The organism is Streptomyces sp. UC4497, from assembly GCF_054871485.1.
The window spans coordinates 1-56,076 of sequence record NZ_JBTYHB010000048.1 but is presented as its reverse complement, the minus strand read 5'-3'; the positions used below and the strand labels follow the sequence as shown (position 1 = coordinate 56,076).

Annotated in this window: 52 protein-coding genes and 1 riboswitch (1 of these 53 only partly in view); of the genes, 28 read left to right on the top strand and 24 right to left on the bottom strand. The window is 71.4% G+C overall.

Going from position 1 to position 56,076, the window contains the following annotated elements; genetic code table 11:
* The 4 genes from ACYSUO_RS38395 to ACYSUO_RS38380 all read right to left on the bottom strand — a co-directional run.
* Positions 1-198: the 5' portion of a carbohydrate ABC transporter permease gene (locus ACYSUO_RS38395; RefSeq protein WP_461780842.1), read on the bottom strand. It extends 738 nt beyond the left edge of the window; the window shows 198 of its 936 coding nt (coding positions 1-198); its start codon is at positions 196-198; its stop codon lies beyond the left edge, outside the window.
* Positions 195-1,568, bottom strand: a complete 1,374-nt coding sequence (locus ACYSUO_RS38390; protein WP_461780841.1) for an ABC transporter substrate-binding protein — start codon at positions 1,566-1,568, stop codon at positions 195-197. The genes ACYSUO_RS38395 and ACYSUO_RS38390 overlap by 4 nt, the downstream gene beginning before the upstream one ends.
* Positions 1,569-1,671: 103 nt before the next feature.
* The gene (locus ACYSUO_RS38385; RefSeq protein ID WP_461780840.1) at positions 1,672-2,433 is read right to left on the bottom strand and encodes a DeoR/GlpR family DNA-binding transcription regulator; all 762 of its coding nucleotides are present in this window, start codon (positions 2,431-2,433) and stop codon (positions 1,672-1,674) included.
* Between the two features lie 279 nt (positions 2,434-2,712).
* Complete coding sequence (locus ACYSUO_RS38380; RefSeq protein WP_461780839.1) at positions 2,713-3,558, bottom strand: NAD-dependent epimerase/dehydratase family protein; 846 nt, start codon at positions 3,556-3,558, stop codon at positions 2,713-2,715.
* A gap of 214 nt (positions 3,559-3,772) precedes the next feature.
* On the opposite strand from ACYSUO_RS38380, the gene ACYSUO_RS38375 reads away from it, so the two are divergent.
* From ACYSUO_RS38375 to ACYSUO_RS38300, 16 genes are all read left to right on the top strand, one after another.
* On the top strand, positions 3,773-4,717 hold the full coding sequence (locus tag ACYSUO_RS38375; protein WP_461780838.1) for a 5-dehydro-4-deoxyglucarate dehydratase: 945 nt from the start codon (positions 3,773-3,775) through the stop codon (positions 4,715-4,717).
* Complete coding sequence (locus ACYSUO_RS38370; RefSeq protein ID WP_461780837.1) at positions 4,714-5,874, top strand: hypothetical protein; 1,161 nt, start codon at positions 4,714-4,716, stop codon at positions 5,872-5,874. The genes ACYSUO_RS38375 and ACYSUO_RS38370 overlap by 4 nt, the downstream gene beginning before the upstream one ends.
* A gap of 200 nt (positions 5,875-6,074) precedes the next feature.
* Complete coding sequence (locus ACYSUO_RS38365) at positions 6,075-6,746, top strand: GntR family transcriptional regulator (protein WP_461780836.1); 672 nt, start codon at positions 6,075-6,077, stop codon at positions 6,744-6,746.
* Entirely contained in the window at positions 6,743-7,699 is a 957-nt protein-coding gene (locus ACYSUO_RS38360) for a dihydrodipicolinate synthase family protein (RefSeq protein WP_461780835.1), read from the top strand. Before ACYSUO_RS38365 ends, ACYSUO_RS38360 begins: the two co-directional genes overlap by 4 nt.
* The gene (gene araD, locus ACYSUO_RS38355) at positions 7,696-9,450 is read left to right on the top strand and encodes an L-arabinonate dehydratase (RefSeq protein WP_461780834.1); all 1,755 of its coding nucleotides are present in this window, start codon (positions 7,696-7,698) and stop codon (positions 9,448-9,450) included. The genes ACYSUO_RS38360 and araD overlap by 4 nt, the downstream gene beginning before the upstream one ends.
* 143 nt (positions 9,451-9,593) lie before the next feature.
* On the top strand, positions 9,594-10,535 hold the full coding sequence (locus ACYSUO_RS38350; RefSeq protein WP_266720981.1) for a carbohydrate ABC transporter permease: 942 nt from the start codon (positions 9,594-9,596) through the stop codon (positions 10,533-10,535).
* Positions 10,532-11,455 carry a carbohydrate ABC transporter permease gene (locus ACYSUO_RS38345; RefSeq protein WP_461780833.1) on the top strand — a complete coding sequence of 308 codons (924 nt, stop codon included), beginning with the start codon at positions 10,532-10,534 and terminating at the stop codon, positions 11,453-11,455. Before ACYSUO_RS38350 ends, ACYSUO_RS38345 begins: the two co-directional genes overlap by 4 nt.
* Positions 11,456-11,463: 8 nt before the next feature.
* Positions 11,464-12,699: a Gfo/Idh/MocA family protein gene (locus ACYSUO_RS38340; RefSeq protein WP_461780832.1), complete on the top strand. Its 1,236-nt coding sequence runs from the start codon at positions 11,464-11,466 to the stop codon at positions 12,697-12,699.
* Positions 12,696-13,562 carry a DUF6807 domain-containing protein gene (locus ACYSUO_RS38335; protein ID WP_461780831.1) on the top strand — a complete coding sequence of 289 codons (867 nt, stop codon included), beginning with the start codon at positions 12,696-12,698 and terminating at the stop codon, positions 13,560-13,562. The genes ACYSUO_RS38340 and ACYSUO_RS38335 overlap by 4 nt, the downstream gene beginning before the upstream one ends.
* On the top strand, positions 13,559-15,130 hold the full coding sequence (locus tag ACYSUO_RS38330; protein WP_461780830.1) for a glycoside hydrolase family 43 protein: 1,572 nt from the start codon (positions 13,559-13,561) through the stop codon (positions 15,128-15,130). The genes ACYSUO_RS38335 and ACYSUO_RS38330 overlap by 4 nt, the downstream gene beginning before the upstream one ends.
* On the top strand, positions 15,127-16,497 hold the full coding sequence (locus ACYSUO_RS38325) for an ABC transporter substrate-binding protein (RefSeq protein ID WP_461780829.1): 1,371 nt from the start codon (positions 15,127-15,129) through the stop codon (positions 16,495-16,497). The genes ACYSUO_RS38330 and ACYSUO_RS38325 overlap by 4 nt, the downstream gene beginning before the upstream one ends.
* A gap of 97 nt (positions 16,498-16,594) precedes the next feature.
* On the top strand, positions 16,595-17,458 hold the full coding sequence (locus tag ACYSUO_RS38320; protein WP_461780828.1) for a rhamnogalacturonan acetylesterase: 864 nt from the start codon (positions 16,595-16,597) through the stop codon (positions 17,456-17,458).
* 31 nt (positions 17,459-17,489) lie between these two features.
* Positions 17,490-18,803: a pectate lyase family protein gene (locus ACYSUO_RS38315; protein WP_461780827.1), complete on the top strand. Its 1,314-nt coding sequence runs from the start codon at positions 17,490-17,492 to the stop codon at positions 18,801-18,803.
* Between the two features lie 137 nt (positions 18,804-18,940).
* Positions 18,941-20,056, top strand: coding sequence for a pectinesterase family protein (locus ACYSUO_RS38310; protein WP_461780826.1), 1,116 nt, complete (start codon positions 18,941-18,943; stop codon positions 20,054-20,056).
* Positions 20,056-21,081, top strand: a complete 1,026-nt coding sequence (locus ACYSUO_RS38305; RefSeq protein ID WP_461780850.1) for a pectinesterase family protein — start codon at positions 20,056-20,058, stop codon at positions 21,079-21,081. The genes ACYSUO_RS38310 and ACYSUO_RS38305 overlap by 1 nt, the downstream gene beginning before the upstream one ends.
* Positions 21,074-22,279, top strand: a complete 1,206-nt coding sequence (locus ACYSUO_RS38300) for a dienelactone hydrolase family protein (RefSeq protein WP_461780825.1) — start codon at positions 21,074-21,076, stop codon at positions 22,277-22,279. The genes ACYSUO_RS38305 and ACYSUO_RS38300 overlap by 8 nt, the downstream gene beginning before the upstream one ends.
* Here ACYSUO_RS38300 and ACYSUO_RS38295 read toward each other — a convergent pair.
* On the bottom strand, positions 22,251-22,487 hold the full coding sequence (locus tag ACYSUO_RS38295; protein WP_461780824.1) for a hypothetical protein: 237 nt from the start codon (positions 22,485-22,487) through the stop codon (positions 22,251-22,253). The genes ACYSUO_RS38300 and ACYSUO_RS38295 overlap by 29 nt on opposite strands.
* A gap of 244 nt (positions 22,488-22,731) precedes the next feature.
* On the opposite strand from ACYSUO_RS38295, the gene ACYSUO_RS38290 reads away from it, so the two are divergent.
* Positions 22,732-23,535, top strand: coding sequence for an HAD family acid phosphatase (locus ACYSUO_RS38290; RefSeq protein ID WP_461780823.1), 804 nt, complete (start codon positions 22,732-22,734; stop codon positions 23,533-23,535).
* 54 nt (positions 23,536-23,589) lie between these two features.
* Here the strand turns inward: ACYSUO_RS38290 and ACYSUO_RS38285 are convergent, their stop codons facing one another.
* From ACYSUO_RS38285 to ACYSUO_RS38260, 6 genes are all read right to left on the bottom strand, one after another.
* Positions 23,590-24,417 carry a pectate lyase gene (locus ACYSUO_RS38285; RefSeq protein WP_461780822.1) on the bottom strand — a complete coding sequence of 276 codons (828 nt, stop codon included), beginning with the start codon at positions 24,415-24,417 and terminating at the stop codon, positions 23,590-23,592.
* A gap of 47 nt (positions 24,418-24,464) precedes the next feature.
* Positions 24,465-25,136, bottom strand: a complete 672-nt coding sequence (locus tag ACYSUO_RS38280; protein WP_461780821.1) for a hypothetical protein — start codon at positions 25,134-25,136, stop codon at positions 24,465-24,467.
* Positions 25,133-25,720 carry a SigE family RNA polymerase sigma factor gene (locus ACYSUO_RS38275; protein ID WP_461780820.1) on the bottom strand — a complete coding sequence of 196 codons (588 nt, stop codon included), beginning with the start codon at positions 25,718-25,720 and terminating at the stop codon, positions 25,133-25,135. Before ACYSUO_RS38275 ends, ACYSUO_RS38280 begins: the two co-directional genes overlap by 4 nt.
* A gap of 134 nt (positions 25,721-25,854) precedes the next feature.
* Positions 25,855-27,315, bottom strand: coding sequence for a peptidoglycan D,D-transpeptidase FtsI family protein (locus ACYSUO_RS38270; protein WP_461780819.1), 1,461 nt, complete (start codon positions 27,313-27,315; stop codon positions 25,855-25,857).
* Positions 27,316-27,433: 118 nt separating this feature from the next.
* Positions 27,434-27,898, bottom strand: coding sequence for a GNAT family N-acetyltransferase (locus tag ACYSUO_RS38265; protein WP_461780818.1), 465 nt, complete (start codon positions 27,896-27,898; stop codon positions 27,434-27,436).
* Positions 27,898-28,680 carry an IclR family transcriptional regulator gene (locus tag ACYSUO_RS38260; RefSeq protein ID WP_461780817.1) on the bottom strand — a complete coding sequence of 261 codons (783 nt, stop codon included), beginning with the start codon at positions 28,678-28,680 and terminating at the stop codon, positions 27,898-27,900. Before ACYSUO_RS38260 ends, ACYSUO_RS38265 begins: the two co-directional genes overlap by 1 nt.
* Before the next feature lie 131 nt (positions 28,681-28,811).
* Here ACYSUO_RS38260 and ACYSUO_RS38255 point away from each other — a divergent pair, with 131 nt between their 5' ends.
* The 7 genes from ACYSUO_RS38255 to ACYSUO_RS38225 all read left to right on the top strand — a co-directional run bounded on the left by ACYSUO_RS38255 (position 28,812) and on the right by ACYSUO_RS38225 (position 37,238).
* Positions 28,812-30,344, top strand: a complete 1,533-nt coding sequence (locus tag ACYSUO_RS38255) for an aldehyde dehydrogenase (NADP(+)) (RefSeq protein WP_461780816.1) — start codon at positions 28,812-28,814, stop codon at positions 30,342-30,344.
* Positions 30,345-30,389: 45 nt separating this feature from the next.
* A complete protein-coding gene (locus ACYSUO_RS38250; protein WP_461780815.1) occupies positions 30,390-30,998 on the top strand; it encodes a DUF1349 domain-containing protein in 609 nt (202 codons plus the stop codon).
* Positions 30,999-32,891: 1,893 nt separating this feature from the next.
* Positions 32,892-33,365 (top strand): GNAT family N-acetyltransferase, encoded by a 474-nt coding sequence (locus tag ACYSUO_RS38245; protein WP_461780814.1) that lies wholly within the window; start codon positions 32,892-32,894, stop codon positions 33,363-33,365.
* 109 nt (positions 33,366-33,474) lie between these two features.
* Positions 33,475-34,191: a DsbA family oxidoreductase gene (locus ACYSUO_RS38240; protein ID WP_461780813.1), complete on the top strand. Its 717-nt coding sequence runs from the start codon at positions 33,475-33,477 to the stop codon at positions 34,189-34,191.
* A gap of 82 nt (positions 34,192-34,273) precedes the next feature.
* Positions 34,274-35,404, top strand: a complete 1,131-nt coding sequence (locus tag ACYSUO_RS38235; protein WP_461780812.1) for an aminotransferase class V-fold PLP-dependent enzyme — start codon at positions 34,274-34,276, stop codon at positions 35,402-35,404.
* 92 nt (positions 35,405-35,496) lie between these two features.
* A complete protein-coding gene (locus ACYSUO_RS38230) occupies positions 35,497-36,129 on the top strand; it encodes a sigma-70 family RNA polymerase sigma factor (protein ID WP_461780811.1) in 633 nt (210 codons plus the stop codon).
* Positions 36,129-37,238 (top strand): maleylpyruvate isomerase family mycothiol-dependent enzyme, encoded by a 1,110-nt coding sequence (locus ACYSUO_RS38225; protein WP_461780810.1) that lies wholly within the window; start codon positions 36,129-36,131, stop codon positions 37,236-37,238. Before ACYSUO_RS38230 ends, ACYSUO_RS38225 begins: the two co-directional genes overlap by 1 nt.
* A 63-nt stretch (positions 37,239-37,301) precedes the next feature.
* Here the strand turns inward: ACYSUO_RS38225 and ACYSUO_RS38220 are convergent, their stop codons facing one another.
* Complete coding sequence (locus tag ACYSUO_RS38220) at positions 37,302-37,796, bottom strand: MarR family winged helix-turn-helix transcriptional regulator (RefSeq protein ID WP_461780809.1); 495 nt, start codon at positions 37,794-37,796, stop codon at positions 37,302-37,304.
* Positions 37,797-37,962: 166 nt separating this feature from the next.
* On the opposite strand from ACYSUO_RS38220, the gene ACYSUO_RS38215 reads away from it, so the two are divergent.
* Positions 37,963-39,027, top strand: a complete 1,065-nt coding sequence (locus tag ACYSUO_RS38215) for an alkene reductase (protein WP_461780808.1) — start codon at positions 37,963-37,965, stop codon at positions 39,025-39,027.
* A 66-nt stretch (positions 39,028-39,093) separates the two neighbouring features.
* On the opposite strand, the gene thpD is transcribed toward ACYSUO_RS38215, so the two are convergent.
* The 5 genes from thpD to ACYSUO_RS38190 all read right to left on the bottom strand — a co-directional run bounded on the left by thpD (position 39,094) and on the right by ACYSUO_RS38190 (position 43,819).
* Positions 39,094-39,990, bottom strand: a complete 897-nt coding sequence (gene thpD / locus ACYSUO_RS38210; RefSeq protein WP_426904361.1) for an ectoine hydroxylase — start codon at positions 39,988-39,990, stop codon at positions 39,094-39,096.
* Between the two features lie 5 nt (positions 39,991-39,995).
* A complete protein-coding gene (locus tag ACYSUO_RS38205) occupies positions 39,996-40,400 on the bottom strand; it encodes an ectoine synthase (protein WP_266721029.1) in 405 nt (134 codons plus the stop codon).
* A 40-nt stretch (positions 40,401-40,440) separates the two neighbouring features.
* On the bottom strand, positions 40,441-41,712 hold the full coding sequence (gene ectB, locus ACYSUO_RS38200) for a diaminobutyrate--2-oxoglutarate transaminase (protein ID WP_461780807.1): 1,272 nt from the start codon (positions 41,710-41,712) through the stop codon (positions 40,441-40,443).
* 64 nt (positions 41,713-41,776) lie between these two features.
* Positions 41,777-42,319, bottom strand: coding sequence for a diaminobutyrate acetyltransferase (gene ectA / locus ACYSUO_RS38195; protein ID WP_266721032.1), 543 nt, complete (start codon positions 42,317-42,319; stop codon positions 41,777-41,779).
* Between the two features lie 399 nt (positions 42,320-42,718).
* Positions 42,719-43,819, bottom strand: coding sequence for a pyridoxal-phosphate-dependent aminotransferase family protein (locus ACYSUO_RS38190; RefSeq protein WP_461780806.1), 1,101 nt, complete (start codon positions 43,817-43,819; stop codon positions 42,719-42,721).
* A gap of 75 nt (positions 43,820-43,894) precedes the next feature.
* Between ACYSUO_RS38190 and ACYSUO_RS38185 the strand changes: the two genes are divergently transcribed.
* Both ACYSUO_RS38185 and ACYSUO_RS38180 read left to right on the top strand, forming a co-directional pair.
* Positions 43,895-44,989 (top strand): amidohydrolase family protein, encoded by a 1,095-nt coding sequence (locus ACYSUO_RS38185; protein ID WP_461780805.1) that lies wholly within the window; start codon positions 43,895-43,897, stop codon positions 44,987-44,989.
* Between the two features lie 304 nt (positions 44,990-45,293).
* On the top strand, positions 45,294-46,256 hold the full coding sequence (locus ACYSUO_RS38180; RefSeq protein ID WP_461780804.1) for an SCO1860 family LAETG-anchored protein: 963 nt from the start codon (positions 45,294-45,296) through the stop codon (positions 46,254-46,256).
* 43 nt (positions 46,257-46,299) lie between these two features.
* Here the strand turns inward: ACYSUO_RS38180 and cobC are convergent, their stop codons facing one another.
* Positions 46,300-47,760 carry an Rv2231c family pyridoxal phosphate-dependent protein CobC gene (gene cobC, locus ACYSUO_RS38175; protein ID WP_461780803.1) on the bottom strand — a complete coding sequence of 487 codons (1,461 nt, stop codon included), beginning with the start codon at positions 47,758-47,760 and terminating at the stop codon, positions 46,300-46,302.
* A 67-nt stretch (positions 47,761-47,827) separates the two neighbouring features.
* Complete coding sequence (locus tag ACYSUO_RS38170) at positions 47,828-48,202, bottom strand: cobalamin biosynthesis protein (protein WP_404269913.1); 375 nt, start codon at positions 48,200-48,202, stop codon at positions 47,828-47,830.
* A 48-nt stretch (positions 48,203-48,250) separates the two neighbouring features.
* On the opposite strand from ACYSUO_RS38170, the gene ACYSUO_RS38165 reads away from it, so the two are divergent.
* Complete coding sequence (locus ACYSUO_RS38165) at positions 48,251-48,982, top strand: ZIP family metal transporter (protein ID WP_461780802.1); 732 nt, start codon at positions 48,251-48,253, stop codon at positions 48,980-48,982.
* 5 nt (positions 48,983-48,987) lie between these two features.
* Here the strand turns inward: ACYSUO_RS38165 and ACYSUO_RS38160 are convergent, their stop codons facing one another.
* The 5 genes from ACYSUO_RS38160 to ACYSUO_RS38140 form a co-directional block, all read right to left on the bottom strand.
* The gene (locus tag ACYSUO_RS38160; RefSeq protein WP_461780801.1) at positions 48,988-50,331 is read right to left on the bottom strand and encodes a cobyrinate a,c-diamide synthase; all 1,344 of its coding nucleotides are present in this window, start codon (positions 50,329-50,331) and stop codon (positions 48,988-48,990) included.
* Positions 50,332-50,342: 11 nt separating this feature from the next.
* Positions 50,343-50,942 (bottom strand): cob(I)yrinic acid a,c-diamide adenosyltransferase, encoded by a 600-nt coding sequence (gene cobO / locus ACYSUO_RS38155; protein ID WP_461780800.1) that lies wholly within the window; start codon positions 50,940-50,942, stop codon positions 50,343-50,345.
* Positions 50,943-53,045 (bottom strand): putative cobaltochelatase, encoded by a 2,103-nt coding sequence (locus ACYSUO_RS38150; protein WP_461780799.1) that lies wholly within the window; start codon positions 53,043-53,045, stop codon positions 50,943-50,945.
* A gap of 134 nt (positions 53,046-53,179) precedes the next feature.
* Positions 53,180-54,688 (bottom strand): cobyric acid synthase, encoded by a 1,509-nt coding sequence (locus ACYSUO_RS38145; protein ID WP_461780798.1) that lies wholly within the window; start codon positions 54,686-54,688, stop codon positions 53,180-53,182.
* On the bottom strand, positions 54,685-55,683 hold the full coding sequence (locus ACYSUO_RS38140; RefSeq protein ID WP_461780797.1) for a cobalamin biosynthesis protein: 999 nt from the start codon (positions 55,681-55,683) through the stop codon (positions 54,685-54,687). Before ACYSUO_RS38140 ends, ACYSUO_RS38145 begins: the two co-directional genes overlap by 4 nt.
* A gap of 37 nt (positions 55,684-55,720) precedes the next feature.
* Positions 55,721-55,862, bottom strand: a riboswitch (cobalamin riboswitch).
* Between the last annotated feature and the right edge of the window lie 214 nt (positions 55,863-56,076).

Genomic DNA, 56,076 nt, shown 5'->3' with positions numbered 1-56,076 from the left:
GGCGTCCGGGTACAGCGCGTTCCAGTCGAAGAACGAGATCACGAGCGTGGCCACGAACGGGAGTTGGGTGACCACGACCATGAAGACCAGGGCGGGTAGCAGCGGCGCGCGGGTCGCCCAGGCGCGCAGCCTGCTGGGGGTGTTCGGGGCGACCGGCGCGCGGGTGGCGCGAGGTGCCGGAGCGGTGGTCGTGGTCATCGGCCCTCGTACTCCTTCGCGATTTCGGCGGCGAGCTTCTGGGACTTGGCCAGGGCCGTGTCGACCGACTGGCGTCCGGCGACGGCCGCGCTGATCTCCTGCGAGACCTTGGTGCCGAGGTCGGTGAACTCGGGGATGCCGACGAACTGGATGCCGGGCGCGGGCCGCGGCTGCACGCCCGGGTCGCGCGGCCGGGCGCCCTCGATGGCGGCCTGTGTCTGCGCCTGGAAGGGGGCCGCTTCCTTGCGGTACTGCGGGATCTCGTACGTGGAGGCGCGCTTGCCGGCGGGCACGTTGGCCCAGCCGAACTTCTCGCCGACGAGCTTCTCGTACTCCTTGCCTGACGCCCAGGAGATGAACTTCCAGGCCTTGTCCGGGTTGGCGGACGCCTTCTGCAGGCCCCAGGCCCAGGTGTAGAGCCAGCCGCTCGACTTCGTCTTCTCGACGGGCGCGGAGACGTATCCGATCTTGCCCTTGACCGGCGACTTGGACGCTTCGAGGGAGCCGGCCGCGGAGGTCGCGTCGTACCACATGGCGGTCTTGCCCTGGGTGAGGTTGTTGAGGCACTCGGCGAAGCCGGCCTGGGCGGCGCCGGACTCACCGTGCTTGCGGACGAGGTCGACGTAGAACTTGGTCGCGTCCTTGAAGCCCTTGTCGTCGAGGCGCGCCTTCCAGTCCTTGTCGAACCAGGTGCCGCCGAAGGTGTTCACGACGGTGGTCAGCGGCGCCATCGACTCGCCCCAGCCGGGCAGCCCGCGCAGGCAGATGCCCTTCATGCCCTTCTCGGCGCCGTCGACCTTCGCCGAGAGGTCCGCGACCTGCTGCCAGGTCGGGTGCTCCGGCATCTTCAGGCCCTTCTTGGCGAAGACGTCCTTGCGGTACATCAGGAAGGACGACTCGCCGTAGAACGGTTCGCCGTACAGCTTCCCGTCCTCGCCGGTGAGCGACTCGCGCATGGGGGCGAGGATGTCCTTCTGGTCGAAGGCCTTGTCCTTGTTGACGTACGGGCCGAGCGAGCGCAGCCAGCCGTTGCGGGCGTAGATCGGGATCTCGTAGTTGGACAGGGTCGCGACGTCGTACTGACCCGCCTGGTTGGCGAAGTCCTGGCTGATCTTGTCGCGGACGTCGTTCTCCGGCAGCACCGTGAAGTTCACCTTGATGCCGGTCTCCCGCGTGAAATGGCGGGCGGTGAGCTTCTGCAACTCGATCATCTGCGGGTTGTTGACCATCAGGACGTTGAGGGAGTCACCGCCCGTGCCGAGCCCGCCGGCGCCCGCCCAGCAGCCGGACAGGAGGGGGGTGAGCAGCGTCCCTGCGGCGGCCATCACGAGCAGGGGGCCCGGTGGCCGGCGTCGGCTCTGGGTTCGCATCGATGCTCCTGGACGTAAGGGGATGAGGGGGATTTACAGGGATGAAGCGGTACGTCGACGGGTGTGCGGAACCCGCCCTCGTACCGGTGGAGTTGTGGGTCGATCAGACGCGGATGACCTGAGGCCCCATCAGGGAGTAGCGGTGGGCCTCGGACGCGGGCAGCTGGGTGCTGGTCACGATCGCCTCCAGGGCGCCCACCGGGGCGAAGCGGCAGAAGCTGATCGCGCCGAACTTGGTGTGGACGCCCGCGAAGACGGTGCGCCGCGCCGCCCGGATGGCCTGCGATTTCACCTCGCTGACGGCCGGGTCGGGGGTGGTCAGGCCATGGTCGCGGGAGATGCCGTTGGCGCCGATGTAGGCGAGGTCGACGACGAAGCCTGCGAGCATCTTCGACGTCCAGTGGTCCACGGTCGCGAGCGTGCCCGCGCGGACCCGGCCGCCGAGCAGCAGCACGGTCGTGTTGTCGTTCTCGGCGAGCGCGCCCGCCGTCGCGAGGGAGGCGGTCACGACGGTCAACGGCCGATCGCGCGGCAGCGCCTCGGCGATCAGCTGCGGAGTGAAACCCTCGTCGACGAAGACCGTCTCGGCGTCCCCGAGCAGGTCAGCGGCGGCCGCCGCGATCCGCCGCTTCTCCGGCACGTGCATCGTCGTGCGGAACGCCAGCGTCGTCTCGAACCCGGCGCTCTCCACCGGATACGCCCCGCCGTGCGTGCGCCGCACCAGGCCGTGGTCCTCCAGGGCCCGCAGGTCGCGGCGCACGGTCTCCTTCGCGACACCGAGTGCGGCCGCGAGCTCCGTGACGTCGACGGAGCCGGAGTGCCGCGCCGCCCGCACGATCTCTCGCTGTCGTTCCTCCGCGCTCATGCCCGCCGACCTCCTGACGTACCCGACACTGCCCGTTCGGGCCCGGAAGGGCCCGTACCGGAAGTTGTACCGGGGGTACGCCGAGGTGAACAGGCCTGGAGCGGGCCCGATGCCGCCCGTTCCTGCCCGTTTCCCGGGGTGCGCGGTCCGGCGCGGACCTGCGGGGGAGCGGGGGATCGTGTGGGTTCGGGCGGGGCGGATGCCCGAACAAGGCGGCGGGCGGGCCCGTTCGGTGCCCGCCCGCCTGGAAGTGCCGTACCCGGTCGTGCCCGGTCGTGCTCAGTAGGGCCAGATCGGCGGGTCGTTGACGAAGCGGCCGCCCATGTACCGGTGCGCCGGGTTGTCGTCGCTGAGCGGGCCGTGCTCGGCCAGCAGCTTCTCCGCGTACACCTCCGAGTCGTCCTGCGGCTCGTAGCCGAGGGCGCGGGCGCTCGAAAGGTCCCACCACAGGCGGGTGTTGGCGGACGAGCCGTAGACGACGGTGTGGCCGACCTTCTCGGCGGTCAGCGCCGCGTCGAAGAGGCGGGCACCGTCCGCGGGGCTCATCCACACCGACATCATGCGGACGTCCGTCGGCTCCTTGAAGCAGGAGCCGATGCGCACGGAGACGGTCTCGAGGCCGTGCTGGTCCCAGTAGAACTGGGCGAGGTCCTCGCCGAACGACTTCGACAGGCCGTAGTACGTGTCCGGGCGGCGCAGCGTCTCCACCGGGACCAGCGGCGCGCCGTCCTCCAGGCGCGGGCGCGGCGTGTAGCCGATCGCGTGGTTGGAGGAGGCGAAGACGATGCGCGGGCCCGTGCCGTCCTCGCGGGAAGCGGCCTCTTCCCGTACGGCCTCGTAGAGGTGGTACGTGCCCTTGATGTTCGAGTCGAGGATCTTCTCGAAGGTCGACTCCACGCTGATGCCGGCGAGGTGCAGCACGCCGTCGACGCCGCGCACCGCCTCGCGCAGCGCGTCCGTGTCGTTGAGGTCGGCGATGATCGCGTCGGGCGCGTCCTCGACGGGACGCACGTCGAGCAGGCGGAGCTCGTAGCCGTACCGGGGCAGCAGCTCCCGCATCAGGGTGCCGAGTCCGCCGGCCGCGCCGGTGAGCAGGATGGTGCGGGATCGGGAAGGGACTGGCATGCGTGTGATCTCCGGTTGCGTGAGCGGCATTCACATTCATGGACACGCTATGAAGCCCCGGAGTGCCAGTCAAGGGGCGTGCGTACCTTGTGAGTTCGCGTGTTTTGCGCGCTTGACCGGCCCCTGAGGGGCGTCCTACCGTGGCTTTGTTCAGAAATGTAAACGCGGATCACAAACGTGCACATCGTGCGATGTGCATGCTCAGGGAGAGCTCGTGACCTCAGTCCCTCTCGCCGCTCGCCTCAGCATTCCCAGCGGGCCGCTGTTCTTCCCCGTCACCGCCTACGGTTCCGACGGGACCGTGGACCTCGACACCTTCCGCACCCACGTGCGGCGCGGCGTCGAGGCCGGGGCCGCCGCCGTGTTCGCCTGCTGCGGCACCGGGGAGTTCCACGCCCTCACGCCCGAGGAGTTCGAGGCCTGCGTCGCGGCCGCGGTCGAGGCGACGGCGGGCCGGGTGCCCGTCGTCGCGGGCGCCGGATACGGCACCGCGCTCGCGGTCCGCTACGCGCGCGCGGCCGAACGGGCGGGCGCGGACGGGCTGTTGGCGATGCCGCCGTACCTGGTCGTCGCCGGTCAGGAGGGACTGCTGCGGCACTACACCGAGCTGGCCGACGCGACCTCCCTCGACACCATCGTCTACCAGCGCGACAACGCGGTCTTCACCCCGGAGACCGTCGTGGCGCTGTCCCGCCACCCCAAGGTGATCGGGCTCAAGGACGGGCTCGGCGACCTGGACCTGATGCAGCGGATCGTGAGCGCCGTACGGACGGAGGGGGCGGAGGAATTCCTCTACTTCAACGGTCTGCCCACCGCCGAACTCACCGGCCTCGCCTACCGCGGCATCGGCGTCACCCTCTACTCCTCCGCCGCCTTCGCCTTCGCGCCCGAGCTCGCGCAGGCCTTCCACAAGGCGCTGAACGCGGGCGACGACACCACGGTGAACCGGCTCATCGACGGCTTCTACCGGCCCCTCGTCGAACTCCGCAACCAGGGGCGGGGGTACGCGGTGTCCCTCGTGAAGGCGGGCGTACGGCTCAGTGGGCTCGACGTCGGCGGGGTGCGGCCCCCGCTGCACGAACCGCGCGCGGAACACATCGAGCGGCTCGTCGAACTCATCGAGCAGGGCGCCAAGTTGGTGGAAGGAGTCGACGCATGAGGGCATCCACCTTCGTCTACCCCTGGGACGTCAACGGCGACCCGGACGCCGCCCGCCGCATCGCCGACCTCGGCGTCCGGCAGGTCACCCTCGCCGCCGCGTACCACTCCACGCGCGCGCTGACGCCCCGCCATCCGCGCCACCGCATCGTGACGGCGGAGCACGCGGCCGTGCTGTACCCCGTCGACCAACAGCGTTGGCAGGGGCGGGAACTGGCGCCGTACGAGGCCGGTGACTGGGCCCCCGGTGACGCCTACGGAGAGGCTGCCGAGGCCCTCGCGGGCGCCGGTCTCGACGTCCACACGTGGGTCGTGCTCGCCCACAACTCCCGGATGGGCGCCGAGCATCCGGACACCTCCGTCGTCAACGCCTACGGAGACCGCTACCCGTGGGCACCGTGCATCGCGCAGCCCGCTACGCGCGCGTACCTCGTCGACCTGGCGGCGGAGGCGGCGACGCGCCCCGGCGCGCGCGGCACCGAACTCGAATCGCTCGGCTGGTACGGCCTCGCCCATCTGCACGCCCACGACAAGATCGGCGGCGTCGGTCTCGGCGAGGCCGGGCAGTACCTGATGTCGCTGTGCTTCTGCGAATCCTGCCGCGAGGGATACGGCCAACACGGTTTGGATGCCGTGGAGTTGGCGGTGTCCGTCCGGTCCGCCCTGGATCCCGTGTGGCGGGGGAGGGTGACGGGCGACGGCTGGGTGACGGTCGAGAAGCTGCTCGGCGCCGAGACCGCCGCGGCCACGCGCGCGTACCGCGACGCCACGGCCCGCACCCTTCAGGAAGCGGCCGTGGCGGCGGTACGGGCCGCGGCCCCCGCCGACTTCCAGGTGCTGCTGCACGCCGACCCGGTCTCGTACCACTGCGGCGCCAACGCCGGCGTCGACCCGGAGCACATCCTCTCCGTCGCCGACGGCGTCGTCGTGCCCTGCACGGGCGGCGCGGGCCTGGTGCGCCCGTTCGCGGAGCAGGGCAGGGGAGTCGTCGCGGCGAACTTCACCGTCGTACGCGGCATGGGTGGCAGCCCGGACACGCTCGCGGAGGACGCCCGGGCCGCGCGCGACCTGGGCGCGACGCAGCTGCGGCTGTACCACGCGGGGCTCGCGTCGGACGGGGATCTGGAAGCGGTGGCGGGGGCGCTCGCGGGGCTCTGACGGGCGGTGGCGGCTGATGGTGGGCGGCGGCGGTGGGCGGCGGAGGAGCGCGGCGGATGATCAACTTCCGCAAGATTCATGGAAGTTGTGTGAACTTCTTTCGTCGGAAGCGTTGACGAAACAAGGCCGTGCTTCTAGCTTCAACGCGTCGTACTTCGTACGTCATATATGAGACGCGATACGCCATACGAGAGGCCCGCATGACCTCTGTGCCCACGCCGATCCCCTCCCGTACCCAGTACGTCCTGGAGGAGATCAAGCACCGCATCCTGACGGGGCGGCTGCGCCCCGGTCAGGCCCTGGTGGAGACCGATGTGGCCGCCCAGTTCGGGGTCTCCAAGACCCCGGTGCGCGAGGCGCTCAAGACCCTCGCCGGGACCGGGCTCGTCGTGATGAGCCAGTACAAGGGCGTCACGGTGCGCATGGTGGACGCCGACATGGCCCGCGAGGTCTACGACGTGCGGCTGCTGCTCGAACCGGAGGCGCTGCGCCGCACCGTGTGCCGCCGCGCCTCCCTCGACGTCGCCCGCGACGCACTGCACCGCGCCGCCACCGCGAGCGACACGGCCCAACGCTCCCTCGCCAACCGGGAGTTCCACCGCGCCCTGTACCTCCCGTGCGGCAACCCGCTGCTCGGCAGGATGCTCGACGAGGTCCGCGACCAGGCCGCCCTGGTGTCCGCGGTGGCGTGGGCCGCCGACCCCTCGTGGGAGCGGGAGGCCGGCGAGCACCGGGAGATCCTGGAGCTCGCCCTCGCCGGTGACGCCCAGGGGGCCTCGCGTGCGCTGCGTGACCACATCGCGTCGTTCGTCGAGCGGGCCTTCCCCGATCTGCGGGAGGACCGGGAAGAAGAGGGTGAGCACCACTCATGAGCATCCCCACGTTCTCCACTCCGTACGAGCAGGGGAGACCCCACTCGCCGGCCGTGTTCGAGACCCAGCGCGCGGCCCTCGCCGACGTGGTCGCGATCCCGGTGACCCCGTTCGCCGAGGACGGCTCCGTCGACGAGGGCCAGTACAGGTCCCTGCTGCGGCGCCTGCTCGACGCCGGCGTGCGCACCCTCACGCCGAACGGGAACACCGGCGAGTTCTACGCCCTCACCCCCGAAGAGCGCCGCCTCGTCACGGAGTTGACCCTCGCCGAGGTGGGGGAGCGGGGCATCGTCCTGGTCGGCGTCGGACACGACGTGCCGACCGCGATCGAGGCCGCCCGGCACGCCCGTGAGCACGGCGCCCACATGGTGATGGTCCACCAGCCCGTGCACCCGTACGTCTCCGAGGTCGGCTGGGTCGACTACCACCGGGCGATCGCGCGGGCCGTGCCCGAGCTCGGCGTCGTCCCGTACCTCAGGAACGCGGCGCTCCCCGGCGCCCGGCTCGCCGAACTCGGTGCGGCCTGCCCGAACGTGATCGGCGTGAAGTACGCGGTGCCGGACGCCTCGCGCTTCGCCGGCTTCGCCCGGGACGCGGGCCTCGACCGGTTCGTCTGGGTGGCCGGGCTCGCCGAGCCGTACGCGCCCTCCTACTTCTCCGCGGGCGCCACCGGCTTCACCTCGGGGCTCGTGAACGTCGCGCCGAGCGTCTCGCTGTCCATGATCGAAGCGCTTCGATCGGGGGACTACGCCGCCGCCATGAAGGTGTGGGAGCAGATCCGCCGCTTCGAGGAGCTGCGCGGCGCCGACGCCTCCGCCAACAACGTCACCGTCGTCAAGGAGGCCCTGGCCTCCCTCGGCCTGTGCCGCCGCGACGTCCGCCCGCCGAGCAAGGAGCTGCCGGAGGCGGCGCGCGCCGAGGTCGCCGAGATCGCCGCGGGGTGGTCCATATGAGCACCGACCGGAGAGGGCCCGACGACCGGAGGCTGAGCCCCGAACAGCTCCGCTCCCACCAGTGGTACGGCACCGAGGGCCAGCTGCGCACCTGGTCGCACAACGCCCGGATGCGCCAACTCGGTTACGAGGGCGAGGAGTACGAGGGCCGCCCCGTCATCGCCGTCCTCAACACCTGGTCCGACATCAACCCCTGCCACGTACACCTGCGGGAGCGGGCGGAGGCCGTGAAGCGGGGCGTGTGGCAGGCGGGCGGCTTCCCGCTCGAATTCCCCGTCTCCACGCTCTCGGAGACGTACCAGAAGCCGACCCCCATGCTCTACCGCAACCTGCTCGCCATGGAGACCGAGGAGCTGCTGCGCTCCTACCCGGTCGACGCGGCGGTGCTGCTCGGCGGCTGCGACAAGTCGACCCCCGCCCTGCTCATGGGCGCGGCGTCCGCCGACGTGCCGTCGATCTTCGTGCCGGCCGGGCCGATGCTGCCGGGCCACTGGCGCGGCGAGACCCTCGGCTCCGGCACCGACATGTGGAAGTACTGGGACGAGCACCGCGCGGGCAACCTCACCGACTGCGAACTGCGGGAATTCCAGGGCGGGTTGGCCCGGTCGCCCGGCCACTGCATGACCATGGGGACCGCGTCCACCATGACCGCGGCGGCCGAGGTCCTCGGTATGACGCTGCCGGGCGCCTCCTCGATCCCGGCCGTCGACTCCGCGCACGAGCGGATGGCCGCGGCCTCCGGGCGGCGCGCCGTCGACCTCGCCTGGACCGCGCTCAAGCCCTCCGAGATCCTCACCCCCGAGGCCTTCGAGGACGCCGTCACCACGGTGCTCGGGCTCGGCGGCTCCACCAACGCCGTCATCCACCTCATCGCCATGGCCGGGCGGGCCGGAGTGCCGCTGACCCTCGACGACTTCGACCGCGTCGCACGCACCGTTCCCGTCCTCGCGAACGTCCGGCCGGGGGGCCGGACGTACCTGATGGAGGACTTCTACTTCGCCGGTGGCCTGCCCGCGTTCCTCTCCCGGATCACCGACCTGCTGCACCTCGAACGGCCCACGGTCAACGGGCGGTTGGGCGATCAGATCGAGGGCGTCGAGGTCCACAACGACGACGTGATCCGCACCCGTACGAACCCGGTCGCGGACGAGGGGGGCGTCGCCGTCCTGCGCGGCAACCTCTGCCCCGACGGCGCCGTCATCAAGCACATCGCCGCCGAGCCGCGGCTGCTCAAGCACACCGGTACGGCCGTGGTCTTCGACGACTACAAGACCATGCAACGCACCATCAACGACCCGGAGCTGGGCATCACCGCCGACAGCGTCCTGGTGCTGCGCGGTTCGGGCCCCAAGGGCGGGCCCGGCATGCCCGAGTACGGGATGCTGCCCATCCCCGACCATCTGCTCAAGCAGGGCGTGCGCGACATGGTGCGGCTCTCCGACGCGCGGATGAGCGGCACGAGTTACGGGGCGTGCGTCCTGCACATCGCCCCCGAGTCGCACGTCGGCGGGCCGCTCGCGCTGGTCCGCAGCGGGGACACCATCACCCTCGACGTCGCCGCGCGCTCTCTTCGACTCGACGTCAGTGACGAGGAGTTGGAGCGACGCCGGAACGACTGGACGCCGCCCGCCGAGCGCCACGAGCGCGGCTACGGCGTGCTCTACAACGAGCAGATCACCCAGGCCGACACCGGCTGCGACTTCGCCTTCCTGGCGGGGCCCGGCACGGTTCCGGACCCGTACGCGAGCTGAGTCACCCGCCGGCCTTCCTGGCCGACACCCCGAACACCGTCTGTGAAGCGTTTCGATATGTGGGTCGTGCAAGCGCTTTCTACCGACCCGCAACGGACCCGCAAAAAGTACCGACCTGAGCCACCGAGAACGGAGTTCCCGTCATGGCCCAAGCCGCAGCCGTGGCCAAAGCACCGGGGGGCGCATCGCCGCCCCGGCGCCGCAAGTCAGCCACCCCGCGCAGGCTCCCCTATCTGCTGATCGCGCCCGCCGGGCTGCTGATGCTGGGCTTCATCGCGTATCCCGTCATCAGCGTCTTCTACTACAGCGTGCAGCACTTCAACCCGACCAAGCCGTGGCGCAACGGGTTCGCGGGACTCGACAACTTCGTCACCGCGTTCACCAACGACCCGGACTTCTGGCGGACGTTGGGCTTCAGCCTCCAATGGGTCGTCGTCCAGGTGGTGCTGCAACTGCTGCTCGGCCTCGGGCTCGCGCTCGTGGTCAACCAGACGTTCGTCGGCCGCGGCATGGCCCGCGCGCTCGTCTTCTCGCCGTGGGCCGTCTCCGGCGTGCTGACCTCCGCCGTCTGGATGCTGCTCTACAACTCCCAGACGGGCATCACGCGTTACCTCGCCGACATGGGCATCGGAACGTACGGGACCTCATGGCTCTCGGACACCGCGACCGTCTTCCCCGCCGTCGTCACCGCCGAACTCTGGCGCGGCGTCCCCTTCTTCGCGATCCTCATCCTCGCCGACCTCCAGTCGGTGTCGAAGGATCTGTACGAGGCCGCCGAGGTCGACGGGGCGAGCCGGCTGCGCCAGTTTTTCCACATCACGCTTCCGCACCTCAAGGACGCGATCATCCTGTCCACGCTGCTGCGCGCGGTGTGGGAGTTCAACAACGTCGACCTGCTCTACACCCTCACCGGCGGCGGACCCGCGGGTGAGACGACCACTCTGCCGTTGCGCATCGCCTCCATCGCCGTCGACAGCCACGACTTCGGCTACGCGTCCGCGCTGACGTCCATCGCCTTCGTGATCCTCCTGTTCTGCTCGATGATCTATCTCCGTCTGAGCAAGTTCGGGGGCGAGGACAAGTGACCGTCAAGGAAGCCGAATTGACCGCCACCACGACCGCGCCCGAAACCACGACGGGCGGCGGCCGGCACCGCGCCGACCTCCGCCCCTCCAAGAAGGACCGCGGGCCCTCCTGGGAGGACGTGCCGCGCTGGCAGATCTATGTCCCGCTCGGCGTCTACCTCCTCTTCACGCTCATCCCGTTCTACTGGATGCTGTTGTTCGCGTTCCGGCCCGCCGGATCCACGTCCCTCGTGCCGTGGCCGCTCACCTTCGAGCACTTCGACAAGGTGTGGAACGAGCGGTCGTTCGCGATCTTCTTCCAGAACAGCCTGCTCGTCGGCCTCGCCTCGATGCTGATGACGACGGTCGTGGCGCTGGCCGGCGGCTACGCGCTCGCCCGCTTCAACTTCCGGATCAAGCAGGGCTTCATGCTCGCGCTGCTGTGCTCGCAGTTCATTCCGGGCGCCCTGATGCTGGTCCCGCTGTTCCAGATCTTCGCCAACCTGCGGCTGATCAACTCGCTCGGCAGCGTCATCATCGCCGAGACCGTCTTCCAGCTGCCGCTCACGATGATCCTCATCAGCGGCTTCATCAAGAACGTGCCGTACTCGCTCGAAGAGGCCGCCTGGGTCGACGGCTGCGGACGCTTCCGCGCCTTCTGCGCCGTCGTCCTCCCTCTTCTGCGACCGGGTCTTATCGCGGTCGGTTCCTTCGCCTTCGTGCACAGCTGGAACCACTTCCTGTTCGCCCTGATGTTCCTCTCCAACCAGGACAAGCAGACGATCCCGGTCGGCCTCGCCACTCTCATGGGCGCCGACTCCGTCGACCTGGGCGCGCTCGCCGCCGGCGGCGTCGTGGCCGCGCTGCCCGTCGTGATCGTCTTCGCGTTCATTCAGAAATGGCTCGTCACGGGGTTCAGCGCGGGGGCGGTGAAGGGATGACAAGCACTATGAAGATCAATTCGATCACGCGGACACGCAACAGCAGCCCGGAGCACGAGCCCGTTCCCGTCGTCCTCGCGGGCGCGCGGGGCCACGGGCGCTGGCACCTGAACAACCTGCGGGGCCTCGCGGAGGCGGGGCGCGTGAAGCTGGCCGGAGTGTGCGAGCTGCGGCCGCTGGACGCGGCGGAGCTCGACGGATTCGAGGCCGATGACGTCGTGCAGTCCGCCGACTTCGGGGAGCTGCTCGACCGCACCGGCGCCCGCATCGCGATCATCTGCACCCCGATCCCCACGCACACGGATCTGGCCCTGGTGGCCGCCGAGCGGGGCGTGCACCTGCTCCTGGAGAAGCCGCCCGCGCCGTCCTACGCGGAATACGAGCGGATGGCGGACGGGGTGGCCGCGGCGGGGATCGCCTGCCAGATCGGCTTCCAGTCGCTCGGCTCGCATGCGGTGTCCCATATACGAGATCTCGTACGCGACGGCGCCATCGGCGAGCCCCTCGGCATCGGCGCCGCCGGAGCCTGGGCCCGCGACGAGGCCTACTACCGGCGGGCCCCCTGGGCCGGGCACCGCCGCCTGGACGACGGCAGCGGCACGGGCCGCACGGTCGACGTCGTCGACGGCGTGCTCACCAACCCGCTCGCCCACGCCGTCGCCACCTCCCTCGCCCTCGACGGCGCGACCGGCGGCGACGACCTCACCGCGATCCGCACCGAGCTGTACCGCGCCAACGACATCGAGGCCGACGACACCTCGTACGTCGAGCTGACCACGCGGACCGGATCGCGCGTCACGGTCGCCGCGACCCTGTGCGCCGAACTGCCCGACGAGCCGTACGTGATCGTGCACGGCAGCCGCGGCCGGATCACGTTCTGGTACAAGCAGGACCGCGTCCTCGTGCAGCGCGCGGGCCACGGCCCGGAGGAGACCGTGCACGGGCGCACCGACCTGCTGGCGAACCTCGTCGAGCACCTCGCCACCGACAAGGAGACGCCGCTGCTCGTGCCGCCCGCCGAGACCGGCGCCTTCATGCGCGTGGTCGAGGCGATCCGGCGCGCCCCCGCCCCGCTGGCGCTGCCCGCGGACGCGTGGAGCGAGGTGCCCTCGGACAAGCCCGGCACCGTACGGCGGGTGGTGCACGGCGCCGACGGGCTCGTCGCCGCGAGCGCCGACGGCCTCACCGGCTTCGCCGGGCTCGGCGCGTCCTGGGCCCGCTCCGGAGCGGAGGCCTCGTCATGACCCGAACCATGAACGGTCTTGTCACCGCCCCGCTGACACTGAGCTGCGCGGGCCGCCCCGTCGCCCGCTACGAGCTCCGCCCCGACGTCGAACGGCGCCTGTCGCCGCGCCCCTTCCTGCACCCGGTGACCACGCTCGCCGGCACCCCGGTCACCGAGTTCGCGCCCGCCGACCACCCGCACCACCTCGGGGTGGGCGTCGCCGTGCCGGACGTCGCGGGGCGCAACTTCTGGGGCGGGCGCACCTACGTCGAGGGGCGGGGGCCGACCGAGCTCGACAACCACGGCGAGCAGCGGCACCGCGAGTTCAAGCTGTGCGACCCGGACGGGTTCGTGCAGGACCTGGACTGGATCGCGGACGGCTGCGTGCCGCTCCTGCGCGAGCGCCGCACCGTCGCCGTCACCCAACTGACCGACGATGCATGGGCGTTGGACTTCACGTTCTCGCTCACCAACCCGTCGGACGATGCGCTGAGCATCGGCAGCCCCGCGACCAACGGCCGCCCCGGCGCCGCGTACGGAGGATTCTTCTGGCGGGCGCCGAAGGAGGCCGCGGCCCCGGCCGTGTTCACGGGGGCCGCCGAGGGCGAGTCCGCGGTGCACGGCCGCCCCGCCGACTGGCTGGCCATGGCGGGCGACGGCTGGACCCTCGTCTTCGCGGGCGCCACTGCCGAGACCCGCCGCGACCCGTGGTTCGTCCGCACCGACGAGTACCCGGGCGTCGGCTCCTCGCTCGCCTCCGCCGCCCGGCTGCCCATCGGCCCCGGTGACACCGCCGTACGCCGCGTGGTCACGGTCGTCGCCGACGGCACGCTCGACCGCAAGCGCGCCACGACGCTCGTCCGCAAGGCGGTGGCCGCATGAACCGCGCGCCGAGCAGAACCGGCGACCTGGGCGACGGCACGTACCGCAACCCCGTGCTCGCCGCCGACTGGTCCGACCCCGACGTGGTCCGCGTCGGTGACGACTTCTACCTGACGGCGTCCAGCTTCGGCCGGGTCCCCGGGCTGCCGCTGCTGCACTCCCGCGACCTCGTCAACTGGACGCTCGTCGGGCACGCCCTCGACCGGCTCGAACCCGCCGAGGCGTTCACGGCCCCGCGCCACGACTGCGGCGTGTGGGCGCCGTCGTTCCGTCACCACGACGACCGCTTCTGGATCGTCTGGGGCGACCCCGACCACGGCATCTACCAGATCAACTCGCCTTCCATCGAGGGGCCTTGGACGGCGCCCCACTTGCTCAAGGCGGGCAAGGGCCTCATCGACGCCTGCCCGCTGTGGGACGAGGAGACCGGCGAGGCGTACCTCGTGCACGCCTACGCGAAGTCCCGCGCCGGCATCAAGAACCGCCTTACCGGGCACCGCATGGCGCCCGACGGCAGCGAACTCCTCGACGAGGGGACGGTGTTGATCGACGGGGACCGCATCCCCGGCTGGTTCACCCTTGAGGGCCCCAAGGTCTACCGGCACGACGGCTGGTACTGGATCTTCGCCCCGGCGGGCAGCGTGGAGACCGGCTGGCAGGGCGCCTTCCGCTCCCGCTCGTTCTTCGGCCCCTACGAGGAGCGGGTCGTGCTCGAACAGGGCGACACCGACGTCAACGGCCCCCACCAGGGCGGATGGGTGCGCACGGCGGCCGGTGAGGACTGGTTCCTGCACTTCCAGCAGCGCGGCCCGTACGGGCGGGTGGTGCACCTTCAGCCGATGCGCTGGGACGCCTCCGGGTGGCCGGTGATCGGCGACGACGGCGCCCCCGTCGACGTACACGAGAAGCCCGCGCTGCCGCCGCGGCCGGTGGCGGTGCCCGCGACGGACGACACCTTCCCCGGCGGGCGCTTCGGGCCGCAGTGGCAGTGGACGGCCAACTCCGCGCCGGACTGGGCGAGTCCGCACGACGGGGACGGGCTGCTGCTCGACTGTGTGCGCTCCGCCGACGGGGTGCGCGACCTGCGCCGCGTACCGCACCTGCTCACGCAGCGGCTGCCGCTCCTGCCGAGCCGCGTGGAGGTCGACCTGCGGCTCGACGCCACAACTCCCGGTGCCCGCGCCGGACTTGTGGTGCTCGGCGACGCGTACACGTGGATCGGCCTCGAACGCGGGGCGGACGGGGCGGCCCACGTGGTGCACCGGTTCGCCGAGACCACGGCCGATGCGGAACGGGACGCGGCCCATCCCCGCGCGGCGCCCGACGCGACGGCGCGGCTGCGCGTCGACATCGCCGACGGGGCCCGCTGCCGCTTCTCCGTCGACACCGGGGACGGCTTCCGGCGCTCGGGCCAGGTGTTCGCCGCACAGCCCTGGCGCTGGGTCGGCGCCCTGCTCGGCCTGTTCGCGGCGGCACCACCCGGCGGTCGGGCCGCCGGCACCGCCCGGTTCACGCACTTCCGCAGCACCACCCTCCAGTTGGATCCAGAAGAAGAGAGCCGATCATGACCATCAGTGCACGCAGAGGAACCCGCAGCGGCATCCGCAGATCCGCGCTGCGCACCGGCACCGCCGTCGCCATCAGCACCGTCCTCGCCCTGACCGCCACCGCTTGCGGCGACGACGGCAGCGGGGCCGGCGGCGACAAGGGCGACGAGGGTTCGGGCAAGGGCGAGATCACCTTCTGGGACAACAACACGGCCGTGCGCCGCGACGTCTGGATGGAGGTCATCAAGGACTTCGAGAAGAAGTACCCGAACATCAAGGTCAAGTACGTCGGCATCCCCGCCGAGAACGTGCAGTCCAAGTACGACACCGCCATCCAGGGCGGCGGCCTGCCCGACGTCGGCGGCGTGGGCACCGCGATGCTCGCCGGCGTCGCCGCGCAGGGCGCCCTCGAACCGCTCGACGAGCGCATAGCGACGAGCTCGCTCAACGGGAAGCTCAACGACTCCTTCATGGAGTCGGTGAAGGCCGCGGGCGCCGGGGACAAGATCTACGAGCTGCCGACCTCCGCCAACAACGGTGTCCTCTACTACCGCACCGACCTGTTCAAGAAGGCGGGCCTCGGCGCGCCGACGACCTGGGACAAGTTCTTCGAGGCGGCGTCCAAGCTCACCAACACCGCCAAGAACGAGTTCGGTTACACCATCCGCGGCGGCGAGGGCTCCATCGCGCAGGCCCTCGACGCGTCGTACGGGCAGAGCGGCATCACGTCGTTCTGGGACGCGAACAACGAGAAGACCACGGTCAACGACCCCAAGAACGTGGCCGCGCTGCAGAAGTACGCCGACCTCTACAAGAAGACGACGCCGTCCGCCGACGTCAACAACGACTTCACGAAGATGGTCGCGCAGTACGACAGCGGCAAGATCGGCATGCTGAGCCACAACCTCGGCTCGTACGGCGACCACGTGAAGGCCTTCGGCACCAAGTTCCGCGGCATCCCCAACCCGACGGGCCCGGGCGGCACCCGCGTCCAGGTCTCCAACCCGGTGGACGGGCTCGGCCTGTTCAAGGCCAGCAAGAACAAGAAGGCCGCCTGGAAGTTCATGGAGTTCGCCGCCTCGCACGCGGAGAACAGCAAGTGGAACGAGTCGGCCAAGCAGATCCCGGCCAACACCGAGGCCGCCAAGGACGACTGGGTGCAGAAGTCCGAGCCGACGAAGCTCGCCGCCGAGGCGCTGCAGTCCGGCGACACCAAGATCGTGCAGCTGCCGTACTACCTGCCCGACTGGAACACCATCTCCAAGGCCGACAACGAGGACGACTTCCAGAAGGTCATGCTCGGCAAGATGACGGCCAAGGCCTTCCTGGACTCCCTCGCCGACCAGCTCAACAAGGCGCAGGCCGAGTGGAAGCAGCAGGCCAACTAGCTGCCGCTGCTTGTCTGTTCACCTCTGATTCATCTCTGACCGGGTCGGCGACGGGACGCCCCGTGCCCCGCGGCTCCCGCCGCCGACCCCACCACCCATGCCCTGGAAAGGACGGCACATCGACGTGTCGACCACCCCAAGAACCACCCGAAGAGCCACCTTGGCCGCCCTCGCGTCCCTGCCCCTCGCGGCGGCCCTCGCGTCTCCCGCGCCGGCGGCCACCGCACGGCACGACCGGCGGACCCTCTTCATCGCGGGCGACTCCACCGCCGCCCAGAAGTACCTCGACGCCAAGCCCGAGACCGGCTGGGGCATGGCCCTCCCGTTCTTCCTCTCCGACCGCGTCCGGGTCGCCAACCACGCGGTCAACGGTCGCAGTTCGAAGAGCTTCGTCGACGAGGGCCGCCTGGACACGATCCTCGCCGCGATCCGCCCCGGCGACCTCCTCCTGATCCAGTTCGCGCACAACGACGAGAAGAGCGCCGACCCCACGCGCTACACCGAGCCCTGGTCGACGTACCAGGAGCATCTGAAGCTGTACGTCGACGGGGCACGGGCCAGGGGTGCCCGCCCGGTACTCGCCACCGCCGTCGAGCGCAGAAAGTTCGACGCGAGCGGCAACTCCCTGCCCACCCACGGCGACTACCCGGCGGCGATGCGCGCCCTCGCCGAACAGGAGGGCGTCGCGCTGCTCGACATCCAGGCGCTGTCCCTCGCCCTGTGGCGCAAGCTCGGCGTCGAGGACACGAAGACGTACTTCAACTGGACCGCGACCGAGCAGGACAACACGCACTTCAACCCGCCGGGCGCGATCGCGGTGGCCCGTCTCGTCGCCACCGAGCTGCTCGACCGCAAGGTGCTCGCACCCCGCGACGTGCGCCGCGTCGGAGACGAGATCGACGAGCTGGACCCGGCGTGGCCCTCGCGCCTGTCCTGGCTCGCCGGAACCACCCCCGCCTGACTTCCCTCAACCAGTGCGCCAGGAGCCGTAGATGAGATCCAGCAAGAAATACGCGTTCGTCGCAGCCGGTGTCGCCGGCTGCACCGCCGCCGTCCTCGCCATGACCGGCACGGTCGCCTCCGCGGGCGCCGCCGAGCCCCACGGGCATGGCCGCGACCTCGCCCGGCAGACCCTCGCGAAGGGCGACGGCTGGGGCTCGGCCACCACCGGCACCACGGGCGGCGCCACCGCCGACGCCGCGCACGTCTACACCGTCACCACCTGGGCCGAGCTGAAGAAGGCCTTCGCCGACGGCGGCACCGCGCCGAAGATCATCAAGGTCAGGGGCACCCTCGACGCGGACGGCGCCACCTGCGCGGACTTCGCCGCCGACGGCTACGACTTCGACAAGTACCTCGCCGATTACGACCCGGCCACCTGGGGCTACGACAAGGAGGTGACCGGCGAGCAGGAGGACCTGCGCGCCGCGTCGGCCGCCGCCCAGGCCAAGGCCATCAAGGCGAACGTCCCCGCCAACACCACGATCATCGGCGTCGGCAAAAACCCCGGCATCGTCGGCGGCAGCCTCCAGATCAACGGCGTCGACAACGTCATCGTGCGCGGCCTCACCCTGGAGTCCCCGCTCGACTGCTTCCCGCAGTGGGACCCGACGGACGGCGACACCGGCAACTGGAACTCCGAGTACGACGCGGCCGTCGTCTACAACTCCACGCACGTCTGGCTGGACCACAACGAGTTCACCGACGGCGACCACCCGGACTCCACGCTGCCCAGCTACTACGGCCGCATCTACCAGCAGCACGACGGCGAGCTCGACATCGTCAAGGGCGCGGATTACGTGACCGCGTCCTGGAACGTCTTCGCCGATCACGACAAGACCCTGATGATCGGCAACAGCGACGGCGCGGCCGCCACGGACCGCGGCAAGCTGCGCGTGACGCTGCACCACAACCTCTTCAAGAACCTCGTCGAGCGGGCCCCGCGCGTGAGGTTCGGGCAGGTCGACGTCTACAACAACTCGTTCGTGGGCAACGCCGATTACTCCTACTCGTTCGGCATCGGCTTCGAGTCGCAGCTCTACGCGGAGAAGAACGCGTTCACGCTGCCGAAGGGGACCGGGGCGGGAGCCGTCCTGCACCGCTGGAACGACTATCCGGTGACGGCGACCGGCAACCAGGTCAACGGGAAGACGGTCGACCTGGTAGCCGCGTACAACGCCGAAAACACGGCCACCCCGCTCCGCGAGGGCGCGGGCTGGAAGCCGACCCTGCGACGCGACGTCGACCCGGTGAAGTCGGTGCCGCGGGTCGTGGCACGGGACGCGGGCCCGAAGAGCCTCGGATAGCCCGGGCACTCCACATCCCAGCAAGTCTCGGCGGCAGTCGAGTCAAATCAAGCCCCGCCGGCGATTGAGGCGCGGGGTCCGGGGCAGAGCCCCGCGACGTGTGCCCGGTCGCCGGCCCCCTTCCCAGGAGCCGCACCATGCCCACCCGCCTCGGCAGACGAAGCTTCATCGCCGGCGCGGCGCTCGCCCTGAGCGCCACCGCCACCCCGGCCCAGGCCGCCCCGACCCACCGGCACCCCTTCGGCCGCTACGGCTCACCGAGGGCCCGCCTCACCCCGACCACCCTCTACGTCCACCCCGACGGCGCCGGCGACCACCGCACCGTCCAAGCCGCCGCCTCCGCCGCAACGGACCCCGGCCACACCCTCGTCATCGCCCCCGGCACCTACCGGGAAACGGTCACCGCCCCGGCCACGGCCACCGGCACGACCTGGATCGGCGCCTCGGGCGACCCCCGCGACACGGTCATCGTGTACGACAACGCCGCCGGCACCCCGAAGCCCGACGGCTCCGGCACGTACGGCACCACCGGCAGCGCCACCGTCACCCTGCGCCCCGACGGCTTCACCGCGCACCACCTCACCTTCGCCAACGACTGGCTGCGCGCGGACCACCCGGAGATCACAGGCACGCAGGCCGTCGCGGTCAAGGTCATGGGCGACCGCTCGGCATTCTTCACGTGCCGCTTCCTCGGCCACCAGGACACCCTGTATGCCGACTCGACCGCGCTCGCCGCCTTCGCCCGCCAGTACTTCCGTGACTGCTACGTCGAGGGCGACGTCGACTTCGTCTTCGGGCGCGGCACGGCGGTCTTCGAGCGCTGCCACTTCCGGACGCTCGACCGCACAGACCTGGCCTCGGCGCCGTACGGCTTCGTGTTCGCGCCGTCCACGGTGGGCGCCAACCCGCGCGGCTTCCTGGTGAGCCGCGCCCGGATCGACTCCACGGCCCCGGACGCGTACTACAAGCTGGCCCGCCCCTGGGTACCGAGCTCCGACACGACGGCCAGGCCCGCCCTCGTCGTCCGCGAATCCCGCCTCGGCCGCGGCATCGACGCGGCGGCGCCCTACGCCAACATGTCGGACAGCTACCCCTGGCAGAACCAGCGCTTCGCGGAGTACCGCAACGTCGGCCCCGGCGCCGAGGTGTCCGTACCGGAGAACCGGCCCCAACTCACCCGCGCACAAGCCGAGTCGGCAACCCGCTCCGCCTACCTCGGTGACTGGAAGCCGGGGGAGGGGACGCGCCGATGATGCGTCGCCGTACGCTGCTCGCCGCGGCCTCGGGCGCCCTCGCCGCGTCCACCGTCGCCGCCGCCCGGCCCCGCCCGCGCACGCTCCACGTCAGGCCCGGCGACTCGGTGCAGGCGGCCGTGGCGGCGGTAGACGGGCCGGGTCGCACCGTCGTCGTACACCCGGGAACGTACCGCGAGGTCGTCCAAGTCCCGCACACCGCAGTCGACTTGACGATTCGCGGCGTGCCGGGCGCCGACCCCCGCGACACCGTCATCGTGTACGACAACGCCAACGGCACGCAGAAGCCCGACGGCTCCGGCACCTACGGCACCGCCGGCTCCGCCACCTTCACCTCCGCCGCGCCCGGTCTCACCGTCCGCGGCCTCACCCTCGCCAACGACTGGCTGCGCGCCGACCACCCGGAGATCACAGGGACCCAGGCCGTCGCCGCGTACGTGACCGGCGACCGGACTCTCTTCGAGGGCGTCCGCCTCCTCGGGCACCAGGACACCCTCTTCGCCGACACGACCACCCTCGACGCCTTTGACCGGCAGTACTTCCGCGACTGCTACGTCGAAGGAGACGTCGACTTCGTCTTCGGGCGCGGCACCGCGGTCTTCGAGCGCTGCCACTTCCGCACCCTCGCGCGCGACGTCGACTTCACCCCGAAGGGCATGGTCTTCGCCCCGGCCACGGCCCGCGCCAACCCGCACGGATTCCTGGCCGTGCGCTGCCGGTTCACCTCCGGGGCCGAGGACGCCGCGTACAAACTGGCCCGCCCCTGGGTCCCTTCGTACGAGACGACGGCCTGGCCGTCCCTCGTCGTACGGGACTCGTGGATCGGCCCCGGTATCGACCCGGTCACGCCGTACACCAACATGCGGGACGCCTATCCATGGCAGACCATGCGTTTCGCGGAGTACGCCAACTCCGGCCCCGGATCCGCGATTTCGGTGCCGGAGAACCGGCCGCAGCTGAGCGCGGCGGGTGCCGCCTCGCACACCCGGAAGACCTACCTCGGTGACTGGAGGCCGTATGCGTGAGGTTCCGATGGGGCGTCGCCGGTTCGTGACCGGGGCCGCCGCGGCGACGCTCGCCACCACCGCAGGAGTGGGCGGAGCGGGTGAGGCGCACGCCGCCGAGCTGGTCGGCGGCAACCTGCCCGACTTCCACCCGCTCCTCAAGCGCGAGCTCGACTTCCCGCTGGCGTGGGGGCGTTCACCGGTCCGGGACTTCGGGTCGTGGCGGCGGGCCGCCCGCGCCCAGGTCGAGGAACTGCTCCTCGTCGACCGGCAGGACGACGTTCCGTACGCGCCGCACTTCGGCGAGGCCTCTCAAGGTGACGGCTACACCCGCCAGTTGGTCGACGTCTCCCTCACCCGCTACGAACGGGTGCGGGGCGCCCTGCTCACCCCCGACGGCTCCGGCCCCCACCCGGCCGTGCTGCTCCTGCACGACCACGGCGCCAAGTTCGACATCGGAAAGGAGAAGTTCGTCCGCCCCTGGTACGACGACACCCGCCTCGCCTCCGCGCAGGTCTGGGCCGAGAAGTACTTCACCGGCCGCTTCGTCGGCGACGAACTGGCCCGCCGCGGTTACGTGGTGCTCTGCCTCGACGCGTACGGCTGGGGAGACCGCGGACCCGTCACGTATGAGGAACAGCAGGCGCTGGCGAGCAACTTCTACAACCTGGGCTCGTCGCTCGCCGGACTCATGGCCCGCGAGGACGCCCGCGCCGCCGGCTTCCTCGCGGGGCTCGACCGCGTCGACCGGCGCCGCGTCGCCGCCGTCGGCTTCTCCATGGGCGGCTACCGCGCCTGGCAGACGGCCGCGCTCAGCGACGCCGTCGCGGCCGCCGTGAGCGTGTGCTGGATGACCGGCCTCAAGGAAATGATGGTGCCCGGCAACAACACGCTGCGCGGCCAGTCCGCGTACTACATGCTCCACCCGGGGCTCGCCCGGCACCTCGACATCCCCGACGTCGCGAGCATCGCCGCGCCCCGGCCGATGTACTTCCTCGACGGCGCGGACGACACGCTCTTCACCGCCGAGGGCGTCGAGGCGGCGTACGCCCGGATGCGCGCCGTGTGGCGCTCCCGGCGCGCGGGCGACCGGCTGCGGACGGAGACGTGGCCGGGGCTCGGACACGTCTTCGTGGAGCCGATGCAGGACGCGGTCATCGGCTGGCTCGACGACGTGTTGCAGACGTCGGTCAGCCGAGGTGCCACAACGCGTAGGTGACGAACAGCAGCACCAGGCCCGCGAGGGTCAATGCGGCGCCCAGGAGCCGCAGGTAGCCCACCGGGGCCAGGCCTCGGACGTCGAACGCCCAGCTCAGGCCGGCCGTCATGGCGATGACGCCGCCCACGGCGAAGAGGCCGAGGAGGACCGGCGATGTGGCGCGGTCGCCGGCGGCGAGGGGGAGAAGACTCGTCGGGGTCACGGTCACGGTGGGAGCCTGCATTCTGTGGGTCGAAGCGCTTCCCCCGACCCTAGAAGGGGCCCCTTCAAGGCACGGTCAACAAGGCGCCATGCGGGAGCAATGGTGCGGCCATATCGGCGTCGGGTATCGATCGGGTAAAGCCGGTCGCGGGACTCATGTGATGCGCGTAGACATGCATCCACCTGCACGGAGTCCCCCCGACCCCGACGGCTTCCACAGCCGTCACGGCCAGAATTGGATCACGTCACCGATGCGTAAGCGCCATCTCGCCGCCGCCACAGCGACGGTCGCTTCCCTCGTACTCGCCGGCGTCGTCACCGCCGGCTCCGCCGACGCGGGCGGAGCGAACTCCGCGAACGACAAGACCACCGCGGAGCCGCACAACATCGGCCTGCTCACCAAGGAGATCGACTCCTACTACGGCGCGAAGCAGGACGCCGACGGCGTCTGGCAGGCCTCGCCCGACAGCCCGTACGCCCAGGACCTCGTCCGCATCGAGAAGGGCGCGAAGCGGCAGATCGCCGCGGCGGCGAAGAAGCACCACGGCAAGGGCGACAAGCCCGCGATCGTCTTCGACATCGACGACACGCTGCTGCTCAGCCTCGACTACGAGAAGAAGACCAACTACATCTACAACGACGCCAGTTGGAAGGAGTACGTGGGCAAGGCGGATCGCCCCGCCGTCTTCGGTACGCCCGCGCTCATCCGCTATGCCGAGTCCAAGGGCGTCGAGGTCTTCTACAACTCGGGGCTCGGTGAGACTCAGCGCTCCGCCGCCGTGGAGAACCTGAAGAAGGTCGGCATCGACGTCAACCTCGACGCCGACCACGTCTTCCTCAAGGACAAGGCCGACCCGCCCGCGTACCTGGCCGACTGCGCCACGGCCGCCGCCTGGAACTGCACGACGGTGCAGTACAAGTCGGGGACGCGGAAGCACATCGAGTCCCGTGGCTACGACATCGTCGGCAACTTCGGCGACCAGTACTCGGACCTCGAGGGCGGCTACGCGGACAAGACGTACAAGCTCCCGAACCCGACGTACTACGTGGGCTGACGCCGGTGGTGCGGTGGGACGCGGCCGTGGGCGACCGCGTCCCACCGGGCTTGGCTAGTCGTACGTCAGGTCGGAGGCCGTGTACCGGCAGTACGTGCCGTCGGGGCCGCTGCCCAGCTCCTTGGGTTCGGCGCCGGTGTTGTTGCCCTCGTACCGGATGCACGGCTTGATCTTCTTGCTGCTGTCGCCGTGGATGCGCACGTTGCGCAGGGCCGCAGTGTCGCCGTAGTTCGAGTTGATGCCGACGAGCGACTTGCCCGGCGCCGTCACGTCGACGTCGTTGATGGTGATGTTGCGGTTCTTGTACTGCGTCGAGCAGTTGCCGCAGGAGCGGACCAGCTTGCCGAAGTCGGAGACCTGGAACTTGGTGACGACGAGCTTGCCGGCGCCGTTGAACTGGAACACCTTGTCGTCGGCCTTCTTCGCGCCGCCTCCGTACACCGTGTAGACGGAAGCCGACGACTTGCCCTTGAAAGTGGCCGCGTCCTCGCCGACGTCCTCCCACCACACGTTCTGGAGCGTGCAACTGCCCGCGCAGTGCACGCCGTCGGCGGCCGGGGAGCCGATGATCACGTTCTTGAGGGTGGCGCCGTCCTTCAGGTTGAAGATCGGGTCCTGGCCCTCTTCCTGTCCGTCGCCGCCGAGGTCCCCGGAGCCGTAGTGGCGCTTGAGCCCGCCGTCGTACGTGCCCGAGACGGAGATCGAGCTGCTGACGGCCTTCGTGCCGGTGGGCGTCGGCCAGGCGGCAGCGGCCCCGGCCGTGCCGAGCATGCCGCTCGCCATGAGGGCGCCCCCGGTGAGCGTGAGCGCGCCGAGCCCTCCGAGCAGCGCTCTGCGACGGGTGGTGCGGCGGCGGTGTGAGTGTCGTGTTGTGTTGTTCATGCCCTTCAGTGGTCACCGACCGCGGAAGGGTTGCCGCCACTTCACTTCTAGGCGAAGTCGCCGTCCACGGAGACCCGTTGACCGTCCTGCGTCCGCCCGGTCACGACGTAGTCGTCCGCGCCCGCGTCCCGACCGCCCTCGGCGTGGTTGTACTGACCGGCGAACACGTGCTCACCCACCGGCACGGAACGCCCCGGCCTCAGCACCCACCGGTACACGAGGAACCCGTCCCGCTCGGTGACGGACTCCGTGAAGTCGTCGGCGGGCAGGGAGCGCCAGTGGCCCGTGCTGTTGACCTTCCCGGTCTGCGCCACCCGCAACTCGACCGTGACAGCGGTGAGTCGGCTCTTTGTCTTGAACGTGACGTTGGACTGCGCCCAGTAGGCGTTGGAGCCGGGGTCCACCGAACCGTCCGCCCACAGCGGGTTTCCGCCCTGCGGCGGCGTCTGCGCCGGTGACACGGCGACCTGCTGCTGCCGCGGCGCAGGATCGGGGCGCAGCGCGGAGCCGACCGCGAAGCCGCCCACGGCGAGCGCCCCCACGACCCCCGCGGTGATCCCGGCGATCCGCACCCAGCCCACCGCGGGCCGCCGCTCGGACTCGTCCGCGGCGGGGCGCTCGTGCATGCCGCGCTCGACGCGGGCGAGCATCCGCGCACGGTCGGGACGGTGTGCGTCGGCAGCCTCGCGCAGCTGCTGCCGGAGGTGCTCCTCGCTCATCCGCGCCCTCCTTCCGTGGCATCGAGTGCGGCGCCGACCGAGCGTACGCGCCCGGGCGTCCGGCCGTCCGACTCGCCCTGTCCCAGCCGTCGTTCCAGCTCGGCCATGCCCTTCGAGGTCTGGCTCTTCACCGTACCGACCGACACGCCGAGCGTGAGCGCGGTGTCCTTCTCCGACAGGTCGAAGGCGTGCCGGAGCACCACGCAGGCCCGCTTGCGGAACGGGAGTTCGCGCAGCGCGCCCTGCACGTCGACGACCGCCGGCACGTCGGGCCCGTCGGTGCGGTCCTGGCGGCCGGACCAGAAGAGGGCCACGCGCCGCCGCTCGCGCACCGCGCTGCGGATCCGGGTGCGCGCGAGATTGGCGACGACGCCGCGCGCGTACGCGACCGGGTGCTCGGCGTCCCGCACCCGGTCCCAGCGGTGCCAGAGCGCGAGCAGGGCGTCCGCCGCGAGGTCGTCCGCGGCATCCGCCTCTCCCGTCAACAGGTGGGCGAGGCGGGCGAGTTCACGGTGGTGCCGTTCGAAGAAGGCATGAAACTCGGCGGAAGCGGAATCGTCCCGGGTGTCCACAACCGTGCTCACGCGATCCCTCCCTCACAGTGGCGGCCCGATGGGGGAGGCGTGAGCGTACCAGCGTTGTGTACGACGCACCGAAGGGTGTCCGTGATACCGGACACCCTTCGGTGGAACTGTGATTGAGGAAGCGTCAGTCGGCGTCAGTCCTTGAGTGCCGCCTGCATCATCGCCTTGGCGACAGGACCCGCGAGGCCGCTGCCGCTGACCTCGGAGCGGGCCGCGTCCGACTGCTCGACGAGCACCGCCACGGCGACCTGCTTGCCGGTCGAGTCGTCCTTCGCGTAGGAGGTGAACCAGGCGTACGGCGTCTCGCTGTTGTTCTCGCCGTGCTGCGCCGTACCGGTCTTGCCGCCGACCGTCGCGCCGTCCATCTGCGCGACCGTGGCGGTGCCCTTGGAGACCACGGTCTGCATCGCGGACTGCAGCTGCGAGGCGGTCGACTCGCTGATCACGCGGGTGTCCTCGCCGTCCTCGAAGGACTTGACCGCGTCGCCGTCGGCGTCCGTGACCTGCGACACCATGTGCGGGGACGCCTGCTCGCCGCCGTTGGCGATGGTCGCGGAGACCATCGCGATCTGCAGCGGCGTGGCCGTCACGTCGAACTGGCCGATGCCGGACAGGGCCGTCTGCGCGTCGTCCATCTTCGACGGGTAGTTGCTCTTGGCGGCCCGCACCGGGACGTCCTTCTTCTCGTCGTTGAAGCCGAACTTCTCGGCCATCGCCCTGACCTTGTCCTGGCCCAGTTCGGCGGCGAGCTTTCCGAAGACGGTGTTGCAGGAGTACTGCAGCGCCGTGCGGACCGAGGCGTCCTCACAGGGCATCGAGGTGGTCTCGTTCTTCAGGTACGTGTTCGTACCGGGCAGCTTGTACGGGTTCGGCGTGTCCGTCTTCTGGTCGATCGACGAGACCAGGCCGTCCTCGAGCGCCGCCGCGGCGACCACCAGCTTGAACGTCGAACCGGGCGGCAGCGCCTGCTTGAGCGCCCGGTTCGTGGTCGGCGATTCCTTGTCCTTGGCGAGCTTCTTCCACGCCGCGGCGTCCGAGGAACCGGAGCCGCTGATCTTCGACGGGTCGAAGGAGGGCGTCGACACCATGCCGAGGATCTTGCCGGAGTCCGGGTCGATGGCGACGGCGGCGCCCTTCTTGTCGCCGAGCGCGCTGTACGCGGCCTTCTGCACGCCCGGATCGATCGTCGTGATCACGTCGCCGGGGTCGCTGCTCTTGCCGGTGAGCGTGTCCAGCGGACTCTTCAGCTGCGTGTCGGTGCCGTCGAGCACGCCCTGGTAGATCCCCTCGAGCTGGGTGGCCCCGTACACCTGCGAGGTGTAGCCGGTCACCGCCGAGTACAGCGAACCGTCCGTGTAGGTCCGCTTGTACTTCAGGTCGCTGGAGTCGCCCGTCTTCGTCGAGCCGGTCACCGCCTTTCCGCCCACGATGATGTCGCCGAGCGGATTCGCGTACTGCGAGATCGTCTTCCGTCGGTTGTCGTCGCTGTTGGCGAGGGCCTGGCCGTCGTAGAACTGCACCCAGGTCGCCCTGACGAGCAGGGCGAACACGAGGAGCAGTGTGAAGACGGAGGCGCGCCTGATCGTCTTGTTCATCGCGTACGAAAAGACGAGTGGACCGGCGCGATTCGTTCCTGCCCGTGCGATTTCTCACCGTACGTTCATGTGGGAACCGGCCGGGTCAGTCATGTGGGGAACGGGGTGGCCGGCCCGGTCAGCCGAGCCGCAGCACGACCTCGTCGATCTCCTCGCCCCGCGCGTGCGCGAAGCCCCGGTCGTGCCCGGTGACGACGAACCCGCACTTCTCCAGGACGCGGATCGAGCCCTTGTTGTCGGCGGCGGCACGGGCGTGCAGGGGACGCTCGGTGACCTCCGCGAGCAGCGCCCGCAGCGCCGCCGTCGCCACGCCGCGGCCCCAGTGCGCGCGGTCGATCCAGTACGTGACCTCCAGCTCGCCGGGTTCGCCGTAGACCGCCGCGCTGCCGGCCACGTCGCCGTCGAGCAGCACGGTCCGTACGACGTACTGCTCGCGGATCCGGTGCCAGTGCGCCTCGAACAGGTCCCACTCCGCCGACTTCGGCGAGACGAACGCGGCCGCGTGCATCGACTCGGGGTCGTTGTGCTGACGGAAGAGGGCCGGCAGGTCGCCGGGGAGGACGGGGCGCAGGGTCAGATCCATCAGAGCCTCCGCGTCGCGAGGGTCAGCCGGTCGCGGGCGTCGAACAGCGCGTCCTTGACCATCTGCTCGTGGGCGGGCGTGAGCCGCGCCACCGGGACCGAGCAGGAGATCGCGTCACGGGCCGGGGTGCGGTACGGGATCGCCACGCCGAAGCAGCGCAGGCCCAGCGTGTTCTCCTCGCGGTCGACCGCGAAGCCCTGCTCCCGGATCTGGTTCAGCTCCTCGATGAGCTTCTCGCGGTCGGTGATCGTGTGCTCGGTCAGCGACGGGAGCGTCTCCGGGAGCAGCTTGCGGACCTGCTCGTCGGTGTGGGTGGCGAGCAGCGCCTTGCCGAGCGACGTGGAGTGCGCGGGCAGCCGGCGGCCGACGCGGGTGAAGGGGCGCAGGTAGTGCTGCGACTGGCGGGTGGCGAGGTAGACGACGTTCGTACCGTCGAGCCGGGCCAGGTGGATGGTCTCCGTCGTGTCGTCGGAGAGGCGGTCGAGGGTGGGGCGGGCCGACGCCACGACCTCGTCGCCGTCGATGTACGAGGTGCCGACGAGGAGGGCGCGGACACCGATGCCGTACCGCGTACCGGTCGCGTCCGTCTCCACCCAGCCGAGGTCGACGAGCGTGCGCAGCAGCATGTAGAGGCTGGACTTCGGGTACCCGACGGCCTCCTGGACCGCGGCCAGGGAGTGCATCCCGGGTCGGCCCGCGAAGTATTCGAGCAATTCCACGGTCCGCACCGCGGACTTGACCTGTCCGCCGCCTGCCGCGGCCCCCGTCTCGTCTGCCGACATCGCCCTTGACCCCTTCGTTCGACGAGAAATAGTCTCGGTGAGTAGTTCATCATCAGAGACAGCGTTCAGTATATCGAACGATCCTCGTTGCTCACCCTGGTGCGCGGCGAGAAAAGCTGGAGGAATGTGCCGTGGCAGCAACACCAGTCTGGAGTGTCGACCCCCGAACCGGGAAGCAGCGGGAGCAGGTCGCGGACGAGGCCACGGCGCAGGAAGTGGACGAGGCGGTGCGCGCCGCGCAGGCCGCCCGCTCCGCCCTCGCCGACCGCGCCGTCCGTGCCGCGTTCCTGCGCACCGCGGCCGACCGCCTGGAAGAGGCCAAGGACCACCTCGTCGAGGCGGCGGACGCGGAGACCGCGCTCGGCCCGGTCCGGCTCACCGGCGAACTCGCCCGCAGCTGCTTCCAGTTGAGGAAGTTCGCGGACATCGTCGACGAGGGCGCCTTCCTCGGCGTCGTCATCGACCACCCGGACGACACGGCGACGCCGCCCATCCCGGACCTGCGCCGCTACAAGATCCCGCTGGGCGTCGTCGCCGTCTACGCGGCCTCGAACTTCCCGTTCGCCTTCTCCGTGCCCGGCGGTGACACGGCGAGCGCCCTCGCGGCCGGCTGCCCGGTCGTCGTCAAGGCGCACCCCGACCACCCGGCCACCTCCGAGCTGGTCGCCGCCACCATCCGGCGGGCCGCGGCCGAGCACAGCATCCCGGAGGGCGTGCTCGGCCTCGTGCACGGCTTCGACGCGGGCGTCGAGCTGGTCAAGCACCCGCTGGTGTCCGCGGCCGGCTTCACCGGTTCCGTACGCGGCGGGCGCGCGCTCTTCGACGCCGCTTCCTCGCGGCCGGTGCCGATCCCGTTCCACGGTGAGCTGGGCTCGCTGAACCCGGTCGTGATCACCGAGGCCGCGGCCGCCGAGCGCGCCGACCAGATCGGCACGGGGCTCGCCGGTTCGATGACGCTGGGCGTCGGCCAGTTCTGCGTGAAGCCGGGTCTCGTCTTCGCGCCGAAGGGCGAGGCGGGCGACACGCTCGTCAAGTCCCTCACGGCCGCCGTCAGCGACACCGCCTCCGGCGTGCTGCTCGACCACCGCATGCGCGACAACTTCATCGCCGGTGTCGCCGAGCGGGCGCAGCTCCCGGACGTGGACGCCCCGGTGACGCCCGGCGCGGGCAGCGAGCACACGGTGGCGCCCGGCTTCCTCACGGTTCCGGCCACGCGCCTCGCGACCGAGGGCGGCGCGCACGACCTCCTCCTGGAGGAGTGCTTCGGCCCGGTCACGGTCGTCGCCCGCTACGAGACGGCCGACGAGATCACGGCGGTCCTGAACCGTCTCCCCGGCAACCTGACGGCCACCGTCCAGCTGTCCTCGTCCGAGGCCGCCGGTGAGGGCCGCGGCGCGGAGATCCTCGCCGAGCTGACGCCCATCGCGGGCCGCGTCCTCGTCAACGGCTGGCCGACCGGTGTCGCGGTCGCGCCCGCGCAGCACCACGGCGGCCCGTACCCGGCGACGACGTCGACGTCCACGTCGGTGGGCGGCACCGCGATCGAGCGCTGGCTGCGCCCGGTCTCGTACCAGACGACGCCGGAGGCGCTCCTGCCGCAGGAGCTGCGCGACGACAACCCGCTGGGGCTGCCGCGCCGCTTCAACGGCCGCCTGGAGAACTGAGGCGCTGACCGGACGGGGCCTGCGGGCCCCTGCGAGACTGACGGCATGGATCTCGAAATACCGCCCCTGCCCTACCCGTTGCGCACGTACGGTCCCGACGGCCACTGGTCGTACGAGGACGGGGTGCTCACCGGGTGGGCGGGGCCCCGCCAGGACCGCTTCGTGCCGCCGACGGGGTCCTCGCTCGAACCGGCGTCGGACGCGCCGCGGCTCCTCGGGGCTCCCGACGGGGACTTCCAGCTGATCGCCCGCGTCACGGTCGGCTTCGCGGCGGCCTTCGACGCGGGGGTGCTCTACGTTCACGTGGGGGACCGGGAGTGGGCGAAGCTCTGCTTCGAGCGGTCCCCGGACGAGCCCACCATCTGTACGGTCGTGACCCGCGGTCACTCCGACGACGCGAACGCCTTCGTGGTGCCGGGCTCCTCGGTCTGGCTCCGCGTCAGCCGCACGGGCTCGGCCTTCGCGTTCCACGCCTCGACCGACGGTTCGACGTGGACGTTCATCCGCATCTTCTCCCTGGGCGACGAAAAGTCCGCGTCGGCCGCCCTGGTCGGCTTCCTGGCGCAGTCCCCGGTGGGCGAGGGCTGCGTGGTCACGTACGACCACATCGAGTACAGGCCTACGTGGCCGAGGGGTCTGCGGGACGGTTCCTGACGGGGGCCTGTGCGGCGGGCGGGGTGGTGTGGTGGCGCCCGGTGGGGGTGGCCCACGCCGTCGGCCTCGGTCGGCTATCTGGCGGGGCGGCCAAGGTCGTCGGCCTGGCCCGGCTACCCGCTTGGGGCGCCTGATGCCGTTGGCCTCCACCGGCTACCGGGTGTGGTGGTCGACGCCGTTGGCCTCGCCCGGTTATCCGCTTGAAGTGGCCAAGGCCGACGATCTCGCCCGGCTATCCGCTTGAGGTAGCCGAGGCCGATGGTCTCGACCGGCTATCCGCTTGAGGTGGCCGATGCCCCCGGCTTGGTGCGGTTACCCGCTTGAGGCAGCCGACGACCGTGTCCCGCTCGACCTGCACCGGCCCAGCCCCGGGCCCGGCCTCAGCCCCAGCCCCAGTCTCCGTGCCTCGCCCATCTCCCACCCTCCCGCCCCCTCCGGGGGCTTGGGCCCGGATGGGCTCGGCCCGGATAGGTTCGGGCCCCCGGGCCTCCGGGCTCCAGGGTCCCCGCGGGCCCGGGTGGTCCGGGCCCGGGGCCTGGCGCGGACGCCGTCCCAGATGGGCGACGGCCCCGGCTGACCGCCCTGGGGTGACTGCCCATCCCGACCGAGCATCCTGCTCAACATCCCGCGGCCTGCGGCTTGGCTCGGCCCGGATACGTTCGGCCCCGGGGCCCCGTGGGCCCGGGGTCTGGCGTGGACGCTGTTTCAGATGGGCGACGGCCCCGGCCGACCACCCTGGGGCGAGGGCCCACCCCGGCCGGGGATCCGCCTCGCAGGCTTGCGTGGCCTGGGGTTTGGCTCGGCCCGGTTCCCGGTCCTCGCTCATCTCCCACCCTCCCGCCCCCTCCGGGGGCTTCGGTCCGGGTGGGCACGCTCCGGATGGGGTCGGTCCCCGGGGGGCCGGGCCGGGGCCTGGCGCGGACGTCGTTTCAGATGGGCGACGGCATCGGCCCGACCATCCCGGGGCGAGGGCCCGCCCCGACCGGGGATCCGCCTCGCAGCCTCGCGTGGCCTGCGGTTTGGCTCGGCCCGGCACGCTCCTGGCTCACCTTCCATCCACCCTCCCCCTCCAGGGGCTTCGGCTCCGCGGGGTCGCCCTGGATGGGGGGCTGAGGCGGATGGGGGCGGGCCCGGTTGGTCCTGGCCGTTGCTTGCTGTGGCTGCCAGCTCGATGTGCCGACGGTCCCGGCCTCGCGAGGCCGGACGCCACGGGCAACGAGGGCACTCGCGGACCCACTCAAGGGCACGATGCCGGTCCCCCTCGGCCGTGGGCGACAGCCTCACTGACTGCCCACCCCGCCCGGTCACCCCTTGGGGCTGTGGATCGGCCTGGTTCCCCTCCTCGCTCTGGGGCTTCGGCCCCGCCGCGGGGTACCCGTTTTAGGTAGCCGGCGGCCCCCGGCGAGTGGCCGTGGCGTGGGTGACGGGCGGGGAGCCGCGTCGTCGCGCTTCGGCCGGGGCCGCCGGGCCCGCGCACTCCGACCGAAGCCCCCGGAGGGGGCGGGTGGGTGGGAGATGGGCGAGGAAGGGAGCGGAGGACGGACGGAGCGCACGACCGGGACGGCAATCGCACGTTGCCGTGAGCCGTCTGCCGGTCGGTACCGCTTGCCGATCGTGACGGCAGGCCCCCCGCGCCTCGCCCTACCTGGGCGATCTCCCGCTCTACCTGGGCAACAGACCCTCGCCCGGCCTAGGCAACGGACCCCCGCCCTACCTGGGCAACAGGCCCCCGCCTCGTAACGTAGAGGCACCCCCAGGACTGGTCAGGCCCCCGCCTCCGGCCTTACCCCCAACGGCCGGACGGCCCCCGTCACCCCGCCCACCCGCACAAAACACGCCGTCCACCCCCACCCCGGTGAAACCCCGACGGCGTCGGCCCGCGTCCTTCGGAGCATGATCCGTACCGCCGTACCCGCCGACGCCCCCGTTCTCGCCGCCCTGCACCGCAGAGCCCGTGCCACGTACTACCAGGAGGGGTTCCCGGATGAGGGGGATCCGGGCGCGTGGGTCGAGCGGTGGGCGGTGGCCATAGGCCGGCCGCACGGGCACGTACTCGTCTGTGTCAGGGACGGCGTCGTCGTCGGGCTCGCCTCCTTCCGGCGGCCCGACGAGGCCCCGGCCGACACGGCCGTGCTGTACCAGTTCCAGGTCGACCCCGACCACTGGCGCCGCGGCATCGGCACGGAGCTGCACGCCGCCTGCGTCGAGCAGTGGCGGGTCGACGACGTCGCCGAGGTCCACCTCATCGTGCACGGGGACAACACCCGCGCCCAGGCCTTCTACGCCCGGCACGGCTGGGTCGACGAGGGCCCGGAGAGCGGCGGGAGCACACACCGCCGGATGCGGCTCACACTCGGCAGGGAATGAGCGGAGGGCCCATCCGGTTGTAGCGGAACGTAGGGGAACCCTCCTGCACCAGGACCCGCCCAGCCTTAGCCCCCTCCGTAACCCGGAACGAGAGACCGAGAGAACCTCCATGCGCGTCGAGATCTGGACCGACATCAACTGCCCGTTCTGCTACATCGGCAAGGCCCGCTTCGAGGAGGCACTCGACGGGTTCGCGCACAAGGACGACGTAGAGGTCGTGCACCGGTCCTTCGAGCTCGACCCGAACGCCAAGCCGGGGGAGACCGGCCTCGTGGTCCCGTACATCGCCAAGAAGTACGGCATCAGCGAGGACCAGGCCGCAGCCAACGAGCAGGGCCTCGGCCAGCAGGCCGGCGCCCTCGGCCTGCCGTACCTCACCGAGGGCCGCGACTTCGGCAACAGCTTCGACCTGCACCGGCTGCTGCACCTTGCCAAGGACAAGGGCGTGCAGGACGCGATGATCGACGCCCTGTACCGGGGCAACTTCGCCGAGGAGTCCTCCGTCTTCGGCGACGAGGAGACCGTCGTACGGCTTGCCGTCCAGGCCGGTCTCGACGAGGGCGAGGTCCGGGCGCTGCTCGCCGACCCCGACGCGTACGCGGACGCGGTGCGCGCCGACGAGCGCGAGGCCGCCGAGCTCGGCGCGAACGGCGTGCCGTTCTTCGTGCTCGACCGCAAGTTCGGTGTCTCCGGCGCCCAGCCCGCCGAGGTGTTCACGCAGGCGCTGACCCAGGCGTGGGCCGACCGCTCCCCGCTCACCGTCATCGACAGCGCGGACGGCGGCGACGCCTGCGGCCCCGACGGCTGTGCGGTCCCGAGCGCCTGACCTGCGCTGATAAGCGTTGCTTGGACGTACTCCGTAAATATTCGCAATAGACGGGTAGTTGGCGGCGGGGCACAGTGGTGCCATGCAGACTTCCGGTGAGCACAAGGCCCCGGCCACGGCCCAGGTCGAGGACCAGGCCAACGCCCAGGTCCTCGACGCGGAGCTGGTCCGCGCGCAGTACACCCCCGCCACCACCTACCTGAACACCGCGAGTTCCGGACTGCTCCCGGCGCGGGCCGGGGACGCGATGCGGGCCGCGATCACCGACATGACCGAGGGCCGTTCCCCGGACTCGCTCTTCGCCGATGTCGAGGAGGCCCGGGCGGCCTTCGCGCGGATCGTCGGCGTCCCCGTGAGCCGGGTCGCGACCGGCGGGTCCGTCGCCGTCTACAGCGGCCTCATCGCCGCGTCCCTGCCCGCCGGTGCCGAAGTCCTCACGGCGGAGGGCGACTTCAGCTCCACCGTCAATCCGTTCCACGTACGCGGCGACCTCAAGGTCCGCGCCGTGCCGCTCGACGCGCTGCCCGACGCCGTACGCTCCGGCACCGCGCTCGTCGCGGTGAGCGCGGCCCAGTCGGCCGACGGCAGGGTCGCCGACGTGCCCGCGCTGCGCGCCGCCACCCGCACGCACGGCGCCCGGCTCTACGTCGACGTCTCACAGGCGGCCGGCTGGTACCCGGTCGCCGCGCACGCGGCCGACGCCGACTACCTGGCCTCCGTCGGCTTCAAATGGCTGACCTGCCCGCGCGGCGCCGTCTTCTTCGTCGGGCCGCGGGACCGCGAGGGCTTCGACGCGCTCACGCCCGTCTTCGGCGGCTGGGTCTCGGGCGAGAACCCCTGGGACAGCTGCTACGGACCCGTCACCGAACCCGCCCGCTCGGCCCGCCGGTTCGACGAGACCCAGAGCCTCGTCGCGTACACCGGGGCCCGCCAATCCCTCGCCCTGATCGAGGAGTTGGGCCCGGAGGCGATCCACGCCCACGACCTCGCGCTCGCGGACCGGTTCCGCGCGGGCCTCGCGCGGCTCGGGCACGAGCCGGTGCGCTCACCCGGCTCCCCGATCGTGTCGGTCCCCGAACTCGGCGTGAAGCAGGCCGACTTGCAGCGCGCCGGCATCGAACTCTCCAACCGGGCAGGGAACCTGCGGGCCTCCTTCCACCTCTACAACACCCCCGCCGACGTCGACCGCCTCCTCGACGCGCTCTCCTCGTGAAGTCCGGCCGGACCCTGGCGCCCGGCTCCCCAGGACGCTAGGAAGGCACTAGGCCCTGCCGCCGGACTCCCGCCCGCGGACAGGACCCGGAGGTGGTGGTGCCGGTGGCCCGTACGGGTGCGTACGACCCCAAGGACCGGGTCGCGGACGACGCCGACCTGCACCGACGTCTCGTCTACGGTGACGAGGCCGCGCTCTCCGAGGCGTACGACGTGTACAGCGGGCTCGTCCGTGGCGTCGCCGTGCGGGTGACCCGCTCGGCGGGGGCGGCGGACGACGTGGCGCAGGAGGTCTTCGCGCATCTGTGGGCGCGGCCCTACGCCTTCGACGCGCGGCGCGGCTCGCTCCGTACCTGGCTGAGCATGCTGGCGCACCGCCGCGCCGTCGACTGGGTGCGCAGCGAGGCCCGGCACCGCAAGGCCCACACCGCGGACGACGCGGCGCTGCACGCCATCCCGGCCCCCGACCCGGGGCCCGACGAGCGGGTCGTCGACCGTGAGCGCGCGCTGCTCCTGCATTCGGCCCTGGCCCAACTCCCGCTGCATCAGCGGCAGGTGGTACATCTGGCGTACTTCGCGGGCCGGACGTACCGTCAGGCGGCGGTGGAACTCGGCATCCCGGAAGGGACCGCCAAGACCCGCCTGCGCACGGCTCTGCACCGCCTGGCCGAAACCCTGGCGGATCCGGCGGAGCCGGGCTACGAGGCCCATGAAAGGGGTGCCTGATGGCCACGGACGCGCGCGACCACGCGACAGTGAGCGAACTCCTGGGCGCCTGGGCCCTGCAGGCCCTCCCGTCCGACGAACAGCGCGCCGTCCCCGCCCACTTGGCGGACTGCGAGGAATGCGCGGCCGAGGCCGAACGGCTGAGGGCGACGGTACGGACCCTGAACGGCCCCAACGGACACGGGACGAACGGGAACGGGAGCGAGAACGGGGCCGGAATCGGAGCGAACGGGCACGGGACCGCCGGAGCCCCGCAGGACGACGCGGCAGGGCACCCGCCGCTCCGCACCGACACCGGACCGCTCGCCGCGGCCCTGGCCCGCCGCCCGCCCGCACCCCGCGCCGCCCCGCACGCCCAGCCCTACGCGGCCACCGTCGCCGCCCTCCAGGCGCTGCTCGCCGAGGCGGACGACGCATGGTCCACGGAGGTGGTCCACGGCTGGACGGTGCGCGACACGGTCGCGCACCTCATCGCGGCCGACGAGCCGCTCGCCGTCCACCTGGGACTGCCGGCCCACGAGCCGCCCGCCGACGCGGCGGGCGACGGCGACTGGCGCATGGTCTGGGAGGCCCGCACCCGAATGGTCATCGCCCACGAACGCGCGCGCGACCCGCACGCCACCGTCGCCGTCTGGCACGCCCGGGCCGCCGAGCTGCTCGCCGCCCCGGCCGCCCGTGACCCCGAACTCGCCGCGCAGGCCGCTACGTTGATGGGTGCGCGGCTGCCCGTCGCCGAGCACTATCTGGTCCGCGCCTTCGAGACGTGGATCCACTCCTACGACATCGGCCGCGCCCTGGACCGCCCCGTTCCCCCGCCGCCCGCGGGCCATCTGTGGCAGCTGGTCCGGCTGGCCGTGCGGATCCTCGGTCAGGCGCTCGGCCCGAAGGCCACGCCCGTCGCCCTCACCGTCACGGACGCGAGCCGCACCACGGAGTGGATCCTCGGCTCCGAGGACGAACCGGTGCGGGCCGAACTCGCCCTGGACCCGGTCGACTTCTGCCTCCTCATCGGCGGCCGCACCACCCCCGACGCCCTCCCGCCGGGCACCGGCGACCCGACGGCGGCCCGCACCCTCCTGGACCGGGCGGCCCGACTGGCCTGGCTGTGACACACCGGGCGCCCGCCGGGCGCAGGCCGGCCCGGCGCAGGCCCATCGGCCTCTGAGAAGCCCCTACGGGCACTCCTCCGCCCCGGCCTCCGTGCACAGATTGCCCTCGACGACGCCCAGCAGCCGCGCGAACTCCGCCCGGTCCCGCTCGGAGAGCCCCGCCAGGGTCTGCTCCTCCAGCGTTCCCCACACCCCGGCCACGTCCTCCAGAAGCCCGCAGCTGCGGTCCGTCGCCTCGACGAGTGACGCGCGACGGTCGCCCGGGTCGGGGGTGCGGCGCACGTGCCCGGACTGCTCCAGGCGCTGGAGCATCTTCGTGACCGTGGACGGATCCAGGTCGAGCGTCTTGATCAGCTCCGACTGACGCACGGGCCCCTTGTCCCACAGGTGCATCATCACGAACTCCTGCCCCGGATAGAGGCCGAGCCCGCGCAGCCGCTGCCCGGCGGCGATCCGGTGCAGCCGGGCGACGCGGGAGAGGGCCAGGCTGACGGGGCCGCCGCGGGCGGCGACCGGGATCTGACCGGTACAGGCGGGGTCGTCGGCGGTGGGGGACATGAGGGCTCCTCTCGGCTTGTCCACAACATTACCTTGGTCGGCCAACTAATGAGCTACAGTGAAGTCGGCTCGATTGCTTGGCCGACCAATGTTTTATTGCCGCCTTGTGTCGCCTTCGTGTCGGCCGCTTGTCGACCTGTGTCGCATCCCGTTGAACGGAGTAGCCATGACCACCGCTTTCGACCCCATCGACCTCCCCGGCACCCGCCTCGCCAACCGCATAGCCATGGCCCCCATGACCCGCAGCCGGGCCGGCGAGGGCGGCACCGCCACCGCCCTGACCGCCGAGTACTACGCGCAGCGCGCCTCCGCGGGGCTCATCATCACGGAGGGGATCCAGCCCTCGGCCGTGGGTCAGGGCTATGCCTGGACGCCGGGTCTGCACACGGCGGAGCAGGTCGCCTCCTGGCGCCCGGTCACCGACGCCGTGCACGCCGAGGGCGGCAAGATCTTCGCCCAGGTGATGCACTCCGGCCGGATCGGCCACCCGTCGCTGCAGCCGGACGGTGGCGCGCCGGTCGCCCCGTCCGCCGTCGCCCCGGAGGGCCAGGCGTTCACGAACGAGGGCTTCCAGGACTTCACCACCCCGCGCGAGCTGACCTCGGACGAGGTCCGCGCGACCGTCGCCGACTTCGCCGAGGCCGCCCGCGGGGCCGTCGAGGCCGGCTTCGACGGCGTCGAACTGCACGGGGCCAACGGCTACTTGATCCACCAGTTCCTGTCGCCCGGCACGAACCTGCGCACCGACGAGTGGGGCGGCAGCGTCGAGAACCGCATCCGGTTCGCCGTCGAGGCGGTCAGGGCCGTCGCCGACGCCATCGGCGCCGAGCGCACCGCAATCCGCCTCTCGCCCGGCAACCCGTACAACTCGATGGGCGACCACGACACCGTCGAGACCTACACGGCGCTCGTCGACGCCCTGGAACCGCTGGGCCTCGCCTACCTGCACGTACTGGAGGTGGGTGAGCAGAGCCGCGACGTGACCGTCGATCTGCGCAAGCGGTTCAGCGGCCCCTTCGTGCTCAACGCGCACACCGATGGCCCCACCGACCACCGGGCCCTCGGTCTGGTCGAGGAGGGAGTCGCCGACATCCTCAGCTTCGGCGCCCTCTTCCTCGCCAACCCCGACCTGCCGGCCCGCCTCAAGAGCGAGGGCCCGTACAACGCCCCGGACCCGGCGACCTTCTTCGGCGGCACGGACAAGGGCTACACGGACTACCCGGCCCGCTAGTGCCCGTAACAGCAGTTGGGGCGGGACCGTCCGGCGGTCCCGCCCCAACTCGTGCGCCTACGAGGATCACTTCACCGGAGTGAAGTCCCGCGCACCGATGAACTCCGGACGCCTTACCGGCGCCGCGAACGGCTCCACCGCCTTGTTCTCCACGCTGTTGAACACGATGAACACGTTCGAGCGCGGGTACGGGGTGATGTTGTCACCGGAGCCGTGCATGGCGTTGCAGTCGAACCAGGTCGCCGAGCCGGGCTTGCCGGTGAACAGCTGGATGCCATGGGCATCGGCGAACTTGGAGAGGGCCTCGTCCGAGGGCAGGCCCGCATCCTGCATCTGCAGCGACTTCTTGTAGTTGTCCTTCGGCGTCTCACCCGCGCAGCCGAGGAACGTCTTGTGCGAGCCGGGCATGATCATGAGCCCGCCGTTGGTGTCGTAGTTCTCCGTCAGCGCGATGGAGACGGACACCGTCCGCATGTTCGGCAGGCCGTCCTCGGCGTGCCAGGTCTCGAAGTCCGAGTGCCAGTAGAAGCCCCGCGCCCCGAAACCGGGCTTGACGTTGATCCGCGACTGGTGGACGTAGACGTCCGAGCCGAGGATCTGACGGGCCCGGCCCACGATGCGCTCGTCACGCACCAGGTTGGCGAAGACCTCGCTGATCTTGTGGATCTCGAAGACCGAGCGGATCTCCTGCGACTGCTTCTCGACGATGGAGCGCTCGTCGGCGCGCATCGTCGGATCGGTGACCAGACGGTTCAACTCGGCCTGGTAGGTGCCGATCTCGTCCGGGCCGATCAGCTCGTCGATGGCGAGGAAGCCGTCCCGCTCGAAGGAGGCGAGGTCCGACTGGCGGATCGGCCCTCGCGCTCCCTCCGCCGACCAGACGACCGGGTCGACACGCGGCGTGGCCACCTCGGAGGCGCCTCGCGTCGGGTACAGGTCCGTGATGTCGGGTGCGGTCGTCATCGGGATCAGGCCTCCTCGTCCTCTGTCAGCAGCGGGTAGACGCCGTTCTCGTCGTGGTCCTCCCGTCCGGTCACCGGAGGGTTGAACACGCAGACGCAGCGGAAGTCGGTCTTCGGGCGCATGGTGTGCTTCTCATGACCGTCCAGGAGGTACATCGTCCCCGGCTCGATCCAATGCGTCTCACCGGTCTCCCGGTTGGTGAGCTCGGCCTCGCCCTCCACGCACAGCACGGCCTCGATGTGGTTGGCGTACCACATGTCGGTCTCGGTGCCCGCGTAGAGGATCGTCTCGTGCAGAGAGAAGCCGACCTTCTCCTTGGCAAGCACGATGCGCTTGCTCTCCCAGGTGCCGGTCGCCGACTTCACGTGCCGGTCGGTGTTCTCTATCTCCTTGAACGAACGGACAATCACGGTGAGTTGCTGCCTTTCCTCGTAAACTTGGTGGTGCGTGTCAGACGGTCTCGCGCACCGCTCGGGTGAGCGTGCGCAGACCCTCGTCCAGCTCCTCCGGCGTGATCGTCAGCGCCGGAAGCAGCTTGACGACCTCGCTCTCGGGGCCGGAGGTCTCGATGAGCAGGCCCAGCTCGAAGGCCCGCTTGGCGACCTTGTTGGCCCGGTCCTTGTCGCGGAACTCGATGCCCCAGACCAGGCCGCGGCCGCGGTACTCGACGATCTCGTCGTGGTACTCCGTGCGCAGGGCGCCGAGCACCTCGTCGATCTGCTCGCCGCGCTCCAGGGTCTGCTTCTCCATGGCCGCGCCGTCGGTCCAGTACGTCTCCAGGGCAGCGGCGGCCGTCACGAACGCCGGGTTGTTGCCTCGGAACGTGCCGTTGTGCTCGCCCGGCTCCCAGACGTCGAGCTCCGGCTTGAACATGCACAGGGACATGGGCATCCCGTACCCACTGATGGACTTCGAAACGGTCACGATGTCCGGCGTGATGCCCGCCTCCTCGAAGGAGAAGAAGGCGCCGGTGCGGCCGCAGCCCATCTGAATGTCGTCGACGATCAGGAGCATGTCCCAACGTTCGCAGACATCCGCCAGTTTGCGCAGCCACTCGGCACGGGCGACATTGATGCCGCCCTCGCCCTGGACCGTCTCGACGATCACGGCGGCCGGGGTGTTCAGGCCGGAGCCGGAGTCCTCCAGGAGGCGCTCGAACCAGATGAAGTCCGGCGTCCGGCCGTCGAGGTAGTTGTCGAACGGCATCGGCGTGCCGTGCACCAGCGGGATGCCGGCGCCCGCGCGCTTGAACGCGTTGCCGGTCACCGCGAGCGAGCCGAGCGACATGCCGTGGAAGGCGTTGGTGAAGGACACGATCGACTCGCGGCCCTTGACCTTGCGCGCCAGCTTCAGCGCGGACTCGACGGCGTTGGTGCCCGTCGGGCCCGGGAACATGACCTTGTAGGGCAGGTCGCGCGGGCGCAGGATGATGTTCTGGAAGGACTCCAGGAAGTTGCGCTTCGCCGTGGTCGACATGTCGAGCCCGTGCACGACGCTGTCGCGCTCCAGGTAGTCGATCAGGGCGCGTTTCAGGACCGGGTTGTTGTGGCCGTAGTTGAGCGATCCGGCACCGGCGAAGAAGTCGAGGTACTCGTGGCCGTCCTCGTCGTACATACGGCTGCCCTGGGCCCGGTCGAAGACGGTGGGCCAGCTGCGGCAGTAGCTGCGCACCTCCGACTCAAGGGTCTCGAAGACGCTCAGGTCCGGCTGGGTGATGGTCACAGCGAAAACTCCTCTAGGGAGGGAAGTTGAGGGGGGTTCGGGATGAGTGGGGTCGAGGGCGCGCTCAGGCCAGCGGGCCTATGCGGTACAGCTCCTCGGGCAGGTGCCCGTCGTCCGGGAACAGGCCCGCGTCGAACAGCACCGTGCGGGCCACACCGACGCGGTGCCGGCGGGCGAACGAGGTGAACAGGGCCTGGGAAGCGGCGTTGTCGGGCGTGATGGTGGTCTCGAGGGTGGTGACCGGACGCGCCGCCGCGACCCGCGCGGCCAGCCCGTCGAGCAGTGCGGCCGCCAGGCCGCGCCCGCGCTGCGCAGCGTCCACGGCGACCTGCCACACCACGAGGATGTCGGGTCGGTCGGGACGTACGTAACCGGTGATGAAACCGGCCACCTCGCCCTTCTCGTCGCGGGCGATCACCGACGTGGCGGCGAAGTCGCGACACCACAGCAGGTAGCTGTAGGAGGAGTTGAGGTCGAGCACCTTCGAGTCGCGGGCGATACGCCAGATCGCGGCACCGTCGGCCACCTCGGGGTGGTCGATCTTCAGTCCGTCGGGGACCGGGGCCACTTCGGCGACTTCCAGGAATTGCGCTTGTGCGGCGGTCATGCAAATTGAATTTACCGAGCAATTTTCGGGATTGCACCCGCAGAAGGGGTTACGTAACGAGGGCTTCTGTGTTATCGCGCGCAGGTGAGCGCGCGCACGAGATCGCGGCGGTATGTCCCGGTTTGATGGGGACAAAGCGGTCGTATCTAAATTCGTGTGGAGTACGTCACAGCGTCGTAATCGCTACGAGACGCGTCCGAATTACGTCGGTTCCCGTTGATGAAATCTAGGTGTTTACCCTGCGGGAAAGCGGGCAGAAGCAGAACAGGAAGCCTCGCCGCATGGCTCTGATAAAACGCGGGACAATTCTGTCTGAACAATTCCTGGATAAAAACAAAGGCGCCGCCCCGAAAAGGGCGACGCCTAGAGGTGAGTGCGCCGGTTCGTGCGCCGGGGTGCTTATTCCCAGGCGGCCGCGACCGCCTTTCGCGCCCCTTCCAGATCGACCTCGAACCCGGCCTCCGCGAGCGCCCCGCCGAGCGCGGCGAGCGAGGACTGCACGACGCCACGGGTCGCCTGCGGACCGTAGTGGTTGACCCGGATCATCTCCTGGGCGAGCGCGCCGCCCCCGGCGACCAGCGGAAGGACCGGGTCCACGGCCAGCGCCTTCGCCACCAGCTCACGGGCGTCCGTACCGGCCGGCGCGCGCAGTGTAGTGGCGACAGGGGCGGCGTCACGGGCTTCGTGGACGTATGGCTCAAGTCCACCGCCCAGCGCGAGCGTTCCGGCGCGCGTGGCGGCGGCGGCCGAGGCGTGCCGCGCCATCAGGGCGTCCAGGCCCTCGTTCTCGATGCGCTCCACGCACGCCTCCAGGGCGAGCATCTCCAGCTGCGCCGGCGCGTGCAGCAGCGCCTTGCGGCCGCCGTCCACCCAGCGCTGCTTCCAGTCGAGGAGCGAGAGGTAGGAGTGGCGCGGCGCGTTCGGGTTGGCGGCCATCCGCTCCCAGGCCCGCGCGCTCACCGACACGGCCGAGACACCGGCAGGACCGCCCATCGCCTTCTGCGCGCCGATCACGCACAGGTCCACGCCCCACGCGTCCGGAAGCACCGGCTCGGCGGCGATCGACGCGACGGCGTCCAGGTAGAACAACGCACCGTGCCCCCGCACCACTTCACCGATCTCGGCGACCGGGTTCGTGTTGCCCGTCGCAGCCTCCGCGTGCACCAGGGACACGAAGTCGATCTCCGGGTGCTCGGCGAGCGCCTGCCCGACCTGCTCGGCGGTGACGGCCGTGTGGAAGGGCACCGCCAGGTCGTGCACCGTGGCGCCGCAGTCGCGCAGCCAGTCGCCGAAGGTCTGACCGTACGGACCGGTGATCACGTTCAGCGCCACCGTGCTGGGCCCCGCGGCGGCACGGATCGCGCCCTCCAGCGGAAGCAGCGCCTCACCCTGCATGATCACGACGTTCTGCGAGGTGTCCATCAGCCGGGCCACACGGTCCTCGATGGAGGCGAAATGCTCGGCGCTCAACGGGGCCAGGTCGAGAAACGGATGCGTCACGGTGGTGCTCTCTTCGCTCACGGGTTCGTACGGGTGCCAGTGCCGAGCGTACCCACCGCCTCATAGGCTGCGCGCATGAGTATTGGCGGGGTACTGCACGTGAAGGGACGGGTCCTCGTCGGGCCCGACGACGTACGCGACGAACTGTGGGTGGTGGACGGCCGGATCGCATACGACCGGCCCGTGACGGCGGGCCTCGACGTCACCACGGTCGAGGGCTGGGCGCTGCCGGGCCTGGTCGACGCGCACTGCCACGTCGGGCTCGGCGCGCACGGACCCGTCGACGCCGAGACCGCGGAGAAGCAGGCCCTGACCGACCGCGACCACGGCACGCTGCTGCTGCGCGACGCGGGCTCCCCTTCCGACACCCGCTGGGTCGACGACCGCGAGGATCTGCCGCGCATCATCCGCGCCGGCCGCCACATCGCCCGCACGCGTCGTTACATTCGCAATTTCGCGCACGAGATCGAGCCCGAGGAGCTCGTCGCGTACGTCGCCCAGGAGGCGCGGCGCGGCGACGGCTGGGTCAAGCTCGTCGGCGACTGGATCGACCGGGGGACGGGCGACCTCGGCGCCTGCTGGCCGCGCGACGCGGTCGAGGCGGCGATCGCCGAGGCGCACCGCCTGGGCGCCCGCGTCACGGCCCACTGCTTCGCGGAGGACTCGCTGCGCGATCTCGTCGAGGCGGGCATCGACTGCATCGAGCACGCCACGGGCCTGACCGACGACACCATCCCGCTGTTCGCGGAGCGCGGCGTCGCGATCGTCCCGACCCTCGTGAACATCGCTACGTTCCCGCAGCTCGCGGCGGGCGGCGAGAGCAAGTTCCCCGACTGGTCGGCCCACATGCGCCGCCTCTACGACCGCCGCTACGACACCGTCCGCAACGCCTACGACGCCGGGATCCCGGTCTACGTCGGCACGGACGCGGGCGGCTCCCTCGCGCACGGCCTGGTCGCGGGCGAGGTCGAGGAGCTGGTGCGGGCCGGCATCCCGCCCGTCGAGGCGCTCTCGGCGACGGCGTGGGGAGCGCGGTCCTGGCTCGGCCGCCCCGGTCTGGAGGAGGGCGCGCCCGCCGACCTCGTGGTCTACGGGTCCGATCCGCGCGAGGACGTACGGGCGCTGGCGGCGCCGCGCAGGATCGTGCTGCGGGGCAACGTGGTGGGTTGACGCAGCGTTACTCCCGCGCCCCGGGGCTCGTTGCACACCACTTGGCGGCGCCCGCGCGGTCAACCCGTGTACAAGCGGCGCATCGACGGTACGGGCGACCCCTGGGCGAAAGCGATGGGACGGATGGGAACGCGCGAGCCCGAAGATTCGAAGACGTGCACGGAAACGCCCCGTTGGGGTGAACTCACGCCTGGTTGCTGACCGTTCACTCTCAGTGCGTAAAGATTCCCTCAACGATGACCAGTCGGGACCGTCCCGTCCCGACCCTGTCCCGGTTCATTTCTCCAGTGGGGGTCCCACCAGCATGCCCAGCTCCACCCTGACCACCGTCCTGCGCACGCCCGCCCGTCGCGTCGCCGCGACCGCCGCCGCCACCGCGCTCGCCCTCGGCCCCACCGTGCTCGCGACCGCGGGCCCGGCAGCCGCCACCGAGCACAGCGGCGGCAAGGCCGGCGCGGTCGTGCTCCGCACAGGACTCGACGTATCGCTCCTCAACAAGACCGTGAACGTCCCGCTCAAGGTCTCGCTGAACGAGGTGCAGGCGCCCAAGAGCGCCGACAGGACCGCGCTGACCGCCCAGTTGGACGGGGTCGACGGCGGACAGCCGTTCAGCGTGCTGCGCGCGGACGTGGCGCGGACGAAGGCCACGGTCGAGGGCGACACGGCGGAGGGCTTCACGGAGCTCGCCCACGCCAAGGTCCACGTCCCCGGCCTCCCGCTGCTCTCCCTGATCGAGGTCGGCCAGGTGTCGTCCAAGGCGACGTGCGTGGCGGGTGAGAAGCCGGTCGCCGAGTCGAACCTGCTGGGCGGCGTCACCGTCCTCGGCAAGAAGATCACGCTGTCGACCGGCGGCACGACGTCCGTCAAGGTCCCGGGGGTCGGCGAGGTGACCCTCGGCCTCTCCAACCGTTCCACGACGGACACCACGGCGGCGGCCTCCGCCCTCCAACTCAAGGTGCACGTCAACCCGTTGAACCTCAACGTCGCGGAGGTGGACGGCGAGGTCACGCTGGCGGAGGCGACGTGCGAGACGCCGAAGGCGGCGGAGGCTCCGGCGCCGAAGCCGGAGCCTCAGGGTGAGAAGGCCGACACCCCGGTCGACACCCCGGCGCAGAAGACGCAGGCGCAGCCCGCGGCCGACAAGCAGGACCTCGCGGAGACGGGTGGCAATGAGATGACCCCGTACATCGCGGGCGGCGCGATCGTGCTGCTTGCCGCCGGCGGTGGAGCGGTGGCCATGGCCCGCCGGGGCCGCGGCCGGGCGTAACTGTCAAGCCACTCCTTTGAGCCCCCTGCGGCGGTTGGGCCAGTCAATCGCCGCAGGGGCTTGAATGCAGAACCCCGGACAACGCCGCGACGAACGCGTCGCTCGTCCCCCGCCCCCGCACCGCGACGCGGACCCAGTCCGGGCCGAGGCCCGGGAAGGTGTCGCCGCGACGCACCGCGAACCCCGCCCCGCGCAACCGCTCCCGCACCACCCCGGCGCCGGGGATCCGCACCAGGACGAACGGCCCCTCCGCGGGTCCGGCCACCGACACCCCGTGCGACGCCAACCCCCGCAGCAGGCCCACCAGATACTCCCGGTCCGCCGCGACGGCGTCCGCCGCGTCCGCCGCCTCCGCCACCCCGCGGGCGGACACGCACGCCTGCGCGGCGACGAGCGCGGGCGAGGACACCGGCCACAGCGGCTGCGCCTGCTCGAGCGCCGCCACCACCTCCGGCTCCGCCACCACGTACCCGACCCGCAACCCGGCAAGTCCCCACGTCTTCGTCAGGCTCCGCAGCACGATGAGCCCCGGCACGTCCGTCCGCCCCGCCAGGGACTCCCGCTCGCCCGGCACGGCGTCCATGAACGCCTCGTCGACCACCAGGAACCGCCCGGGGCGCGCCAGCCGGGTCAGCGCCTCCGCCGGGTGCAGCACGGAGGTCGGGTTCGTGGGGTTGCCGACGACCACCAGATCCGCGTCGTGCGGCACGAGCGCCGGATCGAGCCGGAACCCGTCCTCCTCCCGCAGCAGCACCCGCCCCACCGCGTGCCCGGCATCCTCCAACGCCGCTTCGGGCTCGGTGAATTGAGGGTGTACGACCACGGGTCTGCGCACCCGCAGTGCCCGCGCGAGCAGCACGAACGCCTCCGCCGCCCCGGCCGTGAGCAGCACCCGCTCCACCGGCACCCCGTGGTGCGCCGCCACCGCGGCCCGCGCGGCCCGCCCGTCGGGATACGCCGCGAGACCTTCCAGGGACCCGGCGATGTGCTCCCGCAGCCAGGACGGCGGCGTGCCCGTGCGCACGTTCACCGCGAGATCCGTCAACTTCTCGCCGTCGTCGCGGACTTCGGCGTCCCCGTGGTGCCGCAGATCGGGTCCGCCGACCGGGTCCGCCACGTCCGGGGCGGCCGCGCAGCGCACGTCCACCTCCGGATGCGCCGCGGCCCACCCCACGGCCTGCGCGTGGAACCGCTCCGACGGCAGGTTTCCGTAGGGCAGCACGACGACCCGCCGCGCGCCGAGCGCCGCACACCGGTCGAGCCCCGCGGGCACGTCGGGCGCCGCCGACACGTACGCCGGCTCCACGCCCGCGTAGCCGCTTCCCTCCCACAACAGCCGTGCGGCGGCGGCGAGTTCGGCGTTGGCCGCGGCGTCGGCCGAGCCGGCCCCGACGAGCAGCACGGTCACATCGGCCCGGTCGCGCGGTGTGCGGGGGCCGCCGCCCAGGACGTCGTCGAGCCGTTGCTCCAGGGCGGCGAGCAGGGCCGGGGGAGGGGTGTGCATGGGGTCGGGCTCCTTGCGGGGAGGGCGAGAGGGGGAATCCTGCAGGGGGGAGAAGCCGGGCCGGTCCCTACCCGGGCCGCGCCACCGCACACGTCACCCGGCCCGGGCCCCCGCCCGCCCCGGCCGACGTCCGCTTCGGGACGAGCAGTTCACCGCCCCGTACGAGCGCGGCGGCCTCGGCGACCGACGGGGTGCCCACGGCGTCGCGGGCCCGCGCGGACGGATGCGGCACGGGGACGGCGGCGAGCCGCTCGGCGTCGTACGTCTCCAGGGGCACGCCCAGCGCCTCGGCCGCCGCGACGATGCCGGGCTCCCGGCCCTTGGCGTCGACCGTCGCGAGCGCCAGGACGTCCGTCGCGCCCGCCTCGGCCAGCACGGCCCGGACGAGCCCGAGAACTTCGTCCGCCGGGGCGCCGGACCTGGCCCCGACACCGACGACCACGCCACGCAGGATGTGCGCGGAGGCCCCCGGATGGGTTAGCAAGGGGCCATGGCCGTGATCGTGGCGCTGAGCGCCTTCCTGATGACCTTGGTCGGCGGCTGGACCGCGCAGCGGGTCACCGACCGGCGCCACCTGGTGCTCGGTCTCGCCGGCGGGCTGATGCTCGGCGTCGTCGGCCTCGACCTGCTGCCCGAGGCGCTGGAGGCCTTGGGCGGTGAGGTCTTCGGGGTGCCGGCGGCGCTGCTGCTGTTCGTGGCCGGATTCCTCGGCGCGCACATCATGGAGCACCTGCTGGCCCGCCGCCAGGCCGCCCATGGGGCGGAGGAAGGGGCGGACGGCCGGGCCCCGGAGGTGGGGCTCACGGCGGCGTCCGCGATGGTCGGGCACAGCCTGATGGACGGCATGGCGATCGGCGCCGCCTTCCAGATCGGCGGCGGCATGGGCACCGCCGTGGCGCTCGCCGTGATCGCCCACGACTTCGCCGACGGCTTCAACACGTACACGATCACCCGGCTCTACGGGAACGCCCGCCGCAAGGCGCTGATCATGCTGTTCGCGGACGCCGCGGCGCCGGTCGTGGGCGCCGCGTCCACGCTCCTGTTCACCATTCCGGAGCAATTGCTCGGCGGCTATCTGGGCTTCTTCGGCGGCGTGCTGCTCTACCTGGCCGCCGCCGAGATCCTTCCCGAGGCCCACCACGAGCACCCGGCCCGTTCGACGCTGCTGTGCACCGTCGCGGGCGCGGCCTTCATCTGGCTCGTGGTGGGTATCGCGGGCTGAGTGCCTCACGGCGTGCACCACTGGACCAGGCGGTGCGCGATGTCCGGCAGCGCCGCCCAGTGCGTGTGCAGATAACTGGCGTGCACGCCGCCCTGTACGAAGCCCTCGACGCGCGGCGTCGGCAGCCGCATGCCCCAGGCGGGCGTGGGCCCCGCGCCCGGTTCGAGCACGGTCCGGTGGAACTCGTGGCCGCGCAGCCGGGCCCCTGCCGGGGTGAGCGGGCTGTCGGACAGGGCCACGGCGTCCCGGTAGCCGAGGGTGAGCCGGCCGGACATCTTCGCGTCCGCGTCGAGCACCCCGCACATCGGCTGGCCGTCGAGGGAACGGGAGAGGTAGAGCAGGCCCGCGCACTCCGCGATGACGGGAGCGCCGCCGCGGGCCAGTTCGGCCACGGCCTTGCGGAGCTGTTCGTTGGCGGAGAGCTCGGGGGCGTAGACCTCGGGGAAGCCGCCACCGATGACGATCGCCGCGGTGTCCTCCGGGAGGGACTCGTCGTGCAGCGGGTCGAACGTGACGACGTCGGCGCCGGCCGCGCGGAGCAGTTCCGTGTGCTCGGTGTACGAGAACGTGAACGCGGCACCACCCGCGACCGCCACGACGGGCCTGTCCGGCATCGCGGCGACCTCCGGCGGGCTCCACGTCTCCGTCGTCAGTGGGGGAGCCGTTTTTGCCAGGGCCAGCAACCCCTCCAGGTCGCACCCCTCCCGCACCATCGCCGCCGACGCCCGCACCGAGTCCACGGCCTCATTGCTCCGCTCGGCCACCGGGACCAGGCCCAAGTGGCGTGACGGCGTGGCCACTTGGGGAGCGCGGCGCAGCGCCCCGAACACCGGGACGCCGACCTCCTCCATGGCCTCGCGCAGCAGCTCCTCGTGGCGATCGGAGCCGACCTTGTTGAGGATGACGCCCGCGAGGCGCACCTCGGGGTCGAAGGAGGCGAAGCCGTGCACGAGCGCGGCCACCGACCGCGACTGCGAGGACGCGTCGACGACGAGCACGACAGGGGCCTTGAGCAGCTTCGCGACGTGCGCCGTCGAGGCCAGCTCGCCCTCTCCCGACGCCCCGTCGAACAGCCCCATCACGCCTTCCACGACGGCGAGTTCGCACCCCGCCGAGCCGTGCGCGAACAGCGGGGCGACCAGCTCGGGCCCGCACATGTACGCGTCGAGGTTCCGCCCGGGACGGCCGGTCGCGAGCGCGTGGTAGCCGGGGTCGATGTAGTCGGGCCCCACCTTGTGCGGCGACACGGCGAGCCCGCGCTCGGCGAACGCCGCCATCAGGCCCGTCGCCACGGTCGTCTTGCCGGTGCCGGAGGCGGGCGCGGCGATCACCAGGCGGGGCACACTCACGGGCGGGGTGGCTACCACTCGATGCCCCGCTGGCCCTTCTGGCCCTCGTCCATCGGGTGCTTCACCTTCGACATGTCGGTGACGAGATCCGCGAACTCGACCAGCTTCTCAGGGGCGTTGCGACCGGTGATGACGACATGCTGCTGCCCGGGACGGTTCCGCAGCGTCTCGACGACGTCGTCCACGTCGATCCAGCCCCAGTGCATCGGGTAGGCGAACTCGTCGAGCACGTACAGCTTGTACGTCTCGGCGGCCAGGTCCCGCTTGACCTGCTCCCAGCCCTCGCGCGCCTTCTCCTCGTTGTCGGCCTGGTCGTCGCGCTGCACCCACGACCAGCCCTCGCCCATCTTGTGCCAGGCCACGGTGCCGCCCTCGCCGCTCGCGCCGAGCGTCTTGAGCGCGTTCTCCTCGCCGACCTTCCACTTCGCCGACTTGACGAACTGGAACACCCCGATCGGCCACCCCTGGTTCCAGGCGCGCAGCGCGAGCCCGAACGCGGCCGTCGACTTGCCCTTGCCTATGCCCGTGTGCACGAACACCAGTGGGCGGTTGCGACGCTGACGTGTCGTCAGTCCGTCGTTCGGTACGACACTCGGCTGTCCCTGCGGCATTTAAGCGGCCCTCCTGATGGTGTTCTGCGTTCCAGTGACGTCCTTCACGAGCCCGGCGATCGAGTCCGCCCGCAGCTCGTCCAGCGTGACGGCGGTGCCGCCCAGTCGGCCCGCGAGTTCGGTGGCGAGCCCGAGCCGCACCATGCCGGTCTCGCAGTCGACGACGACGCTCGCCGTCCCCTCGGCGGCGTGCAGCCCGGCCGCGCGGCCCGCCAGCTGCACGGGCTCGGGACCGCCGGTCGCCCGCCCGTCGGTCACGACGACCATCAGGGGCCGCCGCGCCGGATCCCGCAGCCGCTCCACGCGCAGGACCTCGTGCGCCTTGAGGAGCCCGGCCGCCAGCGGGGTGCGCCCGCCGGTCGGCAGCGACTCGAGGCGGCTCGCCGCCGCGTCCACGCTCGACGTGGGCGGCAGGGCGACCTCGGCCGCCGACTTCCGGAAGGTCACGAGCCCCACCTTGTCCCGCCGCTGGTACGCGTCCAGCAGCAGCGACAGCACGGCACCCTTCACGGCGGTCATCCGCTGCCGCGCCGCCATCGACCCGGAGGCGTCGACCACGAACAGGACGAGGTTCCCCTCACGCCCCTCGCGGGTCGCCTGCCGCAGGTCGTCGCGGCGCACGACGAGCCCCCGTCCCGTACGCCCGCGCGCCCGCTGGTGCGGGGCGGCGGCCTGCACGGTCGCCGCCAGGTGCAGCTTCGTCAGGGCGCCGCGGGGCCGCATCGACCCCGTGGTGCGGCCGTGCTCGGTACGCGCCCGCGAGCGCCGCCCCGCGGCTCCCTCGCCGAGGCCGGGAACGCTCAGCATCTTCGTACGAAAGGGCTCGCCGGCCGACACGGGCTTCTGCTCGGGGGCTCCGCCGCCGGACGCGGGGGCGGCGGCGGGCTCCTCGGGGGAGTCCTCCCGGTCGTCACCGGCCGGAGCGTCGTCCTGCGGGTTCGGTGTGTCCTGCGGGTCCTTGGTCTCCTGCGGTGCGTCGTGCGGCCCGTCCTGCGGCGGCACGCCACCACCGGGACCGCCACCGTCGGGCCCCCCGTCGGGATCGTCGTCCCCGTCTCCGTCGCCCTCGGAGTTCCCTTCGGGCTCGTCCTCGGGTGTGAACTCGTCCAGGGTCTCGTCGAGCTTGTCCTCGTCGAGACCCGGCGCGTCGAAGGGGTTGCGGCGCCTGCGGTGCGGGAGCGCGAGCAGCGCGGCCTGCCGCACGTCCTCCGCGAGCACGTCGGTGCGCCCCGCCCAGGCGGCGAGCGCGGTGGCGGTGCGCGCCATCACGATGTCGGCGCGCATGCCGTCCACCTCGAAGGCCGCGCACGTGGCGGCAATCTGCGTCAACGCCCGGTCACCGAGCCGTACTTGGGGCAGCAGCTCACGCGCGGCGACGATCTTGGCCCGCACCTCGGCCTCGTCCTCGGCCCACCGCCCGGCGAACTCCTCCGGGTGGTCGTCGTAGGCGAGTCGCCGCTTGACGACCTCCACCCGCTGCTCCGGCTCACGCGAAGCCGCAACTTCCACGGTCAGCCCGAACCGGTCGAGCAACTGCGGCCGCAGCTCACCCTCTTCGGGATTCATCGTCCCTACGAGCAGAAAACGCGCGGCATGCCGCACGGAGACACCTTCGCGCTCGACGTAGGAGGCCCCCATGGCAGCAGCATCAAGCAGCAGGTCGACCAAGTGATCATGCAGCAGATTCACTTCATCCACATACAGAATCCCGCGATGGGCGTCGGCGAGCAGCCCCGGCTCGAAGGCCTTCACGCCCTCGGAGAGCGCCCGCTCGATGTCGAGCGCACCCACGAGCCGGTCCTCGGAGGCACCGACGGGCAACTCGACCATGCGCGCGCCTCGTTGAGCACCAGGCGTGTCGGCGTGCGGCCCGTCTGGGCACTGCGGATCGGGCGCCGCCGGATCACACGAGAACCGACACCCGGCGACGACATCGACATCCGGCATCAACGCGGAAAGCGCCCGCACGGCGGTGGACTTGGCAGTCCCCTTCTCCCCACGCACGAGCACACCACCCACGGCGGGAGACACGGCATTGAGCAACAGGGCAAGCCGCAGATCATCCTGCCCGACGACAGCGGTGAACGGATAAGGGGTAGGCATCAGCCGACAACCTCCAGCGAGTAAAACGTGTCCAGGGGACGATCAGGGGCGCGGGGAACTGCGCAATCTTTTGGGGGGCAAGGGGGCGCAGCCCCCAGGGACGGGACGGGAAGGGGCGGCGGGGGCGACTCCCATCACGGCGCCCCAGGCGGCACAAACGGCAACCCCCCAGGCGCACCCCCCTCGATCAACCGCCACAACGCATCCGTATCGGCATGCCGCTCAATCAGATCCCCGAGCCGATCAAGCTGCTCCTCCCGCAACGCCTCGAACGACGTGTCCGCCGCTGGAACGAACCTCCGCCCGGCCCCCGCCGCGACCTCCCGAAGGAACGCCCGCCGAAACCCGTCCGCCTCCAGCGACCCGTGCCAATGCGTCCCCCACACGGACCCCACCCGGCACCCGTCCAGGAACGCCTCGCCACCCCGCACATCGGCGACCCCGTGATGGATCTCGTACCCCTCGACGTACTCCCCGAGCGCCTCCCCGACCGGCCTCGCAAGCGTCTTCTCGGCCTCGAACCGCACCCGTACGGGAAGCAGCCCGAGCCCGTCCACGACGCCGGCTCGCGACTCGACCTCGTCCTCGATCGATTCGCCGAGCACCTGGAACCCACCGCAAATACCGAGAACCGGACGCCCCTCGGCAGCCCGCCGCGCGATCGCGTCCGCAAGCCCACGCTCGCGCAACCAATCCAGCGCCCGCACCGTCCCCCGCGTCCCCGGCACCACGACCAGATCCGCGTCGACGAGCTCCTCGGCCCGGTCCACGAACCGCACGACGACACCGGGCTCGGCGGCCAGCGCGTCCACATCGGTGAAGTTCGACATCAGCGGCACCGCACACACGGCGACCCGCAGCACGTCCTCGCCCACCGGCGGCGCCACGACCGACTCCCGTACGGCCCCCCGCAGGGACACCCGGAGCCCGTCCTCCTCGTCGATCCCGAGCCCGTGCTGGAACGGCAGCACACCATAAGTCGCCCGCCCCGTAAGGGACTTGAGCATGTCGAGCCCCGGCTCCAACAGGCTCACGTCACCCCGGAACTTGTTCACCAGATACCCGGCAAGAAGCTCTTGATCCTCAGGAGCCAGCAGCGCGGTCGTCCCGAAGAACGAAGCGAACACCCCGCCCCGATCGATGTCCCCCACGACGAGCACCGGCAGCCGCGCCGCCCGCGCGAGCCCCATGTTCACGATGTCGGTGCGCCGCAGATTGATCTCGGCGGGCGACCCGGCGCCCTCACAGATCACGGCGTCATGGGTGGCCCGCAGCTCCTCCAGACACCCGACGACGGTGTCGAGCAGCGCCGCCTGCCGCCCACCGTGATACCCGCGCGCACTCAGCTCGCCCACGGGTTTGCCCATGAGTACGACCTGGCTGCTGCGGTCGCTGCCGGGCTTGAGCAGCACCGGATTCATCAGCGCGCTCGGCTCGACCCGCGCGGCCTGCGCCTGCATGGCCTGCGCGCGCCCGATCTCGGCGCCCTCCCTGGTCACGAACGAGTTCAGGGACATGTTCTGCCCCTTGAACGGCGCGACCTTCACGCCCTGGCGCACCAGCCACCGGCAGATCCCGGCCGTGACGACACTCTTGCCCGCGTCGGAGGTGGTCCCCGCGACGAGCAGCCCTCCGCCCGTCATCGTCGCCCCCGCGCTCGTATCCGTCGCGCACCCACACAGACTCGCGCACCCACACAGACTCGCGCACCCACACAGACTCCCAAGGCCAACAGAGACACCCGCCGCGACAAGCGCACGGCCCGATCCACATCACGCACCTCGACCGCGCGCCCCGGCGCGTTCAGCACCGGCCGGTGCTCGACCCGGCCGCCGTACGCCAAGGTCCCGCCGAGCCGTACCCCGAGCGCCCCCGCGAAGGAGGACTCGACGACGCCGGCGTTCGGGCTGGGGTGGCGCCGCGCGTCCGCCCGCCACGCGTCCAGCGCCTGCCGGGGGCGGCCACCGGCGAGGACCGCGAGGGCGCCGGTGAGGCGCGCCCCCGGCCAGCCGGCCACGTCGTCGAGGCGGGCCGAGGCCCAGCCGAACCGCCGGTACTTCACGGACTTGTGCCCGACCATCGCGTCGAGCGTGTTCACGGCGCGGAAGGCGACCAGGCCCGGCACCCCGCCGATCGCACCCCACACGAGCGCGCCCACGACGGCGTCGGAGGTGTTCTCGGCGACGGACTCGACGACGCCGCGGGCGATCCCGTCGGCGTCGAGCCCCTGCGGGTCACGGCCGCACAGCCGGGGCAACAGCTCCCGGGCGCGCTCCACGTCCCCGGACTCAAGGGCGGCCCCTACGCCGCGTGCCTCACGGCCCAGCGAGGTGCCGCCGACGACGGCCCAGGTGGCGGCGGCCGTCAACGCGACAGAGGCGGCGGGGGAGCGGCGTACGGCACGGGAGGCGACGGCGGCGAGAGCGGCGGCGCCACCGGCACACACCACGGTGTGCAGGGCGCCCACGCCGCGATGGTCACGCCACAGAACGCGCTCGACGGCCGCTGCGGCGCGCCCGAATCCGGCGACGGGGTGCCCACGGCGCGGATCGCCGAGCAGAAGGTCGGCGAAGATTCCGGCGGCGGCACCGCACGCATACACGCGCTCGTGCCGCCAAGTGCCGCGCGGGGCGAGCATGGCGGTAGGTGTCCTCACTCAGGGTGTCCACGCCCTGGTTCGACGAGACCGGCAGCGAGAGTTCCTGGCTCGCCCCTCTCGATAAGGGGGCTCACAGTGGCGGGACCGCGCCGGATTCGCACCGGCTTCCTCAACTGCTGCCGTATATGGCGGGGGAAGTCCACCACGCTCCGAGTTGGCACGTCAACTTGCTGTTGATCACGTGAGCGGGGTGGGGGGGGGGGGGCCGGCCCCCCCCCCCCCCCCCCGGGGGGGGGGGGGGGGGCCCCCGGGGGGGGGGGGGCGGGGGGGGCGGTGGGGGTAATACCCCCCCCGGGGGGGCCTGGCCCCGCCGGGGGCCGGGCCCCCCCCCCGTGACGTGGGAACGGTCGACCGCCCCGACACCTCACCCGT

Excerpts from the sequence above, each read along its gene's own strand:
- ACYSUO_RS38165 (WP_461780802.1), top strand. The coding sequence starts at position 48,251 with ATGGCCGTGATCGTGGCGCTGAGCGCCTTCCTGATGACCTTGGTCGGC.
- ACYSUO_RS38280 (WP_461780821.1), bottom strand. The coding sequence starts at position 25,136 with ATGAGCGAGGAGCACCTCCGGCAGCAGCTGCGCGAGGCTGCCGACGCA.
- ACYSUO_RS38385 (WP_461780840.1), bottom strand. The coding sequence starts at position 2,433 with ATGAGCGCGGAGGAACGACAGCGAGAGATCGTGCGGGCGGCGCGGCAC.
- thpD (WP_426904361.1), bottom strand. The coding sequence starts at position 39,990 with ATGACGACCGCACCCGACATCACGGACCTGTACCCGACGCGAGGCGCC.
- ACYSUO_RS38340 (WP_461780832.1), top strand. The coding sequence starts at position 11,464 with ATGAAGATCAATTCGATCACGCGGACACGCAACAGCAGCCCGGAGCAC.
- ACYSUO_RS38185 (WP_461780805.1), top strand. The coding sequence starts at position 43,895 with ATGAGTATTGGCGGGGTACTGCACGTGAAGGGACGGGTCCTCGTCGGG.
- ACYSUO_RS38365 (WP_461780836.1), top strand. The coding sequence starts at position 6,075 with ATGACCTCTGTGCCCACGCCGATCCCCTCCCGTACCCAGTACGTCCTG.
- ACYSUO_RS38290 (WP_461780823.1), top strand. The coding sequence starts at position 22,732 with ATGCGTAAGCGCCATCTCGCCGCCGCCACAGCGACGGTCGCTTCCCTC.
- ACYSUO_RS38140 (WP_461780797.1), bottom strand. The coding sequence starts at position 55,683 with ATGCTCGCCCCGCGCGGCACTTGGCGGCACGAGCGCGTGTATGCGTGC.
- ACYSUO_RS38145 (WP_461780798.1), bottom strand. The coding sequence starts at position 54,688 with ATGACGGGCGGAGGGCTGCTCGTCGCGGGGACCACCTCCGACGCGGGC.
- cobO (WP_461780800.1), bottom strand. The coding sequence starts at position 50,942 with ATGCCGCAGGGACAGCCGAGTGTCGTACCGAACGACGGACTGACGACA.
- ACYSUO_RS38215 (WP_461780808.1), top strand. The coding sequence starts at position 37,963 with ATGACCACCGCTTTCGACCCCATCGACCTCCCCGGCACCCGCCTCGCC.
- ACYSUO_RS38260 (WP_461780817.1), bottom strand. The coding sequence starts at position 28,680 with ATGTCGGCAGACGAGACGGGGGCCGCGGCAGGCGGCGGACAGGTCAAG.
- ACYSUO_RS38335 (WP_461780831.1), top strand. The coding sequence starts at position 12,696 with ATGACCCGAACCATGAACGGTCTTGTCACCGCCCCGCTGACACTGAGC.
- ACYSUO_RS38250 (WP_461780815.1), top strand. The coding sequence starts at position 30,390 with ATGGATCTCGAAATACCGCCCCTGCCCTACCCGTTGCGCACGTACGGT.
- ACYSUO_RS38370 (WP_461780837.1), top strand. The coding sequence starts at position 4,714 with ATGAGGGCATCCACCTTCGTCTACCCCTGGGACGTCAACGGCGACCCG.
- ACYSUO_RS38360 (WP_461780835.1), top strand. The coding sequence starts at position 6,743 with ATGAGCATCCCCACGTTCTCCACTCCGTACGAGCAGGGGAGACCCCAC.
- araD (WP_461780834.1), top strand. The coding sequence starts at position 7,696 with ATGAGCACCGACCGGAGAGGGCCCGACGACCGGAGGCTGAGCCCCGAA.
- ACYSUO_RS38350 (WP_266720981.1), top strand. The coding sequence starts at position 9,594 with ATGGCCCAAGCCGCAGCCGTGGCCAAAGCACCGGGGGGCGCATCGCCG.
- cobC (WP_461780803.1), bottom strand. The coding sequence starts at position 47,760 with ATGCACACCCCTCCCCCGGCCCTGCTCGCCGCCCTGGAGCAACGGCTC.
- ACYSUO_RS38235 (WP_461780812.1), top strand. The coding sequence starts at position 34,274 with ATGCAGACTTCCGGTGAGCACAAGGCCCCGGCCACGGCCCAGGTCGAG.
- ACYSUO_RS38315 (WP_461780827.1), top strand. The coding sequence starts at position 17,490 with ATGAGATCCAGCAAGAAATACGCGTTCGTCGCAGCCGGTGTCGCCGGC.
- ACYSUO_RS38330 (WP_461780830.1), top strand. The coding sequence starts at position 13,559 with ATGAACCGCGCGCCGAGCAGAACCGGCGACCTGGGCGACGGCACGTAC.
- ACYSUO_RS38320 (WP_461780828.1), top strand. The coding sequence starts at position 16,595 with ATGCCCTGGAAAGGACGGCACATCGACGTGTCGACCACCCCAAGAACC.
- ACYSUO_RS38305 (WP_461780850.1), top strand. The coding sequence starts at position 20,056 with ATGCGTCGCCGTACGCTGCTCGCCGCGGCCTCGGGCGCCCTCGCCGCG.
- ACYSUO_RS38265 (WP_461780818.1), bottom strand. The coding sequence starts at position 27,898 with ATGGATCTGACCCTGCGCCCCGTCCTCCCCGGCGACCTGCCGGCCCTC.
- ACYSUO_RS38245 (WP_461780814.1), top strand. The coding sequence starts at position 32,892 with ATGATCCGTACCGCCGTACCCGCCGACGCCCCCGTTCTCGCCGCCCTG.
- ACYSUO_RS38220 (WP_461780809.1), bottom strand. The coding sequence starts at position 37,796 with ATGTCCCCCACCGCCGACGACCCCGCCTGTACCGGTCAGATCCCGGTC.
- ACYSUO_RS38180 (WP_461780804.1), top strand. The coding sequence starts at position 45,294 with ATGCCCAGCTCCACCCTGACCACCGTCCTGCGCACGCCCGCCCGTCGC.
- ACYSUO_RS38390 (WP_461780841.1), bottom strand. The coding sequence starts at position 1,568 with ATGCGAACCCAGAGCCGACGCCGGCCACCGGGCCCCCTGCTCGTGATG.
- ACYSUO_RS38150 (WP_461780799.1), bottom strand. The coding sequence starts at position 53,045 with ATGCCTACCCCTTATCCGTTCACCGCTGTCGTCGGGCAGGATGATCTG.
- ACYSUO_RS38240 (WP_461780813.1), top strand. The coding sequence starts at position 33,475 with ATGCGCGTCGAGATCTGGACCGACATCAACTGCCCGTTCTGCTACATC.
- ACYSUO_RS38325 (WP_461780829.1), top strand. The coding sequence starts at position 15,127 with ATGACCATCAGTGCACGCAGAGGAACCCGCAGCGGCATCCGCAGATCC.
- ACYSUO_RS38380 (WP_461780839.1), bottom strand. The coding sequence starts at position 3,558 with ATGCCAGTCCCTTCCCGATCCCGCACCATCCTGCTCACCGGCGCGGCC.
- ACYSUO_RS38225 (WP_461780810.1), top strand. The coding sequence starts at position 36,129 with ATGGCCACGGACGCGCGCGACCACGCGACAGTGAGCGAACTCCTGGGC.
- ectA (WP_266721032.1), bottom strand. The coding sequence starts at position 42,319 with ATGACCGCCGCACAAGCGCAATTCCTGGAAGTCGCCGAAGTGGCCCCG.
- ACYSUO_RS38310 (WP_461780826.1), top strand. The coding sequence starts at position 18,941 with ATGCCCACCCGCCTCGGCAGACGAAGCTTCATCGCCGGCGCGGCGCTC.
- ACYSUO_RS38270 (WP_461780819.1), bottom strand. The coding sequence starts at position 27,315 with ATGAACAAGACGATCAGGCGCGCCTCCGTCTTCACACTGCTCCTCGTG.
- ACYSUO_RS38285 (WP_461780822.1), bottom strand. The coding sequence starts at position 24,417 with ATGAACAACACAACACGACACTCACACCGCCGCCGCACCACCCGTCGC.
- ACYSUO_RS38300 (WP_461780825.1), top strand. The coding sequence starts at position 21,074 with ATGCGTGAGGTTCCGATGGGGCGTCGCCGGTTCGTGACCGGGGCCGCC.